General features: G+C 56.2%; 58 protein-coding genes, 1 tRNA gene, 1 other RNA gene, 1 pseudogene and 1 riboswitch (1 of these 62 running past the window's edge). Of the genes and pseudogenes, 41 read left to right on the plus strand and 20 right to left on the minus strand.

Translation table 11 applies throughout. From position 1 onward, the window contains the following. From fbaA to ACK5JN_RS03325, 4 genes are all read left to right on the plus strand, one after another. Nucleotides 1-834: class II fructose-bisphosphate aldolase (gene fbaA, locus ACK5JN_RS03310; protein ID WP_416868855.1), on the plus strand; the 834-nt coding region annotated here is incomplete at its 5' end. Nucleotides 835-1,024: 190 nt separating this feature from the next. Then, nucleotides 1,025-1,882, plus strand: coding sequence for a small-conductance mechanosensitive channel MscS (gene mscS / locus ACK5JN_RS03315; protein WP_416868856.1), 858 nt, complete (start codon nt 1,025-1,027; stop codon nt 1,880-1,882). A gap of 155 nt (nt 1,883-2,037) precedes the next feature. Continuing rightward, nucleotides 2,038-2,673, plus strand: a complete 636-nt coding sequence (gene argO / locus ACK5JN_RS03320; RefSeq protein ID WP_416868857.1) for an arginine exporter ArgO — start codon at nt 2,038-2,040, stop codon at nt 2,671-2,673. An 86-nt stretch (nt 2,674-2,759) separates the two neighbouring features. Next, nucleotides 2,760-3,524: an oxidative stress defense protein gene (locus ACK5JN_RS03325; RefSeq protein ID WP_416868858.1), complete on the plus strand. Its 765-nt coding sequence runs from the start codon at nt 2,760-2,762 to the stop codon at nt 3,522-3,524. A gap of 41 nt (nt 3,525-3,565) precedes the next feature. On the opposite strand, the gene argP is transcribed toward ACK5JN_RS03325, so the two are convergent. After that, complete coding sequence (argP, locus tag ACK5JN_RS03330; protein ID WP_416868859.1) at nt 3,566-4,459, minus strand: DNA-binding transcriptional regulator ArgP; 894 nt, start codon at nt 4,457-4,459, stop codon at nt 3,566-3,568. A gap of 199 nt (nt 4,460-4,658) precedes the next feature. On the opposite strand from argP, the gene rpiA reads away from it, so the two are divergent. Together rpiA and serA are read left to right on the plus strand one after the other, a co-directional pair. Further along, nucleotides 4,659-5,318: a ribose-5-phosphate isomerase RpiA gene (gene rpiA, locus ACK5JN_RS03335; protein WP_106926107.1), complete on the plus strand. Its 660-nt coding sequence runs from the start codon at nt 4,659-4,661 to the stop codon at nt 5,316-5,318. Between the two features lie 265 nt (nt 5,319-5,583). Next, nucleotides 5,584-6,816, plus strand: a complete 1,233-nt coding sequence (gene serA / locus ACK5JN_RS03340) for a phosphoglycerate dehydrogenase (protein WP_416868860.1) — start codon at nt 5,584-5,586, stop codon at nt 6,814-6,816. 368 nt (nt 6,817-7,184) lie between these two features. Here the strand turns inward: serA and ACK5JN_RS03345 are convergent, their stop codons facing one another. From ACK5JN_RS03345 to zapA, 3 genes are all read right to left on the minus strand, one after another. Then, a complete protein-coding gene (locus tag ACK5JN_RS03345) occupies nt 7,185-7,781 on the minus strand; it encodes a 5-formyltetrahydrofolate cyclo-ligase (RefSeq protein WP_416868861.1) in 597 nt (198 codons plus the stop codon). Nucleotides 7,782-7,801: 20 nt separating this feature from the next. Further along, nucleotides 7,802-7,985, minus strand: a non-coding RNA gene (gene ssrS / locus ACK5JN_RS03350) — 6S RNA. Between the two features lie 41 nt (nt 7,986-8,026). Next, nucleotides 8,027-8,356 carry a cell division protein ZapA gene (gene zapA, locus ACK5JN_RS03355; protein WP_064542733.1) on the minus strand — a complete coding sequence of 110 codons (330 nt, stop codon included), beginning with the start codon at nt 8,354-8,356 and terminating at the stop codon, nt 8,027-8,029. Nucleotides 8,357-8,514: 158 nt separating this feature from the next. On the opposite strand from zapA, the gene ACK5JN_RS03360 reads away from it, so the two are divergent. From ACK5JN_RS03360 to ACK5JN_RS03395, 8 genes are all read left to right on the plus strand, one after another. Then, nucleotides 8,515-9,093, plus strand: coding sequence for a YecA family protein (locus ACK5JN_RS03360; RefSeq protein ID WP_416868862.1), 579 nt, complete (start codon nt 8,515-8,517; stop codon nt 9,091-9,093). A 52-nt stretch (nt 9,094-9,145) separates the two neighbouring features. Next, nucleotides 9,146-10,462, plus strand: a complete 1,317-nt coding sequence (gene pepP, locus ACK5JN_RS03365; protein ID WP_416868863.1) for a Xaa-Pro aminopeptidase — start codon at nt 9,146-9,148, stop codon at nt 10,460-10,462. Beyond that, nucleotides 10,459-11,637, plus strand: coding sequence for a 2-octaprenyl-6-methoxyphenyl hydroxylase (gene ubiH / locus ACK5JN_RS03370; RefSeq protein WP_416868864.1), 1,179 nt, complete (start codon nt 10,459-10,461; stop codon nt 11,635-11,637). Before pepP ends, ubiH begins: the two co-directional genes overlap by 4 nt. Before the next feature lie 18 nt (nt 11,638-11,655). Next, nucleotides 11,656-12,858 carry an FAD-dependent 2-octaprenylphenol hydroxylase gene (gene ubiI / locus ACK5JN_RS03375; RefSeq protein WP_416868865.1) on the plus strand — a complete coding sequence of 401 codons (1,203 nt, stop codon included), beginning with the start codon at nt 11,656-11,658 and terminating at the stop codon, nt 12,856-12,858. 392 nt (nt 12,859-13,250) lie between these two features. Beyond that, the gene (gcvT, locus tag ACK5JN_RS03380) at nt 13,251-14,345 is read left to right on the plus strand and encodes a glycine cleavage system aminomethyltransferase GcvT (RefSeq protein ID WP_416868986.1); all 1,095 of its coding nucleotides are present in this window, start codon (nt 13,251-13,253) and stop codon (nt 14,343-14,345) included. Nucleotides 14,346-14,371: 26 nt separating this feature from the next. Continuing rightward, on the plus strand, nt 14,372-14,761 hold the full coding sequence (gene gcvH / locus ACK5JN_RS03385; protein ID WP_064542751.1) for a glycine cleavage system protein GcvH: 390 nt from the start codon (nt 14,372-14,374) through the stop codon (nt 14,759-14,761). A gap of 121 nt (nt 14,762-14,882) precedes the next feature. Further along, on the plus strand, nt 14,883-17,756 hold the full coding sequence (gene gcvP / locus ACK5JN_RS03390; protein WP_416868866.1) for an aminomethyl-transferring glycine dehydrogenase: 2,874 nt from the start codon (nt 14,883-14,885) through the stop codon (nt 17,754-17,756). 61 nt (nt 17,757-17,817) lie between these two features. Then, nucleotides 17,818-18,561, plus strand: a complete 744-nt coding sequence (locus ACK5JN_RS03395; protein ID WP_416868867.1) for an SDR family oxidoreductase — start codon at nt 17,818-17,820, stop codon at nt 18,559-18,561. Nucleotides 18,562-18,685: 124 nt separating this feature from the next. On the opposite strand, the gene bglA is transcribed toward ACK5JN_RS03395, so the two are convergent. Together bglA and ACK5JN_RS03405 are read right to left on the minus strand one after the other, a co-directional pair. After that, on the minus strand, nt 18,686-20,119 hold the full coding sequence (gene bglA / locus ACK5JN_RS03400) for a 6-phospho-beta-glucosidase BglA (RefSeq protein WP_416868868.1): 1,434 nt from the start codon (nt 20,117-20,119) through the stop codon (nt 18,686-18,688). A gap of 120 nt (nt 20,120-20,239) precedes the next feature. Next, nucleotides 20,240-20,968: a MurR/RpiR family transcriptional regulator gene (locus ACK5JN_RS03405; protein WP_416868987.1), complete on the minus strand. Its 729-nt coding sequence runs from the start codon at nt 20,966-20,968 to the stop codon at nt 20,240-20,242. A gap of 50 nt (nt 20,969-21,018) precedes the next feature. Here ACK5JN_RS03405 and yqfB point away from each other — a divergent pair, with 50 nt between their 5' ends. Both yqfB and trhA read left to right on the plus strand, forming a co-directional pair. After that, on the plus strand, nt 21,019-21,333 hold the full coding sequence (gene yqfB, locus ACK5JN_RS03410) for a N(4)-acetylcytidine aminohydrolase (RefSeq protein WP_416868869.1): 315 nt from the start codon (nt 21,019-21,021) through the stop codon (nt 21,331-21,333). A 158-nt stretch (nt 21,334-21,491) separates the two neighbouring features. Then, nucleotides 21,492-22,154 (plus strand): PAQR family membrane homeostasis protein TrhA, encoded by a 663-nt coding sequence (trhA, locus tag ACK5JN_RS03415; RefSeq protein ID WP_416868870.1) that lies wholly within the window; start codon nt 21,492-21,494, stop codon nt 22,152-22,154. Between the two features lie 113 nt (nt 22,155-22,267). Here trhA and ygfZ read toward each other — a convergent pair whose 3' ends face one another. Further along, nucleotides 22,268-23,251, minus strand: coding sequence for a tRNA-modifying protein YgfZ (ygfZ, locus tag ACK5JN_RS03420; RefSeq protein ID WP_416868871.1), 984 nt, complete (start codon nt 23,249-23,251; stop codon nt 22,268-22,270). Nucleotides 23,252-23,494: 243 nt separating this feature from the next. On the opposite strand from ygfZ, the gene sdhE reads away from it, so the two are divergent. Both sdhE and ACK5JN_RS03430 read left to right on the plus strand, forming a co-directional pair. Beyond that, the gene (sdhE, locus tag ACK5JN_RS03425) at nt 23,495-23,761 is read left to right on the plus strand and encodes an FAD assembly factor SdhE (RefSeq protein ID WP_106925781.1); all 267 of its coding nucleotides are present in this window, start codon (nt 23,495-23,497) and stop codon (nt 23,759-23,761) included. Beyond that, a complete protein-coding gene (locus ACK5JN_RS03430) occupies nt 23,742-24,155 on the plus strand; it encodes a protein YgfX (protein WP_416868872.1) in 414 nt (137 codons plus the stop codon). Before sdhE ends, ACK5JN_RS03430 begins: the two co-directional genes overlap by 20 nt. Here the strand turns inward: ACK5JN_RS03430 and fldB are convergent. Further along, the gene (gene fldB / locus ACK5JN_RS03435; protein WP_064542782.1) at nt 24,152-24,673 is read right to left on the minus strand and encodes a flavodoxin FldB; all 522 of its coding nucleotides are present in this window, start codon (nt 24,671-24,673) and stop codon (nt 24,152-24,154) included. The genes ACK5JN_RS03430 and fldB overlap by 4 nt on opposite strands. Before the next feature lie 102 nt (nt 24,674-24,775). Here fldB and xerD point away from each other — a divergent pair, with 102 nt between their 5' ends. The 5 genes from xerD (at nt 24,776) to lysS (ending at nt 30,862) form a co-directional block, all read left to right on the plus strand. After that, entirely contained in the window at nt 24,776-25,672 is an 897-nt protein-coding gene (gene xerD / locus ACK5JN_RS03440; protein WP_416868873.1) for a site-specific tyrosine recombinase XerD, read from the plus strand. A 22-nt stretch (nt 25,673-25,694) separates the two neighbouring features. Then, a complete protein-coding gene (gene dsbC / locus ACK5JN_RS03445) occupies nt 25,695-26,408 on the plus strand; it encodes a bifunctional protein-disulfide isomerase/oxidoreductase DsbC (RefSeq protein WP_416868874.1) in 714 nt (237 codons plus the stop codon). 5 nt (nt 26,409-26,413) lie between these two features. Continuing rightward, complete coding sequence (gene recJ, locus ACK5JN_RS03450) at nt 26,414-28,147, plus strand: single-stranded-DNA-specific exonuclease RecJ (protein ID WP_416868875.1); 1,734 nt, start codon at nt 26,414-26,416, stop codon at nt 28,145-28,147. An 89-nt stretch (nt 28,148-28,236) separates the two neighbouring features. Then, a protein-coding gene (gene prfB / locus ACK5JN_RS03455) for a peptide chain release factor 2 (protein WP_416868876.1) occupies nt 28,237-29,335 on the plus strand; the annotation gives its coding sequence in 2 pieces (ribosomal slippage) (nt 28,237-28,311 and nt 28,313-29,335; 1,098 coding nt in all). Nucleotides 29,336-29,344: 9 nt separating this feature from the next. Then, nucleotides 29,345-30,862 carry a lysine--tRNA ligase gene (gene lysS / locus ACK5JN_RS03460; protein WP_416868877.1) on the plus strand — a complete coding sequence of 506 codons (1,518 nt, stop codon included), beginning with the start codon at nt 29,345-29,347 and terminating at the stop codon, nt 30,860-30,862. 93 nt (nt 30,863-30,955) lie between these two features. Here the strand turns inward: lysS and idi are convergent, their stop codons facing one another. The 4 genes from idi to ACK5JN_RS03480 are packed head-to-tail and all read right to left on the minus strand — an operon-like array spanning nt 30,956 to nt 34,363. Beyond that, nucleotides 30,956-31,501: an isopentenyl-diphosphate Delta-isomerase gene (gene idi, locus ACK5JN_RS03465; RefSeq protein WP_416868878.1), complete on the minus strand. Its 546-nt coding sequence runs from the start codon at nt 31,499-31,501 to the stop codon at nt 30,956-30,958. A gap of 53 nt (nt 31,502-31,554) precedes the next feature. Next, nucleotides 31,555-32,271 carry a DUF554 domain-containing protein gene (locus ACK5JN_RS03470; protein WP_416868879.1) on the minus strand — a complete coding sequence of 239 codons (717 nt, stop codon included), beginning with the start codon at nt 32,269-32,271 and terminating at the stop codon, nt 31,555-31,557. Nucleotides 32,272-32,290: 19 nt separating this feature from the next. Then, nucleotides 32,291-32,872, minus strand: a complete 582-nt coding sequence (locus ACK5JN_RS03475; RefSeq protein ID WP_416868880.1) for a UbiX family flavin prenyltransferase — start codon at nt 32,870-32,872, stop codon at nt 32,291-32,293. A 12-nt stretch (nt 32,873-32,884) separates the two neighbouring features. Beyond that, entirely contained in the window at nt 32,885-34,363 is a 1,479-nt protein-coding gene (locus tag ACK5JN_RS03480; protein WP_416868881.1) for a UbiD family decarboxylase, read from the minus strand. A 171-nt stretch (nt 34,364-34,534) separates the two neighbouring features. On the opposite strand from ACK5JN_RS03480, the gene ACK5JN_RS03485 reads away from it, so the two are divergent. The 3 genes from ACK5JN_RS03485 to ACK5JN_RS03495 all read left to right on the plus strand — a co-directional run bounded on the left by ACK5JN_RS03485 (nt 34,535) and on the right by ACK5JN_RS03495 (nt 36,396). Then, nucleotides 34,535-35,437 carry a LysR substrate-binding domain-containing protein gene (locus ACK5JN_RS03485; RefSeq protein ID WP_416868882.1) on the plus strand — a complete coding sequence of 301 codons (903 nt, stop codon included), beginning with the start codon at nt 34,535-34,537 and terminating at the stop codon, nt 35,435-35,437. A 49-nt stretch (nt 35,438-35,486) separates the two neighbouring features. Further along, nucleotides 35,487-36,242, plus strand: coding sequence for an amidase activator ActS (actS, locus tag ACK5JN_RS03490; RefSeq protein WP_416868883.1), 756 nt, complete (start codon nt 35,487-35,489; stop codon nt 36,240-36,242). A gap of 80 nt (nt 36,243-36,322) precedes the next feature. Next, nucleotides 36,323-36,396, plus strand: a tRNA-Gly gene (locus tag ACK5JN_RS03495). A gap of 100 nt (nt 36,397-36,496) precedes the next feature. On the opposite strand, the pseudogene ACK5JN_RS03500 reads toward ACK5JN_RS03495, so the two are convergent. From ACK5JN_RS03500 to ACK5JN_RS03520, 5 genes and pseudogenes are all read right to left on the minus strand, one after another. After that, nucleotides 36,497-37,044 (minus strand): annotated as a pseudogene (locus ACK5JN_RS03500) (GNAT family N-acetyltransferase). Between the two features lie 10 nt (nt 37,045-37,054). Beyond that, on the minus strand, nt 37,055-37,312 hold the full coding sequence (locus tag ACK5JN_RS03505; protein WP_112010960.1) for a YjhX family toxin: 258 nt from the start codon (nt 37,310-37,312) through the stop codon (nt 37,055-37,057). Nucleotides 37,313-37,606: 294 nt separating this feature from the next. Continuing rightward, on the minus strand, nt 37,607-37,999 hold the full coding sequence (locus ACK5JN_RS03510; protein ID WP_416868884.1) for a VOC family protein: 393 nt from the start codon (nt 37,997-37,999) through the stop codon (nt 37,607-37,609). A gap of 12 nt (nt 38,000-38,011) precedes the next feature. Beyond that, a complete protein-coding gene (locus tag ACK5JN_RS03515; protein WP_416868988.1) occupies nt 38,012-39,220 on the minus strand; it encodes an MFS transporter in 1,209 nt (402 codons plus the stop codon). Nucleotides 39,221-39,365: 145 nt separating this feature from the next. Continuing rightward, complete coding sequence (locus tag ACK5JN_RS03520) at nt 39,366-39,617, minus strand: zinc ribbon domain-containing protein (protein ID WP_416868885.1); 252 nt, start codon at nt 39,615-39,617, stop codon at nt 39,366-39,368. A gap of 295 nt (nt 39,618-39,912) precedes the next feature. Between ACK5JN_RS03520 and ACK5JN_RS03525 the strand changes: the two genes are divergently transcribed. From ACK5JN_RS03525 to ACK5JN_RS03535, 3 genes are all read left to right on the plus strand, one after another. Continuing rightward, a complete protein-coding gene (locus tag ACK5JN_RS03525; RefSeq protein WP_416868886.1) occupies nt 39,913-40,536 on the plus strand; it encodes a DUF1062 domain-containing protein in 624 nt (207 codons plus the stop codon). A gap of 104 nt (nt 40,537-40,640) precedes the next feature. Continuing rightward, nucleotides 40,641-41,171: a YbaK/EbsC family protein gene (locus ACK5JN_RS03530; RefSeq protein ID WP_416868887.1), complete on the plus strand. Its 531-nt coding sequence runs from the start codon at nt 40,641-40,643 to the stop codon at nt 41,169-41,171. Nucleotides 41,172-41,784: 613 nt separating this feature from the next. Next, nucleotides 41,785-43,152 (plus strand): diguanylate cyclase domain-containing protein, encoded by a 1,368-nt coding sequence (locus tag ACK5JN_RS03535; RefSeq protein WP_416868888.1) that lies wholly within the window; start codon nt 41,785-41,787, stop codon nt 43,150-43,152. 34 nt (nt 43,153-43,186) lie between these two features. Here the strand turns inward: ACK5JN_RS03535 and ACK5JN_RS03540 are convergent, their stop codons facing one another. Continuing rightward, nucleotides 43,187-43,831, minus strand: a complete 645-nt coding sequence (locus tag ACK5JN_RS03540) for a LysE family translocator (RefSeq protein WP_416868889.1) — start codon at nt 43,829-43,831, stop codon at nt 43,187-43,189. Nucleotides 43,832-43,842: 11 nt separating this feature from the next. After that, nucleotides 43,843-44,595, minus strand: a complete 753-nt coding sequence (locus tag ACK5JN_RS03545) for a DeoR/GlpR family DNA-binding transcription regulator (protein WP_416868890.1) — start codon at nt 44,593-44,595, stop codon at nt 43,843-43,845. Nucleotides 44,596-44,697: 102 nt separating this feature from the next. Here ACK5JN_RS03545 and ACK5JN_RS03550 point away from each other — a divergent pair, with 102 nt between their 5' ends. The 5 genes from ACK5JN_RS03550 (at nt 44,698) to ACK5JN_RS03570 (ending at nt 47,530) form a co-directional block, all read left to right on the plus strand. Next, a complete protein-coding gene (locus ACK5JN_RS03550; RefSeq protein WP_416868891.1) occupies nt 44,698-45,069 on the plus strand; it encodes an NUDIX hydrolase in 372 nt (123 codons plus the stop codon). 478 nt (nt 45,070-45,547) lie between these two features. Beyond that, entirely contained in the window at nt 45,548-46,243 is a 696-nt protein-coding gene (locus ACK5JN_RS03555; protein WP_416868892.1) for a porin, read from the plus strand. Nucleotides 46,244-46,411: 168 nt separating this feature from the next. Further along, nucleotides 46,412-46,945, plus strand: coding sequence for a hypothetical protein (locus tag ACK5JN_RS03560; protein WP_416868893.1), 534 nt, complete (start codon nt 46,412-46,414; stop codon nt 46,943-46,945). Nucleotides 46,946-47,012: 67 nt separating this feature from the next. Next, nucleotides 47,013-47,246, plus strand: a complete 234-nt coding sequence (gene yjdI, locus ACK5JN_RS03565; RefSeq protein WP_416868894.1) for a 4Fe-4S mono-cluster protein YjdI — start codon at nt 47,013-47,015, stop codon at nt 47,244-47,246. Between the two features lie 11 nt (nt 47,247-47,257). Beyond that, nucleotides 47,258-47,530 (plus strand): GNAT family N-acetyltransferase, encoded by a 273-nt coding sequence (locus ACK5JN_RS03570; RefSeq protein WP_416868895.1) that lies wholly within the window; start codon nt 47,258-47,260, stop codon nt 47,528-47,530. A gap of 32 nt (nt 47,531-47,562) precedes the next feature. On the opposite strand, the gene ACK5JN_RS03575 is transcribed toward ACK5JN_RS03570, so the two are convergent. Next, a complete protein-coding gene (locus ACK5JN_RS03575; protein ID WP_416868896.1) occupies nt 47,563-48,180 on the minus strand; it encodes a LysE family translocator in 618 nt (205 codons plus the stop codon). 136 nt (nt 48,181-48,316) lie between these two features. On the opposite strand from ACK5JN_RS03575, the gene ACK5JN_RS03580 reads away from it, so the two are divergent. From ACK5JN_RS03580 to mqo, 7 genes are all read left to right on the plus strand, one after another. Next, a complete protein-coding gene (locus ACK5JN_RS03580; protein WP_416868897.1) occupies nt 48,317-48,781 on the plus strand; it encodes an Lrp/AsnC family transcriptional regulator in 465 nt (154 codons plus the stop codon). Between the two features lie 34 nt (nt 48,782-48,815). Then, nucleotides 48,816-48,877, plus strand: a riboswitch (Fluoride riboswitch). A gap of 70 nt (nt 48,878-48,947) precedes the next feature. Continuing rightward, nucleotides 48,948-50,267, plus strand: a complete 1,320-nt coding sequence (locus ACK5JN_RS03585) for a voltage-gated chloride channel family protein (protein ID WP_416868898.1) — start codon at nt 48,948-48,950, stop codon at nt 50,265-50,267. A 142-nt stretch (nt 50,268-50,409) separates the two neighbouring features. After that, entirely contained in the window at nt 50,410-51,756 is a 1,347-nt protein-coding gene (locus ACK5JN_RS03590) for an LLM class flavin-dependent oxidoreductase (protein ID WP_416868899.1), read from the plus strand. A gap of 9 nt (nt 51,757-51,765) precedes the next feature. Next, nucleotides 51,766-52,596, plus strand: a complete 831-nt coding sequence (locus tag ACK5JN_RS03595; protein WP_416868900.1) for an ABC transporter permease — start codon at nt 51,766-51,768, stop codon at nt 52,594-52,596. 52 nt (nt 52,597-52,648) lie between these two features. Further along, nucleotides 52,649-53,620: an ABC transporter substrate-binding protein gene (locus ACK5JN_RS03600; RefSeq protein WP_416868901.1), complete on the plus strand. Its 972-nt coding sequence runs from the start codon at nt 52,649-52,651 to the stop codon at nt 53,618-53,620. Beyond that, complete coding sequence (locus ACK5JN_RS03605; protein WP_416868902.1) at nt 53,617-54,390, plus strand: ABC transporter ATP-binding protein; 774 nt, start codon at nt 53,617-53,619, stop codon at nt 54,388-54,390. The genes ACK5JN_RS03600 and ACK5JN_RS03605 overlap by 4 nt, the downstream gene beginning before the upstream one ends. Nucleotides 54,391-54,581: 191 nt before the next feature. After that, a protein-coding gene (gene mqo, locus ACK5JN_RS03610) for a malate dehydrogenase (quinone) (protein WP_416868903.1) crosses the window boundary here: on the plus strand, nt 54,582-55,403 show its beginning. 837 nt of this gene lie beyond the right edge of the window; 822 of the gene's 1,659 nt are visible here — the first part of the coding sequence; its start codon is at nt 54,582-54,584; the stop codon falls past the right edge of the window.

A 55,403-nucleotide genomic window follows, 5' to 3' on the forward strand; every position in this document is an offset into this window, starting at 1 on the left:
GCAATCATGGGTGCGATCTCTGGTGCGCACCACGTAAATCAGATGGCTGAGCACTATGGTGTTCCGGTTATCCTGCACACTGACCACTGCGCGAAGAAACTGCTGCCGTGGATCGACGGTCTGCTGGACGCAGGTGAAAAACACTTCGCGGCGACCGGTAAACCGCTGTTCTCTTCTCACATGATCGACCTGTCTGAAGAGTCTCTGGAAGAGAACATCGAAATCTGCTCCAAATACCTGGCGCGCATGGCCAAAATGGGCATGACCCTGGAAATCGAACTGGGCTGCACCGGTGGCGAAGAAGACGGCGTGGACAACAGCCACATGGACGCTTCTGCCCTGTACACCCAGCCGGAAGACGTTGATTACGCGTACACCGAGCTGAGCAAAATCAGCCCGCGTTTCACCATCGCCGCTTCCTTCGGTAACGTACACGGCGTATACAAGCCGGGTAACGTGGTTCTGACCCCGACCATCCTGCGCGATTCTCAGGAATATGTTTCTAAGAAACACAACCTGCCGCACAACAGCCTGAACTTCGTATTCCACGGCGGTTCCGGTTCTACTGCTCAGGAAATCAAAGACTCCGTAAGCTACGGCGTTATCAAAATGAACATCGATACCGATACCCAGTGGGCAACCTGGGACGGTATTCTGCAGTACTACAAAGCGAACGAAGCTTACCTGCAGGGCCAGCTGGGCAACCCGAAAGGCGAAGACCAGCCGAACAAGAAATACTACGATCCGCGCGTATGGCTGCGTGCCGCTCAGACGTCCATGGTGACCCGTCTGGAGCAGGCTTTCACTGAACTGAACGCGAAAGACGTTCTGTAAGAAAAGCCTGATTTTTGCCGAAAAGCCCGCCGTATGGCGGGCTTTTTTTATTGTTTTTTCAAAACGATGCACGGGCATTAAAACGTGATCAACTTGGCAAATCTCTCATTTTTTGTTTACCCTTTATACCTGCCTGCGTTTTTGCAGGCCGCTTTTAGTTTCCCATCCGGGTATCCATAAGGAATATTGAATGGAAGATTTAAACGTTGTCGATAGCATAAATGACGCTGGTTCATGGCTGGCGCGCAACCAGGAATTACTGCTGAGCTATGCGGTCAATATCGTTGCGGCAATCGCGATAATCATTGTGGGGATGATTGCCGCGCGCGTTATCTCCAATACCGTCAACCGCCTGATGCTGGCGCGTAAAATTGATGCTACCGTCGCAGATTTCCTCTCCGCGCTGGTGCGCTATGCGGTAATTGCCTTTACGCTGATTGCAGCGCTCGGCCGCGTGGGCGTGCAGACCGCTTCCGTCATCGCCGTACTTGGTGCCGCCGGTTTAGCCGTCGGTCTGGCGTTACAGGGCTCGCTCTCTAACCTCGCCGCTGGCGTACTGCTGGTGATGTTCCGTCCGTTCCGCGCGGGTGAGTATGTCGATCTGGGCGGCGTGGCCGGTACCGTGCTGAACGTGCAGATTTTCTCCACCACTATGCGTACCCTCGACGGTAAAATTGTGGTGATCCCAAACGGCAAAATTATCGCCGGCAATATTATTAACTTCTCCCGCGAACCAGCCCGTCGTAATGAATTTATTATCGGCGTCTCTTACGATGCGGATATTGATAAGGTTAAGCAGATTCTGACTTCTATTGTTGAATCAGAGAGCCGCATTCTGAAAGATCGCGATATCACCGTGCGCCTGAATGAGCTGGCGCCGTCATCGGTCAACTTCGTGGTGCGCGCGTGGAGCCTTAGCGGCGACCTGCAAAACGTCTACTGGGACGTGCTTGAGCGCATCAAGCGTGAGTTCGACGCCAACGGTATCAGCTTCCCTTACCCACAGCTTGATGTGAATATGAAGCAGGAAAAACCTTCCGCTGAATAACACCTTGCTGTTAAACAATGCCGGACTGACGTTCGGCATTTTTTATGGCTCATTGCATTAGCTTTGCTTATAACCTATTAATAATATCCATTTCCTCTAATGATTGTATCGCGATATAGTCAGCGCCACTCCTGAACGGCATGAAGAAAAACATCGTGATATCTTATTATTTTCAAGGTCTTGTGCTTGGCGCGGCCATGATACTCCCCCTCGGCCCGCAGAATGCGTTTGTCATGAATCAGGGCATTCGTCGCCAGTACCACCTGATGATTGCGCTGCTGTGCGCGGTGAGCGATCTGCTGCTTATCTGCGCGGGGGTATTCGGCGGCAGCGCGCTGCTGATGTCTTCGCCGTGGCTGCTGGCGCTGGTCACCTGGGGCGGGGTAGCGTTTCTGCTGTGGTATGGCTTCGGGGCGCTGAAAACCGCGATGGGCAGCAATATTGAACTGGCGACCGCCGAGGTCATGAAGCAGGGGCGCTGGAAAATTATCGCTACTATGCTGGCGGTCACGTGGCTCAACCCGCACGTTTATCTCGACACCTTCGTCGTGCTGGGCAGCTTAGGCGGCCAGCTGGATGCGGTGCCGAAACGCTGGTTCGCGCTGGGGACTATCAGCGCCTCCTTCCTGTGGTTCTTCGCGCTTGCGCTACTGGCGGCCTGGCTGGCACCGCGTTTGCGCACGGCGAAAGCACAGCGCATCATTAACCTCGTGGTAGGCATCGTGATGTGGATTATTGCTTTCCAGCTGGCGAAAGAGGGCGTTGGGCACCTGCACGCGCTCTTTAACTAAGCCTCATCTGATGGACTTTCTCCTGGCAGCGGCTAAGCTTGCAGGCAAGACCCCCGTTGTCGGGTGATAACCAAGGAGATACAACAGTGAAGTTTAAAGTGATGGCTTTGGCCGCAGCAATCGGGTTTAGCGCTATGTCCGTACAGGCCAACGAGTTGCCTGATGGCCCGCATATTGTCACGTCGGGGACGGCGAGCGTGGCGGCGGTGCCGGATATCGCGACGCTGGCCATCGAAGTGAATATTGCCGCGAAAGACGCGGCGAGCGCCAAGAAGCAGGCCGACCAGCGCGTTGCGCAATACCTCTCCTTTCTTGAGCAAAACGGCGTAGCCAAAACCGACATCAGCTCTGCTAACCTGCGTACCCAGCCGGATTATGATTACCAGAACGGTAAAAGCGTGCTGAAGGGCTACCGCGCGGTGCGTTCAGTCGAAGTGACGCTGCGCCAGCTGGATAAGCTGAATTCGCTGCTGGACGGCGCGTTGAAGGCAGGGCTGAATGAAATCCGCTCCGTGTCGCTGGGCGTGGCAAAACCGGACGCCTACAAAGACAAAGCGCGTAAAGCGGCGATTGATGATGCGATCCACCAGGCGCAGTCGCTGGCCGCAGGTTTCCACAGCAAGCTGGGGCCGGTGTATAGTGTGCGCTACCATGTCTCTAACTATCAGCCAAGCCCGATGGTGCGCATGATGAAGGCCGATGCTGCGCCGGTTTCCGCCCAGGAAACTTACGAGCAGCCGACGATTCAGTTTGATGATCAGGTGGATGTGGTGTTCCAGCTGCAGCCAGCGCAGGCCGCGGCCCCCGCAGCCGCTCCAGAACCTGCCGCCGCACCGGCCGCTGCGAAGTAATCCTGCCAACCCCTCGCCACGCGAGGGGTTTTTCTTTGCGCTTAGTCCTGACGCAATACCTTATGCCCATAGGCCAGCAGCGCATCGGTGACTTTGCGCATCATGCGGCTTTCCGGCGCAAAGCGGTGCCAGTACAGCATCCGGCGCTGGAACAGGCCGGGGGTGAGGTCGATCAGTTCACCGCTGGCGAGCTCTTTCTCAATCTGCAGGTGCGGAATCATACAGCAGGTGGTGCCCTGACGGGCCAGCTGCACGAACGCTTCCGACGAGTTCACAATGTGGCACGGCACGCTGCCCGGCGGCAGGTCGAAGTTTTGCTGTAAAAACGCCTGATGCATATCGTCCAGATGGTCGAAGGCCACGGCGGGCGCTTTCAGCAGCGCTGAGCGGGTGACGCCGTTGGGGAAGTAGCGCTCAGCGAACGCTCTGGAGCCGACGAACAAGTAGTCCAGCGCGCCGAGCTGATCGACCAGGCAGCTTGGCAGCGCCTGTGGCTGAATACTCACCGCGCCCACCACTTCACCGCGACGCAGGCGCTCCTGGGTGCGGGTTTCATCCTCAACCTGAAGATTCAGACGAATAGGGGAGTTGGCCAGCACGTCAGCCAGCGCGGGCAGCAGCCAGGTCGCCAGACTGTCGGCGTTGACCGCCAGCGACAGCAGCAGCGGCGTGGAGCCGGTCTGCTCGTCGCCCAGCCACTCTTCTTCCAGCAGCTCAACCTGACGCAGCAGCGCCAGCAGCTTTTGCCCCTGCTCGGTAGGGCGCGGCGGCACGGTGCGCACCAGCAGCGGCTGTCCGAACATGTTCTCAAGCTGCTTAATGCGCTGAGAAACGGCGGACTGAGTGATGCACAGTTTCTGCGCGGCGCGCTCAAACCCACGTTCCCTGATAACGGCATCCAGCGCCTGTAGTGTTCTGTAGTCCGGACGTTTCATTGCTCTGAGATACTCCCCTATAGGTGTTATCACGCACTATGACATAAATTTACCCTGGATACAGACGAAATTAATTTGCCATTTACTGTGAAGTTGTTCACGAGTTACATCTTTCATCCGCCAGACCTATGGGTCGAATTAGGGCGGGGTTCTGTTCTATAATGCGCGCCAGTTGATGACACCACAGGCGAAAACGATCATGACGCAGGATGAACTGAAAAAAGCAGTAGGCTGGGCGGCACTTCAATATGTACAGCCGGGTACGATTGTCGGTGTAGGTACGGGGTCTACCGCGGCGCACTTTATTGACGCGCTGGGCACGATGAAGGGCCAGATCGAGGGCGCGGTCTCAAGCTCAGATGCCTCAACCGAGAAGCTGAAAAGCCTCGGCATCACCGTTTTCGACCTGAATGAAGTTGACCGTCTGGGCATCTACGTTGACGGCGCGGATGAAATCAACGGCCATATGCAGATGATCAAAGGCGGCGGCGCGGCGCTGACGCGCGAGAAAATCATTGCTTCGGTTGCCGATAAATTTATCTGTATCGCCGATGCTTCCAAGCAGGTCGATATCCTCGGCAACTTCCCGCTGCCGGTTGAAGTGATCCCGATGGCGCGCAGCGCCGTGGCACGTGAACTGGTCAAACTTGGCGGCCGTCCGGAGTATCGCCAGGGCGTGGTGACCGATAACGGCAACGTTATTCTCGACGTTCACGGCCTGGAAATCCTCGACGCTATCGCGCTGGAAAACGCCATTAATGGCATTCCGGGCGTGGTAACCGTGGGCCTGTTTGCTAACCGCGGCGCCGACGTCGCGCTGATTGGCACCGCCGACGGTGTGAAAACCATTACTAAATGATCTGACCCAGGGGAATGACAAATTCCCCTATTTTTTTTTACTGAGGCTGAATTTGGTGACTTGTGTCACATTTCAACCTTCCGCCTGATTAACATCCCACGTTTATCTTCCCGGTTAGCATTTTATGCTGGCATTTCTCCCTGCATGAGCCTTCTGCATGATGCCGACGCAAACGTTCATATTGCCGCAATAATTTTTTTTGATATGTTGCTTAGGTGAACTTTCGTTCACCACAACATCAGTAAAACAAAGACAGGACGGGGAAATGGCTAAGGTATCACTGGAAAAAGACAAAATTAAATTTCTGCTGGTGGAAGGCGTGCACCAGAAGGCGCTGGATAGCCTTCGCGCAGCAGGTTACACCAATATCGAATTTCACAAGGGTGCGCTGGATAGCGAACAGCTGAAAGAGTCTGCCCGTGATGCCCATTTCATCGGCCTGCGTTCCCGTACTCAACTGACGGAAGAGATCTTTGCCGCCGCTGAGAAGCTGGTCGCGGTGGGCTGTTTCTGTATCGGCACCAACCAGGTGGACCTGAAAGCGGCGGCCAAACGCGGCGTGCCGGTATTTAACGCGCCGTTCTCGAATACCCGTTCCGTTGCCGAGCTGGTGATTGGCGAGCTGCTGCTGCTGCTGCGCGGTATTCCGGAGGCCAACGCCAAAGCGCACCGCGGCGTGTGGAACAAACTGGCCGCGGGCTCCTATGAAGCTCGTGGTAAAAAGCTGGGGATTATCGGCTACGGCCACATCGGTACTCAGCTTGGCATCCTGGCGGAGTCGCTGGGGATGCACGTCTACTTCTATGATATTGAAAGCAAACTGCCGCTGGGTAATGCCACCCAGGTGCAGCACCTTTCCGACCTGCTGAACATGAGCGACGTGGTGAGCCTGCACGTGCCGGAAAACGCCTCCACCAAAAACATGATGGGTGCGGAAGAGCTGGCGCTGATGAAGCCGGGCGCGCTGTTGATTAACGCCTCTCGCGGTACGGTTGTTGAGATTCCTGCGCTGTGCGACGCGCTGGCGCGTAAGCACCTGGCGGGGGCGGCCATCGACGTCTTCCCAACCGAACCGGCGACCAACAGCGACCCGTTCACCTCGCCGCTGTGCGAGTTTGATAACGTGATTCTGACGCCGCACATCGGCGGTTCAACTCAGGAAGCGCAGGAGAATATCGGCCTGGAAGTGGCGGGTAAACTGATTAAGTACTCTGACAACGGCTCTACGCTGTCGGCCGTGAACTTCCCGGACGTGTCGCTGCCGCTGCACGGCGGCCGTCGTCTGCTGCACATCCACGAAAACCGTCCCGGCGTGCTGACCGCGCTCAACCAGATTTTCGCCGATCAGGGCGTCAACATCGCCGCGCAGTATCTGCAAACCACGCCGCAGATGGGCTATGTGGTTATCGATATTGAAGCTGAAGAAGATGTGGCGCAGAAAGCGCTGCAGAGCATGAAGGCGATTCCTGGCACCGTTCGCGCTCGCCTGCTGTACTGATTTTCCCGCACGGATCAAACGGGCAGACCACTGGTCTGCCCGTTTTTTTTCGCCTTTTTGCAACGCGTACATTCACTTTACGCGCCTCGCCGCAAACGGTGATTAAAGGCGCCGCCGCGCATTGTGTCTTAGCAAAAGGGATTTACGATGGGGGCTCAGCATGGGGCTGAAACGGCAAAGCCCCTACCGAAGCAGGGGCCTTGAAAGGAAAGGGACAATGATGAGACTGGTCATCATACTGCTGATTCTGTTAATCATCGCTCTGCCAGCATATTAACAGTATGAACGCAGGAGGGAGGTTCGCCTCCCTCACCCTTTACCGAGGAATGTAGGTCAAAAAAACGACGCTGTCAATTGCCTGAATCGGCCTACCACTGCCACACTTTTGACGGTGTGATCGCCGCGGGCAGGGGGATATCCCACTGCTCCACCGGCAGCGCGTCAACCTGCTGACAATCGTGGGCGTAGCCGACGGGCTGAATGCCGTGCTGCTGCCAGTTTTGTAGCGTTCGGTCATAGAAACCACCGCCCATACCCAGCCGTTGCCCCTGTTCGTCAAAGGCGACCAGCGGGGTAATCAGCACATCCAGCTGGTTCAACGGCAGCACGTCGCGCACGTCGAGCTGCGGTTCACGGATCTTCAGACGGTTCATTACCAGCTCACTGTGCGGATGATAGTGCAGAAACAGCAGGTTGCCGGGGCTGAAAGGGTGAAGGACCGGCAGATAGACGCGTTTGCCCGCCCGCCAGAGCTGTTCAATCAGCGGCTGTGTGTCGAGTTCACCGTCAAAAGAGAGAAACACGGCCACGGTCTGCGCCATCACCACCGGAGGCCAGGCCATCATGCGGGCGGCGGCCTGCTGGCCGAAAAGCGTTTGCTGCTGCGGCGTAAGTGCGCGACGACGCTGCCGGATAAGCTGGCGAATTTCTTGTCGGGAGTGGGGTGTTGCTGAACGTGATGTCATAAGACCGGGTAGGTAGAAGGGGAATCTCCGAGATGCCGCCGCAGGCTGTAACCCTTGAACCCTTGGTTCAAGGTGAATGCGTCGTCACAGTTTTAAGGCTTCTCGGACGGACCGAGCATGCTCACCAACCATGGAGCGCCACATTCTTGTGGTATGAAATATCGGCTCAGGGGACTGGCCCGCTTGCGAACATCTCAGAGAAATTTTGTCTTCACAGTCACTCTACCATAGTAAACTGCAAAGTGTTATTCAAAGTTTGGTGCTGACTTATCGGATATGCGACCCTGGTCAAGCAACGCTTGTTCAATGGTCTGTTGTAGCATCCGAATGCGCTGTTCCATGCTTGAAGCATAGTCGCGCGTTTTCGCCCTTTCCTGAGTTAACTCGTAGCTGATGTTCAACGCGGCGATGAAAACCAGCTGCTCAGTATTTGTGACTCTAGTGCGTTCTTTCAGATCTTGCAACCGCTGATTCAGATCGTCCGCGGCCTGATTCAGAGCATCTCTTTGTTCAGGCGGGCAATTCACTCGTAGTGAACGGCCAAAAATTTGGATATCGACGGGTTGTGCAGACATGCCACCTTCCTGCTGATTGACTGCGCGTCCTTCACTCTCAGGATGTGAAGGGGCGACACTATAGCTACCCTGGTATGAAGTTACAAGCCCTTTTCTGGTATCTCCAGGGTCCAAAGTGGTAGCATACCATGAATTCCACCCAACAATGACGAATGCGCATGTCTATACAGAACGAAATGCCTGGTTACACCCTGCTGAACCAGCTGTTAAACCAACAAGGGGTAGGCCTGACGCCTGCGGAAATGCACGGTCTGCTCAGCGGTTTGCTCTGCGGCGGAAACAAAGACAGCTCATGGCAGCCGCTGGTTCACGACCTGACCAACGAAGGTCTGGCGTTTGGCCACGAGCTTGCCGAATCGCTGCGTTCCATGCATGCGGCCACCAGCGACGCGCTGGAAGACGACGGCTTCCTTTTTCAGCTTTATCTGCCTGACGGCGACGACGTCAGCGTGTTTGACCGCGCCGACGCGCTCTCCGGCTGGGTGAATCACTTCCTGCTTGGCCTGGGCATGGTTCAGCCGAAGCTGGAGAAAGTGAAAGGTGAAGCGGGCGAAGCCATTGACGATCTTCGAAATATTGCGCAACTTGGCTATGAAGAAGATGAAGATCAGGAAGAGCTGGAGATGTCGCTGGAAGAAATTATCGAATACGTTCGCGTAGCGGCGCTGCTGTGCCACGAGACGTTCACCCACCCGCAGCCGACGGCACCAGAAGTCCGGAAACCTACCTTACACTAAACATAATACCTGCTCTGCGTGTTGCAGCGCGAAGGGATTGAAAGGAGATGTCATGACACAGCAAGCGTTTCTCCGCCGCCGCCAGGCACTGCTGGCGCAAATGAAGCCAGGCAGCGCGGCGCTGATTTTTGCCGCGCCAGAGGTGACGCGCAGCGCGGATTCTGAGTATCCCTATCGCCAGAACAGCGATTTCTGGTACTTCACCGGCTTTAACGAGCCCGAAGCCTTGCTGGTGCTGATTAAAAGCGATGACACCCACAATCACAGCGTGTTGTTCAATCGCGTTCGCGACCTGACAGCGGAGATCTGGTTTGGTCGCCGTCTGGGGCAGGACGCGGCGCCGGAAAAACTGGGCGTCGACCGCGCGCTGGCGTTCAGCGAAATCAACCAGCAGCTGTTCCAGCTGCTGAACGGCCTGGATGTGATTTACCATGCCCAGGGCGAATATGCATGGGCGGATGAGATTGTGTTCACCGCGCTGGACAAGCTGCGCAAAGGTTCACGCCAGAATCTGGTCGCGCCGGACTCGATGATCGACTGGCGCCCGATGGTGCACGAAATGCGTCTGTTCAAAGACAGCGAAGAAATTGACATCCTGCGCCGCGCCGGCGAAATCAGCGCGCTGGCGCACACCCGCGCGATGGAAAAATGCCGTCCGGGGATGTTTGAATATCAGCTGGAAGGCGAGATTCTGCACGAATTCACTCGCCACGGCGCGCGTTTCCCGTCCTATAACACCATCGTCGGCGGCGGCGAGAACGGCTGTATCCTGCACTACACCGAAAATGAATCGGAACTGCGCGACGGCGAGCTGGTGCTGATTGACGCGGGCTGTGAATACAAAGGCTATGCCGGTGACATCACCCGAACCTTCCCGGTAAACGGCAAATTCACCCCGGCGCAGCGTGCTATCTACGACATCGTGCTGGCCTCGCTGTACAAAGCGCTCGAGCTGTACCGCCCGGGCACCTCCATTCAGGAAGTGACCGGCGAAGTGGTGCGTATCATGGTGACCGGCCTGCATGGCCTGGGGATCCTCAAAGGTGAAATTGACCAGCTGATCGCCGACAACGCGCACCGTCCGTACTTTATGCACGGCCTGAGCCACTGGCTGGGGCTGGACGTTCACGATGTGGGCGTGTACGGCGCTGAGCGCTCTCGCGTGCTGGAACCGGGTATGGTGCTGACCGTTGAGCCGGGCCTGTATATTGCGCCGGACGCCGACGTACCGGCGGAATATCGCGGCATTGGGATTCGTATTGAAGACGACATTCTGATTACCGAAGACGGCAATGAAAACCTGACGGCCAGCGTTGTGAAGAATGCGGACGACATCGAGGCGCTGATGGCGGCGGCGCGCCAGCTATGAGCCTGATTATTGTCGGCGGCGGGATGACCGGCGCCACGCTGGCGCTGGCGGTATCGCAGCTGACGGCAGGCCGTCTGCCGGTGCATCTGATTGAGGCGGCGGATATCGACGCCGCACAGCATCCGGGCTTTGATGCCCGGGCGATCGCGCTGGCGGCGGGCACCTGTCAGCAGCTGGCGAAAATTAATCTGTGGCAGGCGATAGCCGATTGCGCCACCCCGATTACCACCGTGCACGTCAGCGATCGCGGCCACGCCGGGTTTGTCACGTTGAACGCCGACGATTATCGCCTGGCGGCGCTGGGCAACGTGGTTGAACTGCACGACGTCGGCCAGCGGCTGTTTGCTCTGCTGCGCCGCGCGCCCGGTGTGACGCTGCACTGCCCGTCGCGCGTGGCGCAGGTTGAGCGTCACAGCGACGGCGTAAACGTCACCCTCGATAGCGGCGAAACCCTGCGCGGCAAGCTGCTGGTGGCCGCCGACGGTTCGCGCTCGATGCTTGGCGAACGGTGCGGCATTCACTGGCAGCAGGAGCCGTATAACCAGCTGGCGGTGATTGCTAACGTCACCACCGCCGTCCCGCATCAGGGGCGTGCGTTTGAACGCTTTACCGAGCACGGCCCGCTGGCGATGCTGCCGATGTCGCATAACCGCTGCTCGCTGGTGTGGTGCCATCCGCGCGATCGTCACGATGAGGTGCTCGGTTGGTCCGATGCGCGTTTCTGCGACGAACTGCAGCGGGCGTTCGGTTGGCGTTTAGGCCGCATTACTCAGGCCGGGGCGCGCAGCGTGTACCCGCTATCGTTGACCACCGCCACGCGCACGGTTTCGCACCGTCTGGCGCTGGTGGGCAACGCCGCGCAGACGCTGCATCCTATCGCCGGGCAGGGCTTTAATCTTGGCCTGCGCGATGTGATGACGCTGGCGGAGAACCTGGCGCAGGCGCAGGCCGCGCGGCAGGATATCGGCGACTATGCGTTGTTGTGCCAGTACCAGCGTCAGCGGGCGGAGGATAAAGCCGCCACCATCGGCGTTACCGATGGGCTGGTGCATCTGTTTGCTAACCGTTGGGCCCCGCTGGTTGTCGGGCGCAACGTGGGGCTGATGGCGATGGAATTATTTACCCCTGCCCGTGATGTGCTGGCGCAGCGGACGCTGGGCTGGGTTGCCCGTTAAGAGCTGTAAGGAGTGAATGTGCAAAGTGTTGATGTTGCCATCGTAGGCGGTGGTATGGTCGGGCTGGCGGTGGCCTGCGGGTTACAGGGCAGCGGCCTGCGGGTTGCCGTGCTGGAACAATCTCTGCCGCAAGCGTTGGCCGCCGATGCGCCGCCCGCGCTGCGCGTGTCCGCCATAAATGCCGGCAGTGAAAAACTGCTGTCGAAGCTGGACGTCTGGCAGGCGATTGTCGCCCAGCGCGCCAGCCGCTACCACGGCATGGAAGTGTGGGATAAAGACAGCTTTGGCCGCATTGCGTTTGACGATCGCAGCATGGGCTACAGTCATCTGGGGCATATTGTTGAAAACGCGGTGATCCATCATGCGTTATGGCAGAAAGCCGAGCGTAGCGCCGACGTCACGCTGATGGCCCCGGCTGAACTCCAGCAGGTGGCGTGGGGCGAAAATGAGGCGTTTCTGACGCTGAAAGACGGCAGTATGTTGACCGCGCGTCTGGTGGTGGGGGCCGATGGCGCCAACTCGTGGCTGCGCAGCAAGGCCGATATTCCGCTGACCTTCTGGGATTATCGCCATCACGCGCTGGTGGCGACCGTGCGGACGGAAGAGCCGCACGAGGCGGTTGCGCGCCAGAGCTTCCACGGCGACGGCATCCTGGCTTTTCTGCCGCTCAGCGATCCGCATCTGTGTTCTATCGTCTGGTCGCTGTCGCCGGAAGAGGCGCAGCGTATGCAGCAGGCGGATGAAAGCGAGTTCAACAAAGCGTTGAATATCGCCTTTGATAACCGTCTGGGGCTGTGCCAGGTGGAGAGCGAACGCCAGATTTATCCGCTGACCGGCCGCTACGCGCGCCAGTTCGCCGCGCATCGTCTGGCGCTGGTGGGCGACGCCGCGCACACCATTCATCCGCTAGCGGGGCAGGGCGTAAACCTGGGCTTTATGGACGCTGCCGAGCTGATTGACGAGCTGAAACGCCTGCACGCGCAGGGCAAAGATATCGGCCAGCATTTTTATCTGCGCCGCTACGAGCGCAGCCGCAAGCACAGCGCCGCGCTGATGCTGGCGGGAATGCAGGGCTTCCGCGAACTCTTTGCCGGCGAAAACACGGCGAAAAAGCTGCTGCGCGATATTGGTCTTAAACTCGCCGATACGCTGCCCGGCGTAAAACCGCAGCTGATTCGTCAGGCGATGGGCCTCAATGACCTGCCGGAGTGGCTTCGTTAAGTCGCTCACACTTTTACTCCCGGCTGCTCTGCCGGGAGTCCCTCCCCTCATTTGAAAAATTCTAATTTCACGCCATTTTTCGCATTAGTTTTATTAATCCATCAAATTTTATGTTACGGGAAAGTCGCCCTGTTTTTCGCAGGAAATATTATCTTATGCTGAATTGTTAACCGTTATTGTTAATTAAATGTGGTGTAATTCGCTTTTTTCCAGTTGATTCCTCTGTATGCTTTTTGGCGGCTTTTAGCCATAAGCTAATGTGATGCCCCCTTTTTCCTGATGGTTTAGCACGGTGTTCGGTGGTAAGTTCAGGGAAAAGAGAACGTTTGCGTCGGTGCCTGGACGGGCGTCGGCGCGTGTTTTTGTGGTGCGATATATTCAACGAGGACATGATGGCTCAACAAACGCCTTTGTATGACCAGCACGTGTTATGTGGCGCGCGTATGGTGGATTTCCACGGCTGGATGATGCCGCTGCACTATGGCTCGCAGATTGATGAGCACCACGCGGTGCGTACCGACGCCGGGATGTTCGATGTGTCGCACATGACCATCGTCGACCTGCACGGCCCGCGTACCCGCGAGTTTCTCCGCTATCTGCTGGCCAACGACGTGGCGAAGCTCACGAAGCCCGGCAAGGCGCTTTATAGCGGTATGCTAAACGCATCGGGCGGCGTGATTGATGACCTGATCGTTTACTACTTCACCGAAGATTTCTTCCGCCTCGTCGTTAACTCCGCCACCCGCGAAAAAGACCTCTCCTGGATTACCCAACACGCTGAACCTTACGCCATTGATATCACCGTCCGCGACGATCTGTCGCTGATCGCGGTACAGGGGCCGAACGCGCAGGCGAAAGCGGCCACGCTGTTTAGCGATGAGCAGCGCCGCGCGGTAGAAGGCATGAAGCCGTTCTTCGGCGTGCAGGCGGGTGATTTGTTTATCGCCACCACCGGCTACACCGGCGAAGCGGGCTATGAAATTGCCCTGCCGAAAGCGCAGGCGGCAGATTTCTGGCAGCAGCTGGTGCAGGCGGGCGTGAAGCCATGCGGCCTGGGCGCGCGCGATACGCTGCGTTTAGAAGCCGGCATGAACCTGTACGGGCAGGAGATGGATGAAGGCGTCTCCCCGCTGGCGGCCAACATGGGCTGGACCATCGCCTGGGAACCGGCTGATCGCAACTTTATTGGCCGCGACGTGCTGGAGCTGGAACGCGAAAAAGGCACCGACCAGTTGGTGGGCCTGGTGATGACCGAAAAAGGCGTGCTGCGCGGCGAACTGCCGGTGCGTTTTACCGATGAGAACGGCAATCCGCGCGAAGGTGTGATCACCAGCGGGACTTTCTCGCCGACCTTAGGCCATAGTATTGCGCTGGCTCGCGTCCCTCAGGGCATCGGCGAGACGGCGATTGTGCAAATCCGTAACCGTGAAATGCCGGTGAAGGTCACCAAACCTGTTTTTGTACGTAACGGCAAGGCCGTGGCGTAAGCGATTATTATTCTGGAGATTTTTTGATGAGCAACGTACCAGCAGAACTGAAATACAGTAAAGAACACGAATGGCTGCGCAAAGAAGCGGACGGCAGCTACACCGTTGGCATCACCGAGCACGCGCAGGAATTACTGGGCGACATGGTGTTCGTTGATCTGCCGGAAGTCGGCGCTACCGTTAGCGCGGGTGACGACTGTGCGGTCGCGGAGTCCGTGAAAGCGGCGTCCGATATCTACGCGCCAATCAGCGGCGAAATCGTTGCGGTTAACGAAGAACTGGGTGATTCACCGGAGCTGGTAAACAGCGAACCCTACGCCGGCGGCTGGATCTTCAAGATCAAGGCCAGCGACGAAGCGGAAGTGGCCGCGCTGCTGGATGCCACCGCATACGAAGCCCTGTTAGAAGACGAGTAAGGTTGTGCCGGATGGCACTGCGTTTATCCGGCCTACATCCCGTAGGCCCGGTAAGCGGAGCGCCACCGGGCAAGTCAGTTAGACAATCACGATTCACCGCACGTTTCAGGAACCATCGCTCATGACACAGACTTTAAGCCAGCTTGAAAACCGTGGCGCGTTTATTGAACGTCACATCGGGCCGGACGCCCAGCAGCAGCAAGAGATGCTCAAAACGGTTGGCGCGGATTCACTCAACGCACTGATTGAACAGATCGTGCCAAAAGATATCCAGCTTGCTACGCCGCCTCAGGTAGGCGACGCCACCACAGAATTCGCCGCGCTGGCGGAGCTGAAAGCGATTGCCGGCCGCAACAAGCGCTTTAAGTCGTACATTGGCATGGGCTACACCCCGGTGCAGCTGCCGCCGGTTATCCTGCGCAACATGCTGGAAAACCCGGGCTGGTACACCGCGTATACCCCGTACCAGCCGGAAGTGTCTCAGGGCCGTCTGGAAGCGCTGCTCAACTTCCAGCAGGTCACGCTGGATCTGACCGGCCTGGACATGGCATCCGCTTCCCTGCTGGATGAAGCGACCGCCGCGGCCGAAGCGATGGCGATGGCCAAGCGCGTCAGCAAACTGAAAAACGCGAACCGCTTTTTTGTCGCGGACGACGTGCATCCGCAAACGCTGGACGTGGTGCGCACCCGCGCGGAAACCTTCGGTTTTGACGTGATTGTCGACAGCGCCGACAAAGCGCTGGAGCACCAGGACGTCTTCGGCGTACTGCTGCAGCAGGTGGGCACTACCGGTGAAGTGCACGACTACAGCCCGCTGATTGCCGAGCTGAAAGCGCGCAAAATCGTGGTCAGCGTCGCCGCTGATTTCATGGCGCTGGTGCTGTTAACCGCACCGGGCAAACAGGGCGCGGATATTGTGTTCGGCTCCGCTCAACGCTTCGGCGTCCCGATGGGCTACGGTGGCCCGCACGCGGCGTTCTTTGCCGCGAAAGATGAATTCAAACGCGCGATGCCGGGCCGTATTATCGGCGTATCGAAAGATGCGGCGGGCAATACCGCGCTGCGCATGGCGATGCAGACTCGCGAGCAGCATATTCGCCGCGAGAAAGCCAACTCCAATATCTGTACCTCGCAGGTGCTGCTGGCCAACATTGCCAGCCTGTACGCGGTCTTCCACGGCCCGGTTGGCCTGAAACGCATTGCGAACCGCATTCACCGCCTGACCGATATTCTGGCTACCGGCCTGCAGCAGAAAGGGCAGAAACTGCGCCATGCGCACTTCTTCGATACCCTGTGCGTGGAAGTGGCGGACAAAGCGGCGGTGCTGGCACGCGCCCAGGCTGCGGAAATCAACCTGCGCAGCGACATTCTGAACGCCGTGGGCATTACCCTGAACGAAACCACCAGTCGTGAAGACGTGCTGGCGCTGTTTAACGTGATCCTCGGCGACAACCATGGCCTGGATATCGACACGCTGGATAAAGACGTGGCGCTCGATAGCCGTTCCATTCAGAGCAGTATGCTGCGCGACGATGCGATCCTCGCGCACCCGGTCTTTAACCGCTACCACAGCGAAACCGAGATGATGCGCTATATGCACTCGCTGGAGCGTAAAGATCTGGCGCTGAATCAGGCGATGATCCCGCTGGGCTCTTGCACCATGAAGCTGAACGCCGCAGCGGAAATGATCCCAATTACCTGGCCGGAATTCGCTGAGCTGCACCCGTTCTGCCCGGTGGGTCAGGCCGAAGGTTACCATCAGATGATCGGTCAGCTTTCCGAGTGGCTGGTGAAACTGACCGGTTACGATGCGCTGTGCATGCAGCCGAACTCCGGCGCGCAGGGCGAATACGCCGGTCTGCTGGCGATTCGCCACTACCACGAAAGCCGCAACGACGGCCATCGTGATATCTGCCTGATCCCAAGCTCGGCGCACGGCACCAACCCGGCTTCCGCACAGATGGCGGGCATGCAGGTGGTAGTGGTGGCCTGCGATAAGAACGGCAACATCGATCTTGCCGATCTGCGCGCGAAAGCCGAGCAGCACGCGGCGAATCTCTCCTGCATCATGGTGACCTACCCATCTACCCACGGCGTGTACGAAGAGACCATCCGTGAAGTGTGCGAAATTGTGCACCAGTTCGGCGGCCAGGTTTACCTCGACGGCGCGAACATGAACGCCCAGGTCGGGATTACCTCTCCGGGCTTTATCGGCGCGGACGTTTCGCACCTGAACCTGCACAAAACCTTCTGCATCCCACACGGCGGCGGCGGCCCGGGCATGGGCCCTATCGGCGTGAAATCGCACCTGGCACCGTTCGTGCCGGGCCACAGCGTGGTGCACATTGAAGGCATGCTGACCCGCCAGGGCGCGGTGTCCGCGGCACCGTTCGGCAGCGCGTCTATTCTGCCAATCAGCTGGATGTACATCCGCATGATGGGCGCGGAAGGGCTGAAGCAGGCCAGCCAGGTAGCAATCCTCAACGCTAACTACATTGCGACTCGCCTGAAAGACGCGTATCCGGTGCTGTACACCGGCAGCCACGGCCATGTGGCGCACGAATGTATTCTGGATATTCGTCCGCTGAAAGAAGAGACCGGCATCAGCGAGCTGGACATTGCTAAGCGCCTGATTGACTACGGTTTCCATGCGCCGACCATGTCCTTCCCGGTGGCGGGCACGCTGATGGTTGAGCCGACGGAATCAGAAGGCAAGGCCGAACTGGACCGCTTTATCGACGCGATGCTGGCGATTCGCAGCGAAATCGACCGCGTGAAAGCGGGCGAGTGGACGCTGGAAGATAACCCGCTGGTCAACTCTCCGCATACCCAGAATGAACTGGTCGCCGAGTGGAATCACGGCTACAGCCGCGAGCTGGCGGTCTTCCCGGCGGGCGTGGCGAACAAGTACTGGCCGACCGTTAAACGTCTTGATGACGTGTACGGCGACCGTAACCTGTTCTGCTCCTGCGTACCAATGAGCGAATACCAGTAATCGCTTGTTTACACTATCTTTTAAAGGCGCTTCGGCGCCTTTATTTTTTTGGGAGAAACGAATGGCACTTGCATTGGTCACCGGCGCAAGCCGGGGAATAGGACGAGCGACGGCGCTACAGCTGGCGCAGGAAGGATATACGGTGGCGGTAAACTATCACCAGAATGCGCGGGCGGCGGGGGAAGTCGTCGACGCCATTGCAACGGCGGGCGGTAAAGCGTTCGCGGTGCAGGCGGATATTGGCGATGAAGCGCAGGTGATGGCGATGTTCGCCCAGCTCGACGCGCAGCCGGAGCCGCTGACGGCGCTGGTGAATAATGCCGGGATATTGTTTACGCAAAGCCGCGTAGAAGCGTTAACTGCCGAACGGATTAATCGCGTATTAACCACCAACGTTACCGGCTATTTCCTGTGCTGTCGGGAAGCGGTAAAGCGCATGGCGATACCGCACGGTGGCAAGGGCGGGGCGATTGTGAACGTCTCATCGGCCGCGGCGCGTCTTGGATCGCCGGGTGAGTATGTGGATTATGCAGCGTCGAAAGGGGCGATTGATACGCTGACCACCGGGCTGTCGATTGAAGTGGCGGCGCAGGGGATCCGCGTAAACGGCGTCAGGCCGGGCTTTATCTATACCGAAATGCATGCCGACGGCGGCGAGCCGGGGCGGGTTGATCGAGTGAAATCGGTTCTGCCGATGCAGCGCGGCGGCCAGCCGGAAGAGGTGGCGCAGGCGATTGTCTGGCTGCTGAGCGAGAAGGCGTCCTATGTGACGGGCAGTTTTCTGGAGCTGGCGGGCGGGAAGTAGTGTGGTGCAGGCCCCTCACCCCGGTCCTCTCCCCAAAGGGGCGAGGGAGAAAACCGACGTCAGCATTTGCACTATCGGTACCCTCTCCCCTTTGGGGAGAGGGTTAGGGTGAGGGGAAACGAACTTACAGACTCTCGCCGTTGCTGGCAATCACCGCTTTATACCACTCAAAGCTTTTCTTCCGCGAACGAGACATATCGCCGGTACCGTCATCGTGCTTATTCACATAGATAAAGCCATAACGCTTGCTGTACTGCCCGGTGGTGAACGACACGCAGTCGATGCAGCCCCACGGCGTGTAGCCCATCAGATCGACGCCGTCGTAGGTCACCGCTTTCATCATCTCTTCGACGTGCGCGCGCAGGTAGTCGATGCGGTAGTCATCGTTGATGCTGCCGTCTTCTTCCACTTTATCGTAAGCGCCAAAGCCGTTTTCCACGATAAACAGCGGCTTCTGATAGCGCTCGTACAGTTCGCACAGTGAATAGCGCAGGCCAACCGGGTCAATCTGCCAGCCCCAGTCGGAGGCTTTCACGTGCGGGTTCGGCACGCTGCCTTCGAAGCCAGAGATCGCGTCCCCTGTGCCGCCTTCCGCTTTCACGGCATTGGTCATGTAGTAGCTGAAGCCCAGATAGTCACAGGTGCCTTCACGCAGAATGGCTTCGTCGCCCGCTTCCATCTTGATGTTGAAGCCGCGACGCTCCCATTCGTTCAGCACATAGCTTGGGTAGTAGCCGCGCAGCTGTACGTCGGTAAAGACATAGCGCTCGCGCATGGACTCCTGGGCGAACATCACGTCTTCCGGCTTACAGGAGAACGGATAGAGCGCCACCATTGCCAGCATACAGCCGACTTTCATCTCCGGGTTAATACGACGCGCGGCTTTCACCGCCAGGGCGCTGGCCACGAACTGGTGGTGCAGCACCTGGTACATGGTCTCTTCCGGGTTTTCATGCTCGGTGTAGACCACGCCGGAACAGCAGTAGCCGAACAGCGGCGCGCGCCAGTTACGCTGGTTGTTGATTTCGTTAAAGGTCATCCAGTATTTGACCTTGTTTTTGTAGCGCTCGAAGACCACTTCGGAGAAGCGTACAAAGAAATCGACCACTTTACGGTTGGTCCAGCCGCCGTATTCCTGCACCAGGTGCAGCGGCATTTCAAAGTGGGAGAGGGTGATAACCGGCTCGATGTTGTATTTCAGCAGCTCATCGAACATGTCATCGTAGAACTTCAGCCCCTCTTCGTTCGGCTGGCTTTCATCGCCGTTCGGGAAAATACGGGTCCAGGCAATGGAGGTACGGAAGCATTTGAAGCCCATCTCAGCGAACAGCTTGATGTCTTCTTTGTAGTGGCCGTGGAAGTCGATCGCTTCGTGGTTTGGATAGTATTTACCCGGCACCACTTCCTGAGTAATTTCACGCGGTACGCCGTGCGCGCCGCCGGTGAGGACGTCACAGATGCTGGGGCCTTTGCCGCCTTTATTCCAGCCGCCTTCAACCTGGTGAGCGGCAACCGCGCCACCCCATAAAAAGTCTTTCGGTAAGGTTAATTTTTTCATCTTTGCAAGGCTCATTGATTAGTCTTAATAAGTCTGAGTCTAACAAAGGAATATTAAATGTCACGATATAACAAATTCCCCCTCGGGGCATATGTTACATCGAAAAAACACCCTGTTTTTTTATGCTAATTTCTTCGCCAGTTTACGGCCTAAGGACTCCAGAATATAGATAACCGGAATCTGCGTCGTAATATCGTAAACGCCGCCGATGCGCGTTTGCGGCACGTGCCAGGAGAGGTTAAAGTCCGCCAGCTTCGCCAGACGCGAGTGTTCATGGCTGGTTATCGACATCACTTTACAGTGATGCAGGCTAAACTGGCTGGCAAAACGCAGGATCTCTTCGGTTTCGCCAGAGACCGAAAGAACAATCGCGAGCGCATTTTTGGCCATATCATTAGTGACCGGAAAATAAGGATCGTCGATATGATTACTGAATTTTCCAATATTCGAAAAGAACCGCGCGCCATATTTCGCCAGCGAGCCAGAAGTGCCTGCGCCAACAAAAATAATACGCTCTGAGGCGAGAATAACCTCTACCGCGCGGTCGAGCAGTTTATCAAATTCATCATTATTGACGCTTTTGAAAAAACTGATAATTTCACTGGCGCCGAAATTTGCCTGCTGCGGCTCTTCCTGCTCGAGATATAATTTGAAGCGAACGCGAAACTCTGAGTAGCCATCGCAGTTGAGCTTGCGGCAAAAACGCATCACCGTGGTGGTGGAAACGCCCGCCGCATCGGCCAGCTCACGAATGGTCATGTACATCACCGTGTCGCGATTTTTGATGACATAGTGATAGACCATCATCTCAAGATTATTGAGGCTGGCGATAGCGGTGTGGGAGAACATGCTCACGGTGGCGATACTCGTTAATGTGAAAATCTAAAGGGAATAATACCATGCAGCCAAACGACATCACTTTTTTTCAGCGCTTCCTGGACGACATTGTTGCCGGGCGTAAGACCATCACCCTGCGCGACGCCGCTGAATCGCATTTTAAAACCGGCGATGTTCTGCGCGTCGGGCGCTATGAAGACGATGGCTATTTCTGCACGATTGAAGTGCTGGCTACCTCAACCGTAACTCTGGATACCCTCAGCGAACGTCATGCGGAGCAGGAAAATATGACCCTGCCGCAGCTTAAGCAGGTCATCAGCGATATCTATCCGGGGGAAAACACCTTTTATGTGATTGAATTTAAATGTATTAAATAAAAAAGCGTACGCGTGTTAGTTGAATGATGTTGTTAAGATGCTGATTAATCTTATTTTATAGTAATTTGCCTATTTATTTTAGCTTACATGCGTTCACTGGAACCATTCTCAGTTACGCTAGTGACGTTGCTTGATTTGACGTTCGCCCGGAGCGCGTAATGGATAAGAAACCACTTGTTCAACAGGGATATTCTTTGGCAGAGGAAGTTGCCAATAGCATTAGTCACGGTGTCGGTTTTGTTCTCGGCATCGTAGGGCTGGTTTTGCTGCTGGTGCAGGCGGTTGACGCTAACGCCAGCGCTACGGCGATTACCAGCTATAGCCTGTATGGCGGCAGTATGATCCTGCTGTTTTTGGCCTCAACGCTGTACCACGCCATTCCCTCACAGCGGGCGAAAGTATGGCTGAAGAAATTCGACCACTGCGCTATCTATTTGCTGATTGCCGGTACCTATACGCCGTTCTTGCTGGTGGGGCTGGACTCGCCGCTGGCGCGCGGGTTAATGATCGTTATCTGGAGCCTGGCGCTGCTGGGGATCTTGTTTAAGCTGACCATTGCGCATCGTTTCAAAGTGTTGTCGCTGGTAACCTATTTGCTCATGGGCTGGCTGTCGCTGATTGTGGTGTATCAACTGGCGGTGAAGCTGGATATCGGCGGGGTGACGCTGCTGGCGGTGGGGGGAATCATCTACTCGCTGGGGGTGATTTTTTATGTCTGCAAGCGGATTCCCTACAACCATGCTATCTGGCACGCGTTTGTGCTGGGCGGTAGCGCCTGCCATTTTCTGGCGATTTATCTGTATGTGGGGCAGGTGGGATAGGTTGAGTGTCATCCCGGGGTCGGCTAAACGCCTCGCCCGGGCTGCGTGGTCCGTCAACGTCTCACCCGGTAGCCCGGCCAGGCGCAGCGCCGCCGGGACGGCGCGAGGCTTAATTACTCTTCATCCAGCGAATACGGCAGCGGCTTGATGCTCAGCGTAAACGCATCGTCGCGCACGCGGAACACGCTGTCGGCTTCCATATCGTTGTTCATCACCACCTGCACCAGCAGCTGACCATCATCCAGCTGTACCGCCGCCAGCACGGTGCCGGTACGACGCCAGTTGTCGCCCATCTGCAGTTCTAAATCTTCCCCGGCTTCCGGTACGCGAGAGGCTTTACCCGCCAGCGTCCACAGCGCGCGTTTGTTGGCACCGCGGAATTTTGCGCGCGCCACCATCTCCTGGCCGGTGTAGCAGCCTTTCTTAAAGCTAATACCGCCCAGCGCCTGTAGGTTGGTGGCCTGTGGGATAAACTGCGCGCTGTTGGCTTCATCAATCACCGGCAGACCGGCTTCGATGTCCAGCGCCAGCCACTGCTGGCTGTTGTTAAGCTGCGCTTCGCCGCGCAGCGCATCGGTCACGCGCTCGGCGGTCACCGCGTCGGTCACCAGCAGGAAACGTTCTTCCGGGGGAGCAAACCATAGCAGCGAGGTTTCACCATCCTGCACGCACGGCGTCTCGGCGCTCGGCAGAGTGCCAAACAGGTTGGCCAGCGCGGCGCGTGCCTGGAACCCGGCTACGCCCAGCAGTACCTGCTCGTCGTCAGGGGCAATCACCACTTTTGAGAACACGGCGTATTTTTTCAGCTGCGTCAGCTGTGCGTCACGCAGACTGCGGCGCTCAATCCAGGCAAAACCGTCCTGCCGGCGGAACAGGCGCAGGTTGCTCCACATTTTACCCTTGGCATCGCAGTGGGCGACCAGCAGATGCTGATGTTCGTCGAGCTGCGCAACGTCGGCGGTCACCTGGCCCTGCAGGTACTTTTCACTGTCGGCACCGGTAATGGTCGCCAGCGCCCAATCATCAAGCGTCATTAACGTCAGCGGTAAACGCGCGGAGGCGGAGGGCTGACGCGGAGGAAAAGGAGTAAAAGCCATATTGATATCCTGAATTGAGTAACGCGCTTATTCCCTCATGGTAAAAGAGATGCCCGCCATTGCAAGCGCTTTCGATGGCCGTTTTGTGCCGTTCGCGCGTTCTGCGAAGCGCCTCGTAATAAGATGAATCCCTTTAATTTATTGAGGTTTTTTTCTGAATATGACGCGTGTAACGTGATATTCCAGTAAAGTAACTGCAAAAAACACGTTAAACTAGTAGCAACGTAATGCTGGAAGGAAATTATGGACATCAATAATAAAGCCCGTATCCATTGGGCATGCCGCCGCGGTATGCGTGAACTCGACATTTCCATCATGCCGTTCTTTGAGCATGAGTACGACACGCTAAGCGATGAAGACAAAGCGCTCTTTATTCGTCTGCTGGAGTGCGACGATCCGGATCTTTTCAACTGGCTGATGAATCACGGCAAACCGGCCGACGCTAACCTCCAGCGCATGGTGCAACTTATTCAGACACGGAATCGGGAACGTGGTCCTGTGGCAATCTGATTTACGCGTCTCCTGGCGCTCACAGTGGCTCTCTTTACTGCTCCACGGGCTGGTGGCGGCTCTGGTGCTGCTGATGCCGTGGCCGCTGAGCTACACCCCGCTCTGGCTGATTTTGCTCTCGCTGGTGGTGTTTGACTGCGTGCGCAGCCAGCGGCGCATTCACTCACACCAGGGGGAAATTAAGCTGCTGATGGACTCCCGTCTGCGCTGGCGTAATCAGGAGTGGGAGATTCTGGGCGCGCCGTGGATGCTGAACTCAGGGATGATGCTGCGGATCCGTCGTCCGGGCGGTCGTCGCCAGCATCTCTGGCTGGCGGCAGACAGCATGAACCCGGAAGAGTGGCGCGACCTGCGGCGGATTCTCCTGCAGCAGCCCGCGCCCAGTAAGCATTAGGAGAACTGCTCGGCCATCTCGCCGAGAATTTGTTCACACCAGCTCTGAATACGTTCGTCGCTGAGGTCGTACTGGTTGGTCTCATCCAGCGCCAGGCCGACAAACAGCTGGCCGTCGGCGATGACCGGTTTCGGGCTGGTGAACTCATAGCCTTCCGTTGGCCAGTAGCCGACGAATTTCACCCCTTTGGTGGCCAGCTTGTCATGCAGCATACCCAGCGCATCGAGGAACCACTCGCCGTAACCGAGCTGGTCGCCCATGCCGTACAGCGCAACGATTTTACCTTCCAGATTCAGCGTATCCAGCTGTTCCCAGACCGCTTCCCAATCTTCCTGAATCTCACCGAAATCCCAGGTCGGGATGCCGAGAATGAGCACGTCGTATTGCTCCATTAAGGCTGGCGAATCATCTTTCAGGTTATGTAGTGTGATCAGTTCCGGGCCGATAATGTCGCGAATTTTCTCCGCTGCCATCTCGGTGTAGCAGGTGCTGGAACCATAAAAAAGGCCGATATTCATGACGAACTGCTCTCGATTCTTGCGATGACGATGCGGCTAGTGTACCAGAAAGGGGCTTAATTCAGGCATAATGGAGTTGATTTTACAGGCAGAGGGCTCGAAGTGGATAAGGATCTTGCTCGCATCGAACAGTTTCTCGATGCGCTGTGGCTGGAGCGAAATCTGGCGGAAAATACGCTCAGCGCGTACCGTCGGGATCTGACCATGGTCGTCGAATGGCTGGTGCATCGGAACCTGACGCTGGAAAGCGTCCAGAGTGACGATCTGCAAAACCTACTCGCCGAGCGGCAGCAGGGCGGCTATAAGGCGACCAGTTCCGCGCGCCTGTTGAGCGCCATGCGCCGTTTCTTCCAGCATCTGTACCGCGAAAAGATTCGCCAGGACGATCCCAGCGCGCTGCTGGCTTCGCCCAAGCTGCCGCAGCGCTTGCCGAAAGATCTCAGCGAAGCGCAGGTTGAGCGCCTGTTGCAGGCACCGCTGGTGGATCAGCCGCTGGAGCTGCGCGATAAAGCGATGCTTGAGGTACTCTATGCCACCGGGCTGCGCGTGTCGGAGCTGGTGGGGCTGACGATGAGCGACATCAGCCTGCGTCAGGGCGTGGTGCGAGTTATCGGTAAAGGCAACAAAGAACGGCTGGTACCGCTGGGCGAAGAGGCGGTCTACTGGGTGGAAAACTGGCTGGAGCACGGCCGCCCGTGGCTGCTGAACGGCGTGGCGATTGATGTGCTGTTTCCTAGCCAGCGTGCCCAGCAGATGACCCGCCAGACCTTCTGGCACCGGATTAAGCATTATGCCCAGTTAGCGGGGATCGATAGCGAAAAGCTGTCGCCGCACGTTTTACGTCACGCGTTCGCCACGCACCTGTTAAACCACGGCGCGGATCTGCGCGTAGTGCAGATGCTGCTTGGGCACAGCGATTTGTCGACCACACAAATTTATACGCACGTCGCGACAGAGCGGCTGCGTCAACTTCATCAACAGCATCATCCGCGCGCATGATGCTGATTTAAAAGGACAGATTATGAAAAAAGGTTTAATGATGTTTACCCTGCTGGCCGCTGCTTTCTCCGGGCTGGCGCAGGCTGACGATGCGGCCATCAAGCAGTCGCTCGCCAAACTGGGCGTGCAGAGCACCGACATTCAGCCCGCGCCGGTGGCCGGGATGAAAACCGTGCTGACCAACAGCGGCGTGCTGTACGTCACCGATGACGGCAAGCACATTATCCAGGGGCCGATGTACGACGTCAGCGGCGCGCAGCCGGTGAATGTCACCAACGCCCTGCTGATGACCCACCTGAAGGCGCTGGAAAAAGAGATGATCGTCTACAAAGCGCCGCAGGAAAAGCATGTGATTACCGTCTTTACCGACATCACCTGCGGCTACTGCCACAAGCTGCACGAAGAGATGAAAGACTATAACGCGCTGGGGATCACCGTGCGCTACCTGGCCTTCCCGCGTCAGGGCATTCAGAGCCAGGCCGAGCAGGACATGAAGTCTATCTGGTGCGCAAAAGACCGCAACAAAGCGTTTGACGATGCGATGAACGGCAAGGGCGTGCAGGCGGCGACCTGCGATATCGACATCGCCAACCACTATGCGCTGGGCGTGCAGTTTGGCGTCACCGGCACCCCGGCGATCGTGCTTAGCGACGGCTTTATGGTCCCGGGCTATCAGGGCCCGAAAGAGATGAAAGCGTTCCTCGACCAACATCAGAAACAGAGCAGCGGTAAATAATTCGCGTGAAACAACAGACTCAACTTCGCCGCCGGGAGGTGGATGATTCCATCACGCTGCCCGCTGAGCTTTCGCCGCTGCTGCGCCGTCTGTACGCCAGCCGCGGCGTGAAATCGCCGGACGATCTCGAACGCGGCCTCAAGGGGATGCTGCACTGGCGCACCCTGACCGGCGTCGAGAAAGCCGTCGAGATGCTGCACGATGCCTTTGAAAAAAATCTGCGCATCATGGTGGTGGGCGACTTCGACGCCGACGGCGCCACCAGCACCGCGCTGAGCGTCCTGTCGCTGCGGGCGATGGGCTGCCGCTCGGTGGAATATCTGGTGCCGAACCGTTTTGAAGACGGCTATGGCTTAAGCCCGGAAGTGGTCGATCAGGCCCACGCGCGCGGCGCGCAGATGATCATGACGGTGGACAACGGGATCTCCTCCCATGCCGGCGTCGATCGCGCACACGAACTGGGGATCTCGGTGCTGGTGACCGATCACCACCTGCCCGGTGAAACGCTGCCCAACGCCGACGCGATGGTTAACCCCAACCTCGCCGACTGCCCATTCCCATCGAAATCGCTGGCGGGCGTCGGCGTAGCGTTCTACCTGATGTTGGTGCTGTGTAACCATCTGAAAGAGAAAGGTTGGTTTGAGTCTCGCGGCATTGCGGTGCCGAAGATTGTCGAATTTCTCGATCTGGTGGCGCTGGGCACCGTGGCTGACGTGGTGCCGCTGGACGTCAACAACCGTATTCTGACCTTCCAGGGGCTGAGCCGCATTCGTGCGGGCGTCTGCCGTCCGGGCATTAAGGCACTGCTGGAGATTGCCAACCGCGACGCCGCGAAGCTGGTGGCCAGCGATCTGGGCTTTGCGCTCGGGCCGCGCCTGAACGCCGCCGGGCGCTTAGACGACATGTCCGTCGGCGTGGCGCTGCTGCTGTGCGATAACCTCGGTGAAGCGCGCGTGCTGGCAAATGAACTGGACGCGTTAAACCAGACCCGTAAAGAAATTGAGCAGGGGATGCAGGCAGAAGCGCTGACCCTGTGCGAACAGCTTGAGCGCAGCCGTGCCGAGCTGCCGGGCGGGCTGGCGATGTATCACCCCGAGTGGCATCAGGGGGTGGTCGGCATTCTGGCTTCCCGCATCAAAGAGCGCTTCCATCGCCCGGTGATCGCCTTTGCCCCTGCGGGCAACGGCCAGTTGAAAGGCTCCGGGCGTTCGATTCAGGGGCTGCATATGCGCGATGCGCTGGAGCGTCTGGACACGCTGTATCCGGGGCTGATGCTGAAGTTCGGCGGCCACGCGATGGCGGCGGGGCTGTCGCTGGAGGAAGAACGCTTCGAAGAGTTCCAGCGCTGCTTCGGCGAGCTGGTCACCGAATGGCTGGACCCGGCGCTGCTGCAGGGGGAGATCCTCTCCGACGGCGAGCTAGGCCCCCAGGAGATGACGCTGGAGATGGCGCAGACGCTGCGTGACGCCGGTCCGTGGGGGCAGATGTTCCCGGAACCGCTGTTTGACGGGCGTTTTCGCCTGCTGCAGCAGCGGCTGGTGGGCGAGCGTCACCTGAAAGTGATGGCCGAACCGGTCGGCGGCGGCCCGCTGCTGGACGGCATTGCCTTCAATGTTGACACCGCCGTCTGGCCGGATAACGGCGTGCGCGAAGTGACTCTGGCCTATCGGCTGGACATTAATGAGTTTCGCGGCAACCGGAGCTTACAGTTGATCATCGAGCATCTGTGGCCGATTTAGCATCTCTTTCACTGTAAATAAGGGCGGGAATCCGCTAAGATTCCGCTCTTATAACCGCATTTTTCTCGTCCATTAAAAGAAAATAGACCATGTTTGAAATAAACCCGGTAAATAATCGCATTCAGGACCTCACGGAGCGCTCCGACGTTCTTAGGGGGTATCTTTGACTATGACGCCAAGAAAGAGCGTCTGGAAGAAGTAAACGCCGAGCTGGAACAGCCGGATGTCTGGAACGAACCCGAACGCGCGCAGGCGCTGGGCAAAGAGCGTTCCTCCCTTGAAGCGATTGTCGATACCCTCGACCAAATGTCTCAGGGCCTGGAAGATGTTTCCGGCCTGCTGGAACTGGCTGTAGAAGCCGACGACGAAGAAACCTTCAACGAAGCCGTTGCCGAGCTGGACACGCTGGAAGAAAAACTGGCGCAGCTGGAGTTCCGTCGTATGTTCTCTGGCGAATACGACAGCGCCGATTGCTACCTTGATATCCAGGCCGGTTCCGGCGGTACTGAAGCGCAGGACTGGGCAAGCATGCTCGAGCGTATGTATCTGCGTTGGGCAGAAGCGCGCGGCTTTAAAACCGAAATTATCGAAGAGTCCGAAGGGGAAGTGGCCGGGATTAAATCCGTGACCATCAAAATCTCCGGCGAATACGCTTACGGCTGGCTGCGTACCGAAACCGGCGTTCACCGCCTGGTGCGTAAGAGCCCGTTCGACTCCGGCGGCCGTCGCCACACCTCCTTTAGCTCCGCATTCGTCTACCCGGAAGTCGATGACGATATCGATATCGACATCAACCCGGCGGATCTGCGCATCGACGTTTACCGTGCCTCCGGCGCGGGCGGTCAGCACGTTAACCGTACGGAATCCGCGGTGCGTATCACCCACATCCCGACCGGGATCGTGACCCAGTGCCAGAACGACCGTTCCCAGCACAAGAACAAAGACCAGGCCATGAAGCAGATGAAAGCGAAGCTTTATGAACTGGAGATGCAGAAAAAGAACGCGGAAAAACAGGCGATGGAAGACAACAAATCCGACATCGGCTGGGGTAGCCAGATTCGTTCCTATGTCCTGGACGATTCCCGAATTAAAGACCTGCGCACCGGGGTTGAAACCCGCAATACGCAGGCGGTACTGGACGGCAGTCTGGATCAATTTATCGAAGCAAGTTTGAAAGCAGGGTTATGAGGAACCAACATGTCTGAACAAAACGCACAAGGCGCTGACGAGGTAGTCGATCTTAACAACGAAATGAAGGCACGCCGCGAGAAGCTGGCTGCACTGCGTGAGCAGGGCATCCCGTTCCCTAACGATTTCCGTCGCGACCGTACCTCTGACCAACTGCACGCTGAATTCGATGGTAAGGAAGGCGAAGAGCTCGAAGCGCTGAATATCGAAGTCTCCGTTGCGGGTCGTATGATGACTCGCCGTATTATGGGTAAAGCCTCCTTCGTGACGCTGCAGGACGTGGGCGGCCGCATTCAGCTGTACGTGGCGCGTGACGATCTGCCGGAAGGCGTTTACAACGAGCAGTTCAAGAAATGGGACCTCGGCGACATTCTGGGCGCCAAAGGTAAACTGTTCAAAACCAAGACCGGCGAACTGTCTATCCACTGCACCGAACTGCGTCTGCTGACCAAAGCGCTGCGTCCGCTGCCGGACAAATTCCACGGCCTGCAGGATCAGGAAGCGCGCTACCGTCAGCGTTACCTGGACCTCATCTCTAACGATGAATCCCGTAATACCTTTAAAGTGCGCTCGCAGATCCTGGCTGGCATCCGTCAGTTCATGGTCGGCCGCGGCTTTATGGAAGTGGAAACCCCGATGATGCAGGTCATCCCTGGCGGCGCGTCTGCCCGTCCGTTCATCACCCATCACAACGCGCTGGACCTGGACATGTACCTGCGTATCGCGCCGGAACTGTACCTGAAACGTCTGGTGGTTGGCGGCTTCGAACGCGTGTTCGAAATCAACCGTAACTTCCGTAACGAAGGTATCTCCGTTCGCCACAACCCTGAGTTCACTATGATGGAACTCTACATGGCGTACGCGGACTACAAAGATCTGATCGAACTGACCGAGTCCCTGTTCCGTACCCTGGCGCAGGATATTCTGGGCCACACCGCGGTGCCTTACGGCGACCAGACTTTCGACTTCGGCAAGCCGTTCGAAAAACTGACCATGCGTGAAGCGATCAAGAAATACCGTCCGGAAACGGAAATGGCCGATCTGGATAACTTCGACTCCGCGAAAGCCATTGCTGAAAGCATCGGCGTGCACGTTGAGAAGAGCTGGGGTCTGGGCCGCATCGTGACCGAGATCTTCGAAGAAGTGGCGGAAGCGCACCTGATTCAGCCGACCTTCATCACCGAGTACCCGGCAGAGGTTTCTCCGCTGGCGCGCCGTAACGACGTGAACCCGGAAATCACCGACCGCTTTGAATTCTTCATCGGCGGCCGCGAAATCGGTAACGGTTTCAGCGAGCTGAACGACGCGGAAGACCAGGCGCAGCGTTTCCAGGATCAGGTTAACGCTAAAGAAGCGGGCGATGACGAAGCGATGTTCTACGACGAAGACTACGTCACCGCGCTGGAACACGGCCTGCCGCCGACCGCGGGTCTGGGTATCGGTATCGACCGTATGGTCATGCTGTTCACCAACAGCCACACCATTCGCGACGTGATCCTGTTCCCGGCGATGCGTCCGGTGAAATAATCGCGCGAGCGAGATGCAAAAAACCCGGCGATGCCGGGTTTTTTTATGCCTGATGGCCGGTAGCCCGGCCGAGCGCAGCGACGCCGGGAATGTTCAGCTACGCGCGAATGCAATAAACGCCTGACGCGCCTCTTCGTCAGCCGCTTCCATCACCATCCACGGGCTAAACGCCCACGGCGTCAGCGCCAGCGCGCGCAGCGCATCGTCGAGCTCGCACCACTGATATTCGATTACCTCGTCGGCGTTCGGCTGTACGGCGCTGGTGACGCGGGCCGCATACACCGGGCACACCTCGTTTTCGACGATGCCGTTAGGCGCGACGGCGCGATAGCGGAAGTCGGGGGCGACCGAGGTGACGTGGCTTATTTCGACGCCCAGCTCAAAGCGGCAGCGGCGGATAATGGCCTGTTCGAAGGTCTCGCCCTGCTGTGGATGCCCGCAGACCGAGTTGGTCCATACGCCGGGCCAGGCCACTTTGCTTAAAGAGCGGCGGGTGACCAGGAGCTGGCCGCGATCGTTGAATAACCAACAAGAGAAGGCGAGGTGCAGTGGGGTAGAGAGCGTGTGCGCGGCATACTTGTCCAGTATTCCGCACGGTTGATCGTGCTCATCGAGCAAAATGACGTGTTCCCCTGCCATGGCAACTCCTGAAAATGAAAGATGACCCGGCATAAACCCACCGGGTCATATACTCAGGCAACCAGCGTAGCCCATAAGTGGGAAAAAGGCATTACCAAAACAAGCCCAGGCAACATGTTTGCAACCGGAAAAAGCTTAATATTACAAATACGCAGCCCCGTCGCTACCATCAGCAGCCCGCCCGCGCAGGAGAAGTCCGCCATCATCGACGGCGTAATCATCGGCAGCAGGAACACCGCCAGCATCGCCAGCGCCAGCTGAATGATTAACTGCGGAATGGCAATGGTCATTACCGCAAAGCCGAGTAGGGTGGCAAAAATGCCGGCGGTGAACAGATCGAGAATGGTTTTGATGTACAGGATCGACGGATCGCCGCTCATCCCTTCGGTCATCGCCCCGAATACGCCCGTACCGCTGGCGCAGAACAGCACCAGAATGGCGACGAACTTCTCGGTGAACTCTTCGTGGCTTAAGCCTTGTACCGGCGGCAGCACTTTGTTGATCAGGCCGCGCGTTGAACCGGCGGCTTTACCAATCCCGCTTTCCAGATGCAGCAGCTCGCCAATCAGCGCGCCGACAATCATCGCCAGCACCACCGCAGGCATATATTGCACCTTCAGTACCAGCGTAATACCCAGACCAACCGAGCACAGCCCGAAGGTCATCGGCAGCGCCGTTTTGACGCGATCCGGGAGTTTACTTCCCGCCAGCGCGCCAATTAGCCCGCCGATCACCACGGCGGACCCGTTTACATAAGGACCGATTAACATGAGAGTTTCCTTTATCGCACTAGCCGTCGTGGCGCAGCGATCCTTCGCCCCAGCGCGGGATGTTATCCACGTCGATATCGAACAGGTCGAGCGCACGGTTGACGCTATGCGTAATAATGTCGTCCGCGGTTTGCGGACGCTGATAGAGGGCCGGAACCGGCGGGAAAATAATCCCGCCCATTTCCGTCACGGCGGCCATATTGCGGATATGGCCAAGGTTTAACGGCGTTTCGCGCGCCAGCAGCACCAGACGGCGGCGTTCTTTAAGCACCACGTCCGCGGCGCGCGTGAGCAGGTTATCGGTCAGACAATGCGCAATGGCACCCAGCGTTCGCATGGAGCAGGGGGCGACCAGCATGCCCAGCGTTTTAAACGAACCGCTGGAGATGGCCGCGCCCAGGTTGCCAATCGGGTGCACGACGTCCGCCATCGCCATCACCGCGTCCAGCCGATAGTCCGTCTCCAGCTCACAGGTTTTTTCCGCCCCTTTCGAGACGACCAGATGAACCTCCAGCGGCAGGGGCTGAAGCAGCTCCAGCGCCTTCACGCCGTACTGAAAACCGGATGCGCCGCTGATGCCGATGATGATGCGTGGTGTCATTGTCTGTTCCTCTTACTCGAAGTCCGGCAGGAAGCGTTTCACGTCTACTTCTTTGAATTTAGAACGTTCAAAGTGATGTTTCAGGTGGAACGGCACGGTGCAGTCAAAAATGGTTTTGCAGGACATCCCCTGTTGCAGAATGCTCGGGCTGTATTCCGGCACCTGTGATGGATCCAGCGGGTGGCAGCGCACGCCCGGAATAGTGATGGTGTCGACGTCGCCCTGGTAGCGCGTTTGCATCGCCCACAGCACATCGTCGCTATCGAAGATGTCCACGTCCTCGTCCACCAGAATCACGTGCTTCAGCTCCGGGAACGCCGAGAATGCCAGCAGCGCGGCCTGGCGCTGGCGACCTTCATCCGCCGGGGAGAATTTCTTGAACTGCATCACCGCCAGCAGCTTGCCGCCGCCCGCCGAGTGGGCGAAGACGTTCAGCAGTTTGCCCGGCATTGCGCGGCCGACCATATCCAGGATGCTGGCTTCGGTCGGGATCCCCGCCATGTTGACGTGTTCCTCGCCTGGCCCGACGGTGGTGCGCCAGATTGGGCTGTGGCGATGGGTGACCGCTTTCACTTTAATCACCGGCAGGGCGTCTTTTGACTCGCCGGTATAGCCCGGGAATTCCGGCATCGCGCGGCCGGTGTTGGTGTTCTGATCTTCACGTACGCGCACGTTCGGCAGCAGCTCGCCTTCAATGATGATCTCGGCGTGGGCAATGGCTTTTTCGTTGATGGTCAGGCATTTCACCATTTCAACGGCCTGCCCGCGCAGCGAACCGGCAATGCTCAGCTCATCGAAGCCCAGCGGAGTGGTCGGCGGCTCAAAGCAGGCGGCAATTTCAATGGCCGGATCGACGCCGATGCTGATGGAGATTGGCAGCGGCTGGCCCAGTTCTTCGGCTTTCATGCGGAACGCATCGATATGGCGGCCCGGCGTCAGCCACATTGATAGCTCATCGCGGCTCTGCACGCACAGGCGGTGAATGGTGATGTCGGACTCATGCGTCTCGGGATCGGAGGCATAGCACAGGCCCATGGTGATATAGGGACCGGCATCCTCTTCGGTATTGGTCGGCGCGGGCAGCAGCTTGCGCAGGTCAAAGTCGGCGTCGGTGGCCAGATGAACCACTTCCTGAGCGACCGCTTTCTCCGTGGTCAGCACCGGCGGAATCGGGCGCTGTACCGAGTCTTTCAGCAGGTGTCCGAGCCTTTCCGGCGGGCAGTTCAGGAAGTGGCTAACGCGTTTGCGCGAGCCGTTGATACCGATGGCGACGCTGATGTCGTCAAAGCCTTTAATTTTATTGAACATCATCACCGGGCCGTTTTTACGGGTTGGACGCTGGCAGGTGCCGCCAGCCCCCACGTAACGATATACGCCAGACAGTTCGGCGTGTGGATCAACTTCGGTGTCGGTTTCAACATATTCACCCGGCAGCGTTTTCAGCAGCGCGAGCGCAGAGCGCAGGTCGCGTACAGTGGTGTCATTTTTCACGGTATATTCCTGTTGATATTCGGGAAGCATTTCTGCGTTCAACCCTATTCCTTACGCTGAGTGTGGGCAAATACCGTTTAGCCAGGTCTGGGTAGATCAAAAAGATGTGGCTACACGCGGTGGGAAATCGTGCGTAGACTAGGGCAAGGTCATTTCAGGCGCGGGGGATAAATGGATTTAAAACGGTTACGCTATTTCTGCCGGGTGGTCGAGCAAGGCTCGATAAGCCAGGCCGCCAAGGTGCTGAACATGGCGCAGCCGCCGCTCAGCAAGCGCATCCAGGAGCTGGAAGATGAGCTACAGACGGCGCTGTTTTTGCGCAGTGGCAATCGTATCGAGCCGACCGAGGCCGGGTTTTTCTTGTACCGTAAGGCCTGTGAGATTTTGCGCCAGGTCGAGGATACCGCGCGTGAGACGATGGAGATCGCCCAGAAAGATCGCCTGCAGTTCCGCTTTGGCATGAGCCACCTGTTTCAGTCGTACTTTAAGCCGCTGCTGCTGGCGCTGTATCAGCGCTACCCGGAGATTGAGGTCAACATTTCGGTCACCGACTCCAGCCATCTGGAGATGATGCTGAACGAGGGGGCCATCGACCTGGCGTTTATTCAGCGTCCTTATCGCAGCGACGGTTTTGACTACGTCTCGTTCGACCCGGTGAAGCTGGTGGCGGTGATCAACAAAAAATGCCTGCCGTCGCCGCCGACGAACCCGTTTGACTACAACGCGCTGGGCGGGCTGCCGCTGGTGCTGCTGCACCGGGCGAAAGACTCCGGCACCTACGAGATGCTGATCGATCTGTTCCGCAAAGCGGGCGTTAACCCGAAGGTGATTATGCATATTACCCAGCCGGGGGTGATTCTCGACTGGCTCGAATCAGGGCTGGCGGCGGCGACGCTGCTGCCGTCGTCCGAAGTGTGCGCGGACAAACTCAGCGAATGTTACGTGGTGGACGTCTTCCCATCGCCGCAGATTTTTTACCCGGCGATGGTGAAAATTCCGGCGGTAAACTGGTGTCCGCAGGTGATGGCGCTGGTGGCGGAAGGCTTTCCGTTTGCCAATCATTCACTATCCTGATGGTTTGGCATCCAGCGTGAGCCTGCTATCATAGATGGCCCGATCGATAATGACCCGAGGATACGTTTTGCGAGCAGGAAGCCAGATCTCTTCCCCACTACGACTGTTAATGTGCCTGGCTATTGGCCTGGCGCTGTCCGGCTGCGCCGGAAACTCGTCAGAAGGCAGCTACAGCGGCTCGGTCTACACCGTGAAGCGCGGCGATACGCTGTCGCGTATTTCGCGTATGACGGGCACCAGCGTGCGAGATTTGGCGCGGATGAACGGCATTTCTCCGCCGTATACCATCGAGATAGGGCAAAAGCTGAAGGTCAGCGGCGGCTCGTCTTCCAGCGCAAAAAAATCGACCGCCAGCAAAACGGCGAAAGTGGTCCCGTCTTCCGCCGTGCCGAAATCATCATGGCCGCCGGTAGGGCAACGCTGCTGGCGCTGGCCCGCCAGCGGTAAGGTGGTGCTGACCTATTCCACATCAGAAGGCGGCAACAAAGGGATTGATATCGCGGGCAGCCGCGGGCAGCCGGTGTACGCCGCCGGCGCTGGGAAGGTGGTTTACGTCGGCAACCAGCTGCGCGGCTACGGTAATCTGGTGATGATTAAGCATAACGAAGATTACATCACCGCCTATGCCCACAACGAAAAGCTGCTGGTTAATAACGGCCAGAGCGTGAAGATTGGCCAGCAAATTGCCACGATGGGTAGTTCGGATGCGGACTCAGTAAGGCTGCACTTCCAGATCCGCTACCGCGCAACGGCTATCGATCCGCTGCGCTATTTACCGCCGCAGGGCAGCAAGCCGAAGTGCTAAGCGATTATTTTATCGTCACTTAGCACCCAGAGTGCTTGCCAGGCGAGGAGTAAGGTTTATAATGCTCCTCGCACACCTTAGCGGGCGTAGTTCAATGGTAGAACGAGAGCTTCCCAAGCTCTATACGAGGGTTCGATTCCCTTCGCCCGCTCCAGACCGACTTCTGAAAGCATCTCTGCTTACTGAATCCTGACCTTAATACTTTCCTGTGTTTATCCTCGGTAACCTTTTGCGCTGTTAGAGCGGGCGTTTATTCACGCCAGTGCTCCGGCTTCATCAACGCCTGTGCACACTGAATGCTACCGATGCGCTTAACCGGTTCAGCAGAAAGCGGTTGCGTCATCCAGCAGGCCTTGTGTTCCTCCGCAATAGGGTAAGGCGCCGGATAGCCCTGGTCTCCGGCACAGGGTTCGAACCCATGGCGTGGGTAATAGGCGGCATGGCCGAGAACGAAAACCCTCTGGCAGCCAGTCGACCTCAGTTTCTCTAACCCGGTGCGTATCAGCAATCCGCCCACGCCGAGGCCCTGATATTCCGGTATGACTGCCAGCGGCGCGAGAATATGCATCATCGGTGAATTCACTGCGCCCTTAAATGTGGCGCGGGTAAATAAAATATGCCCGACGGCTTTGCCTTGATGGCGGGCGAGCAGCGATAACGTTGGACGCGCGGTTTCGTCCTCCAGTAAAGATGCCACTAAATCGGCCTCTTTGCAGAAGCCAAATGCCCGTGTTTCGACGTTCCGGATGTCGTTCGCATCGTTCTCATCGGTGATATGGAAGGTGAAGCTGTATGTTGTCATTAGACTTTCCTTAGCGGTTGTCCGGCTGGGCGCGAACGCTGTTCAGCCCGGTGGTATTAATGCGGTAGGGCTGACCATTGACGGATTTGATCAGCTTTTTGGTTTTGAGTTTTTTGAAGACGGCGAGCGTGCAGTCGGTCAGCAACAGCCCTTCGCGGCTGTAGCATTCAACGGAGGTGACGCGGCCGGAAGCATCGCGGACGTGCGCAATACGTCCACCTTTGGCGAGAACGTGTAAGGTACGTTGTTCCTGACGGGATAAATTCATACTGGAAAACCTGTTTCATCATCATGTGCAAAATGCGCAAACACGCAGCGGTGTTCGCAATCGATTTCAGCGCAGTGATAATCAGACCGGCCTGAAAAGGTCGGGAAAGCTGATTATCAGATGATGACATTCTCCAGCATCAAAGCCTCGGGTTGAGTTGAAAGGTATTTACCAGACCAATAATAACACCTGGTTTTTGTAAGTGAATTCGAAAGGGCGAAAAGTGTGATCGCGAAGGGGGCCGATAAAGCTCCCTTATTGTATCGCAGCCGCTTTCAGCGAGTGGCGAGTAGGTCAGGACGCGGTTTCGTAATAGACAAATGCGAGTTTGTTCCCATCCGGATCGCGTACGTAGGCGCTATAAAAGCCCTCGCCATATTGCGGGCGGTGTCCCGGCGCGCCTTCATCGGTGCCGCCAAGGCTGAGCGCGAGTGCGTGCAGTTGCTGAATATGTTCAAACGAGCCCGCATTCAGCGCCACCATCGTGCCATTGCCAACGCTGGCACTCTGCTGGTTAAAAGGCCTGCCGACACATAATCCAATAGTATGGTTATCGCTGAACGTCCCCCAGGAGGCGCCTTCTTCGTTACGGCCTGCCTGTGGGTGTCCAAGTTGTTCCATCAGCGGATCGTAGAAGCTGATGGCGCGCGGTAGATCGTTAGTACCCAGCATGACGTAAGAAAACATAAATTCTCCTCGTTAAACATTATTGGCCGGCTGGCTTGCCAGGCCTTGATACTGCTGACGAAGTTTAAGCAGGCGGGAAACCAGGATGATGACCGCGAAACCGGCCACCAGAGCCGCACAGTGAAACGCCATCCTGCCACCGCCATGGAAGTAGAGCCAGCGCGTTGCCTCAATGGAAAGGGCAAATGCGCTCAACGCCAGAATATTGAGCGTGGCAGAAACGGTGCCTTTTGGCAGGTTATGCGAAAAGAGCGTGAAACGAAACAACACGGGGTAGAGCAGCCCAATACCCAGGGCATAAAGGCTGGTTCCCAGCACCGACCATAACCAGATATGGGGCGATAGCAAATTGCCGACCAGCAGCGTCAGCAGCCCAGCCAGCTGTATCGGGACCGTGCACCAGATAAAACGTGGCGAGGTCGGGTCTTTAATAAAATTTGCCACAATTGCGCTGGCGATAATGATCCCACTGAATACCGGTACCTGTGTCCAGGCATAGGTTCCGGGAGACATGCCGCCGTGTTCAATCAGGATCACCGGGGAGAGCGCCACCCAGGTGATGATGGGCAGGTTGCCGAAAGCGACCGCTAGCGAGCCGGTGAGCACGACCGGGTGACGAAACGCCGCGATGAAATCTGACAAAACCTCACCCGGCTTAAACCCTCGCCCCTGAGAGATAACGGTTTCCGGCATCTTCAACATTAGCAAGCCCCAGGCGACTAAACCCAATGCGCCGATGATGGCAAACAGCAGTTTCCAGTGGATGAACGTCATCAACGCCGCGCCGGCCACCGGCCCGATAACCGGCGCAAGCAGGACGATGGACGTCAGCACGGCCATGATCCGGATTGAATCCGTTTCGCCAAATGCTTCCTGAATAGAGACATAGCCGACGGTCGAGATAAAGCAGACGCTGGTGCCCTGAATGAAGCGCGCGACGAAGTACTGTTCGATCGAAGAGACAAACAGCATGCCCAGGCAGGAAAGGGCAAAAATCAGCGCGCCGGCCAGCAGCACTGGCCGCCGACCAATACGGTCCGAAAGGGGGCCAAGCAACCATTGCAGGGCCAGACCGCCGGCCATGTACAGGCTCACCGATGCGGGTGCCAGGGTCACATCAGCCTGTAGTTCATTGATAATATTAATGATACCTGGCTGGATAAGGTCTGTGGTCAGGTAGGCTGAGAAATCATAAATAATCATCGCCAGCGGAAACAACATCACGCTGCCGTACTGCAGTAAACGTTGTGGCGGGTTATTCACACGATGCTCCGGTGAGTAGCCAGCCCGCGGGCTGGCTAATTTACGTAACAAAGTCAGGTTGATGCAATGAGCTTCAGCGCTGCGGGAGCAATTGAAATACGGATCAGTCGTCCGCTTTGTGTGCCCAGGCAGGCATGGCTGTCAGGTAGCGTTTTGCCCGCTTACGCGATTCTTCCGGGCCGACCTTTTGCCAGGAATCCAGGAAGCCCGCCAGACCGGAAACGGCCTCTTCCCAGGGTTTCAGATTACCGTCGGTGTCGCAGCAGTAGGCGCAATATTTATCGCTGGCCCCCAGCGCGTCAGGCGCGGACATCGGCATCCCGCAGGCCTGACAAAACCGTTCATGTTGTGTCATTAAGCGCTCCTTCTGTTGTTGGTTTGTCTATTAAATATACAGAAACGCTGTAAGGCGTTTAGGGTGTCAGATCAATAGATTGAACTGGAATCATCATTGAAATTGATTGAACTCAATTACCCGATAATTGCCGTTTTGATAGTCTCAATGCATCTCCTCAACCGTCGATAGGATAGTCGCGTTGGAAATCTTTTTTTAACCCACTGAAAAATATCTCTTAAATATTTTTCATACATCACATTCATGGTCCGTTAAGTACGGATCCGGTTTTGTATGGGTTAAAAAAAGGTACGTTATGAACGTAACATGGACCGTCACGCCCGTGGGGTATCAGCGTATTGCGAAACGCTGCCCTGCATGCAATATAAAGCGAGACTTCACGCCTTCGGGTGCCATTCGGGTCAATTCGCAGAAGAAGCTGCTGGATATCTGGAGTATCTATAAATGCACGCACTGCGACTACACCTGGAATATTTCTCTGTTTTCCCGTCTGCACGTCAGCAAAATAAAGCCTGAGCTTTATTATCGCTTGATGATGAACGATGCCGACACCGTGCAACATTTTTCCTGTGATATTGCGATGCTCAAGCGAAACAACGCCGAGCTATCGGGACGGCCTGATTGTCGTATTCAGGAGCGCTGGTCGCTCTGTCTTACCCGAGGCAATCAGGTGACGGTGCATATCCGGATCCCTCGGCCTTTTCAGATCAGCCTGCTGTCGATATTGCAGAAACAACTGATGCTGAGCGCTGGTGAAATCAGGAGACGGATCGCATCCGGGCAAATAAGAGGCGTTACGCTGAAGATGCTTAAATCGCGCAAGCTCAAGGACCTGGAGTACTCGTTTAAGATGTCGAAGGAGACGCTGTATGCCCGGCGCAGAATAATCCTGACGCATCGTGAAAAACAAACATCTTAAGCGTATGACTATGGAAGACCGTTCGAAAAGAAAGAATGATGCAGCATATTATTTGGAATGATAGTTATTACCTACGAAATGAGTGATGATACTCAGGAGAAAACATGGATGAGAATGCGGTTCTGAAATTGCTCGCTGAACTGGATATTTTTTATCAGCATATCCCGCATCAGGAGGTCAAAACAGTCGCTGACCATGCGAGTCTTTCGACAGCGTTTCCGGCGCAGTTGCTAAAAAATCTGCTACTAAAAAATAGCTCGGGTAAGCATTTTTATCTGTATATTCTTGATGGCAATAAAAAGGCCGATCTTCGTGAATTAGCGCTTCAGCTTAACGAATCACGCCTTTCATTTGCCTCATCAGATGAGCTAATGGAAATCTTAGGAGTAGAAGCTGGTGGCGTTACCCCTTTTGCGATCGTACATAACAAGGAGAAAGCGCTTCAGATAGCCATCGATCCATCTGTATCCGCAAGTCAGCCGCTCGGGTTTCACCCTCTGAGCAACAGCGCTTCGGTTTGTATTTCCAGAACGGATTTATTGCGGCTGCTGGCGTTTTACGGCTACTTTCCTGCGGATGTGCAAACGGATGACATGTTATGCCGCCTTAAGCGAGGAGCGGAAATCTGTTCTTAACGAAGTATTGGCTTTCCGACGTCTGTGAATGGTGGTCAGAACTCTCATTCACAGGTTTCTGACGGGCCACTCTGTGGCCCGTCAACGCTCGCGCCGATGATCCCAGACAATGTGTTTATCGCTAATTTGCGATCTAATAAAAATTAATTGCATATGACCCATTTAGTTTTTTCATCTTTAGCCGTATAGGCAAAAAATATTATATTTTAATAGTTGTCAGGCTTTTTTTTATAGCTTTAAGTAAATTATTCAGCTGTCACTTTGGAGTTGAATTGATTATTATGGCGGGTAATTTCAAATCTTTATGTTGCAATGACACGACATTACAAATAATTAGTTCATTATCAAGTGATTAAATACAACTTCCATATCTATAATCGCCTCCTTTTTTCAGTAGGGATGCCGGAGACGTGCAGTGAGCAATTCAAGTAAAAGACAGGTTAATTTTAGCCGAACGCTGAATGTTAGCTTTTTGTTGGCATTTATAATGTTCATCGTTTTTTGTTTGTTTATTGCCCACAAACAGATGGATGATATTCGTAAATCTTATCATAAGGTTAACAGCGCCTCTGTCTATAATGTCGCTCGCGGGCAAACGGAAAAAACGTTGCAAATGATGGAGCACTCGCTGACGTCGATGTCGAAAGTACTGACAAAAGACGGCAGTTTTACCGACCTTAAAAGCGTTAACGATATGGTTTTTAAGGATAATATGCATCGGGTGCTGTCGCTTCTTTCCGGCGTATCGAATATCTCTTTGATTGATAAAAATGATGAGGTTCTGACGATTCCTGCTCGCTTTTCCAGCCATGAAAGTGCGGGAGAAAAGATTCGTCAGCTACCCTGGTATATTAAGGACCCATCATCGTTCTCATCTGTTACCTACAGTGAACCGTATCTGGATCTGATTTCTGGGGAACGCAAAGTTAATATTTCAATTCCAACTTATAATAAGCAAGCGGATATGACGGCTATTCTGTCGTTTGAGCTTGATATTAAACAGATGGGATACTCTCTGCGCCAGAAAGTCACTCCGATGGAGGGCGAGTCTTTTATCGTTACCCGCAATGGTAGCGTCGTTATTCATGCCGACCCATCGCTAAAAAATGACGTTCTGGTACCGAAAACGGTCGTAGAAAAAATGCGTAACGCATCGGGGCTGGTCTACGATGAAGATAGTAATATCTACTATTACTACTATTCCTACACCAATCCCGACTGGTTGTTTATTTATAAGGTTGAGGAAGAGACCATCTCCTCTATCGTGTGGGATGAAAGCGCAAAAGTGATCTATGCGCAGTTGGTTTCCGCCCTCATGCTCATCATCTGCTGGATTCTGGTGCATTCGGTGATGAAAAACATGTTTATGCGCGTTATCTCCAGCATCAACTCCGGGACGCCGTTTAATGCGACCGAGGAGGTGATGGCGCAGGAGTTGATCAACAACAGCCAGAAGGTTGAAACTTTCCGTAAACAATCGACGACCGACGAGCTCACCGGCCTGCTAAATCGTCGCGCCTTTGATGAGAAGCTGGCGCAAAACGTCATCTCGAAAAAACCGTTCTGCCTGGCGATGGTGGATATCGACAACTTCAAATCGCTCAACGACACCTATGGCCACATCTTCGGCGATATCGTGCTACGTAAAGTTGCGGAATATGGTATGGGCGTGGTCGAGTTTAGCGGCGCGCTGCTGTTCCGCTACGGCGGTGAAGAGATGGCGGTGGTGTTCGAAAGTGACGATCCCGAGTGGGCTGAAGAACAGCTCAATCAGTGGCGCGTGGCGGTTGAAGAGCATAACTGGCGTGAAAAGGGGCTGAAGGTGACCTTCAGCGCCGGGATGGGCAGCTGGGAGCGCGAAGATCCTGAAGCGTTTATTGCCCGTATTGACGCCCTGCTGTATGACGCCAAACACCAGGGGAAAAACCGGGTGATTTGCGCGCCACGCGGCGACGAAGAGGAAAACGGTCAACAGGCATAACCTGGCCCGGGCATAGCGTCCCGGGCTTTAGCCATCACCGCCGCGTCAGCGCCAGGCGGATCCCCAGCCCGATAAACGCCGTGCCAACGACCCTGTCGAGAAGCTTTTGCAGCGCGCGGTTGCGCGAGACCGCGCCCGCGGCGCTACCTGCCAGAATGGCAAAGGTCGCATCAGTCATAAACCCAACCAGCGCGTAGGCCATGCCGAGGATCAGGAAAGAGAGGACGTGATGTTCACCGCTCGGCAAAACGAACTGCGGAAAGAACGAAATAAAGAACAGGATCACCTTCGGATTGGTGAGGGTGGTAATAAAGCCTTTAGAAAGCAGGCCACGGGTATTGGCCTTGCTCCGTACCGGCGCGGGCTCATCGCTCTCCGCCTGCGGTTTGCCGAAGGTGCCCAGTATCATTTTGCCGCCAAGATACATCAGATACATCGCGCCAATATATTTCACCACGGTAAAGAGCAGCGGTGAGGCGGTAATGAGCGCCGTGAGACCCAGCGCGCTGGCTATCGCGTGGGTGCAGCTGCCGAGTGCGACGCCCGCGGCCGAAATTAACCCGGCGCGGCGACCGTTTGCCACGCTCTGGCCGACGACGTAGGCCATATCCGGGCCTGGCGTAATGGACAACAGGAAGACCGACAGTATGAACAGCCCGAAATGGGTGATATCCAGCATGATGACCTCGATTAGTTAATGATAGTCACGCCGCTACGGGTGAGCGCCTCGGTCAGCGGTTTATCCAGCTCGCCGTCGACGATAAGCGTGCTGGCCAGGCTAAGTTCGCCGATGGCAAAAGCGGAAGCGGCGTTAATTTTCTCGTGGGAGGCCATGACCACGGTTTCCGACGCCCGCTCGCTCAGCAGCCGCTTTACCGCTGCCTCTTCAAAATTCCCGGTAGTAAACCCTGCGCTGTGATGCACGCCCGTTACGCCCATAAAGAACAGGTCGGCGTTGATTCGACCAGCGGCCTCGGCCATCGTCGTCCCGATGGTGACAACGGAATGCTTAAACAGCGCTCCGCCCAGCAGAATGACCTCAATCACCGGATAATCAACCAGCCCCACGGCCACGCTCGGGCTATGGGTAACCACGGTAAAAGGCATCTCTCTGGGGAGATATTTGATCATCTCGGCGGTGGTGGTACCGCCGTCAATAATGACCACCTGGCCCGGGCCGATCAGCGTCGCGGCTTTTTGCGCGATTGATTTTTTTGCCTCTATTTGCACGTTTTTTCTTGTTTCAAAGGGGGCAATCGCAGCGGAAACCGGCAGCGCCCCGCCGTGGACGCGCTGGAGTAATCCGGCGGCGGCAAGTTCGCGCAAATCACGGCGGATAGAGTCTTCGGATACGTTGAAGCGCTGGCTGAGCTCGGTGGAATGTACCTGCTTGTCCTGAGCCAGAATCTCCAGGATGTGCTGTTTTCGTTGGCTGGCTAACATCGTTTTCTCTATGCGTGTTTAATCTTGAATGTGCACGATTATGCATGATAGGTTGTGCGCTGTCACCTGTTATCCAAAACAACAATGCACGTGGAGTATAAGATGAAAAGTCTAATTATTTTGATTGCCGGGCCGGTGAGAAGCGGTACGAACGGCGATGAGCGGCTGATACATGAGAATCTGGCGCGGATGGAACAGACGGCGCTGGCGGTTTACCAGCAGGGGCATATTCCGGTCATTGGCGAATGGCTGGCGTTCCCACTTTCGGCCGCCGCCGGTTCGCAGAAAATCGGCGATGAGATCAGTGAAGCTTTCCTCTACCCGGTAGCCCACCGGTTACTGACCCGCTGTGATGCGGTGCTGCGTCTGACGGGGGCGTCTAACGGCGCTGACAACGACGTGCGCGTAGCCAATGAGCTGGGGCTGGCGGTCTACTATTCACTGGAGGAGATCCCGGTGAATATTGCCGGGTAGTCGGTTAAATCTGTGTCGTGCTAAAGGCGGTGGAAGCCGCCTTTCAACCCTGAATATGAACCACGATCGTGTAGCCCGGTTATCCAGAAAAGTTCACTTTGCGATAGCGACTATGTGAACAAATTGTTTCAAATACGACTTTATTGCTAGGTTAATCCTTAACCTTTATATTGTTCAGGGTGGATATTATTGTTTGGTAATAAATAACTCGCGCAACAATAATTTCATATAATATTGATAATTAAGGGATAAATATCTTTTATAAAGTTATGTAAGCTAAATGTAAATTATTCTTTGGTGTGATCTGTAGCGATATTTTTCGCCCGTCAATCCCTATTTCCTTGAAGCCTGTCACGTCCTTTCATTTCGTAGAGTTATGAAATAAATCTTTACGATCTCGATCACTAAAATATCTTTCGCAAAAAAATAAAATGCAATTCCATAAAAATGAAATACAATTCCAATTGAGGGTTATTGCATGTTTAAAAAATCTCTGGTCCTGATGGCATTATGTGGCGCGTCTTTTGCAGCATCAGCAGTGACTGTCGATCTGCGTCATGAATTTATTGACGGCGGCAAAACTGATAAAACGAACGCAGACCGCGTTTCGGTCTCTCACCGCTTCGCAAATGGTTTTGGCTTCTCGGTAGAAGCAAAATGGAAATCGGGTGGCAATAATACTGACCAACCGTTCTCTGATTTCGTAGGTAACGGCCACGAAGAATCGATTAGCTATCAATACAAATTTAATAAAAACTTCTCCGTTCAGCCTGGCTTTAATATTGAAAGTAACGACAGCCGTTCTATTTATAAGCCGAACCTGCGCGTGCAATATAGCTTCGACAATGGCTTCTACGTAGCAGCTCGTTATCGTTACGACTACACCCGCTACCCGTCAAACGCTAATAAAGATGATGACAAAGTAAACCGTGGTGATGCATGGGCGGGTTACGTGTTCGGCGACTGGCGTACCGAGCTGAACTACGTGTACGCGCGCAGTTCAGAAGGCAACGCACGTAACAACAACAAGCCATATTCTCAGGAATATAACGTGAAAGTGGCGTACAAAATCGACAAAAACTGGGCACCGTACGGTGAAGTGGGCAACGTGGGCGTTAACGACCGTGACGACCGCCAGACCCGTTTCCGCGTAGGTGTTGCTTACTCCTTCTAATCGCTAACGGCTTTAGTGAAACCCCCGGTCAGTCTGGCCGGGGTTCTCTCCCTCCATTCCGCCACGCATTTTCCCTATCTCACCTGAATAATTTAATTAATGTTAGTGCGTGCTTGTGTCGCTATTACCCCACGTCTTTCGTATTCACATCATCGAAGAGGTTCGTGTATGGACAGCGCTATCATCGTGGTATTACTTCTCATCGTCTGTTTCCTGGTTCTGGGGGGCGGATGGTTTCTCATCATGCGCACAGAAATGAAAATAGAAAAAAAGATGCATAATGAATTCGAGTTAAAAAGAGAAGAGGAAAAGCAGCAAAAGATACTACAAAAATATGAGGACCTGCTGGCGATGGAAATTGAGTGGCACACTCAGCGGTTGGCCAGCATCAATTTTTTCATTGCCAAATTAAAGAAAAAGCAGGATGCGGAATACCGCAGTACGCAACCCAGCATTAATGGTGATAACACACAGCTTCATTCGAAAATAAAAGCGCTGATCTTCATTTACTTCCCGCATCTGCAGGATGACTACGCCAAGCTGTGCAAGCTGGCCGACTGTACGGTCTATTTTGACTACCTGTACGGGCGATCCAGCGACAGCGCGCGCGTGGTTCACGAACTGTCGGATAAAATGCAGAAATTTGCCGCGCTATCGACCGAGTTTCAAAACCGCATTCGTAACGAAGTGGCGGTGAAATGAGTGGCGGCGTTCAGCGCCTCAGGTCTATGCTTAGCCTCGAACCCATATAAAAAATAGAGGCAATGTCATGGATAAGGAACTACAGGATGCGGGCTATCGCGTCTATACCGGGGAGAAGATTGATGTCTATTTCAATACCGACATCTGTCAGCATTCCGGCAACTGCGTCAGGGGCAGCGGCAAGCTGTTTAACCTGAAGCGTAAACCGTGGATTATCCCGGATGAAGTGGACGTTGCCACGGTGGTGCGGGTCATTGATACCTGCCCAAGCGGGGCGCTGAAATACCGTCATCATGACTAAGCGAGGGCGCGATGGAAATTCTGGAAGGGCATAACAAGTTTTACGTCAATGACGCCAACGGCAACCAGGTGGCGGAAATCGTCTTTGTACCAACGGGCGAACATCTCAGCATTATTGAGCACACCGACGTCGATCCCAGCCTGAAGGGGCAGGGGGTCGGTAAACAACTGGTGGCGAAAGTGGTGGCGAAGATGCGCCAGGAACAGCGTAAGGTGATCCCGCTGTGTCCGTTCGCGAAGCATGAGTTTGATACCACTCGTGAATACGACGATATTCGCGCCTGACCTTCTGCGCCAGCGTAAGCTGGCGCAGCCTCTCAACGCTTGACGAGCTGCTCAATAATCAGCAGCGCCGCAATCGCCACCATCAACCCTCCTGAGATACGGCTAACGCACCGCGCGGCCTGCGGACGGCTGGCAAGCAGCGCACGTGACCCGTAGCCAACCAGTAAATAGATGAGGGTACAGGTCAGCAGGTGCATCAGCCCCAGCGCCGACATCTGCAGCGCCAGCGGCCATTGGCCGTTAGGATCGGTAAACTGTGGCAGTAGCGCCAGAAACAGCAGAAAAACCTTGGGATTCAGGCCGCTGATGCACAGCCCTTTAAGCGCCCACTGGTTCCAGCCGCCGCTCTGCTGGCCGGCGGTAGAGACCGTCGCCGGGTGGCGCAGCAGCGAAATACCCAGCCACAGCAAATAGAGCGCGCCCAGTAGCGTGATAGCCGACAGCGCCAGCGGATGCCCGGCAATCAGTACGCCCACGCCCGCCACAACCACGATAGTCGCCAGCAGATGCCCCGACATCAGCCCTGCAACCGCCGGGACGATACGCCGACCGTGGATCCCGGCGCTGATAGTGTAGGCCCAGTCGGCCCCCGGGGTCATAATCAGTAAAAAGGATACCAGCCAGAACCCGACCACTAAGCTCATCTCCATAGCGCACATTCCCCATTATTTATCATTGCACTCTTCCTAAAACAGCCGTTGATAGCGAGAAAGAATATCGTTATTGCCGCGCAATGAGCTTTCAATGTTATGCTGGAACTTCGCTTTCAGAGAGAGAATCTTCTAAATGGATAGCATCGATCGAAAAATTCTTGCTGAGCTACAGGCGGATGGCCGTTTATCTATTACCGAGCTGGCTGAACGGGTAAACCTGAGCCTCTCGCCGTGTCACCGACGTCTGCGGGCGCTGGAGCAGGAGGGCGTTATTACCGGCTATCGCGCTAACCTCGACCCGAGCAAGATGGGGTTCAATTTTGTGGCGCTGGTCTTTGCGACGCTGAAAGAGGGCGATCGCCAAGCGGTCAGCGCCTTTGAAGAAGCGGTGGAAGAGATCCCGCAGATCGTGCTGGCGCAGCGGCTGTTTGGCGACCCCGATTATTTAATGCAGGTGGTCACGCGCGATCTCTCCTCGTTCCAGAAGCTTTATGACCAAAAACTCTCGGCCATGCCCGGCGTCCAGCACCTGCGTTCGACGCTGGTGATGAAGACCGTGGTGCAGGACCGCCCATTCCCGCTGGAGACGCTGAAATAGAAACGCTTGGCTGAAACGATTCGTGTGCTAACATATTGGCATAGGGGATGGCATTCCCCCTTGAACCGCCGTGTGGCTGATGATGCCTGTTTTTATTCCTGGACCGGGAATGAACAGGCACACCTCTACCGCGTCCAGGATGATCAATTCATCTAAGGATGCGTCAATGCTTTCTGAACACTTCGCTCGTAAAAATACGCTCTTCTTTCTGCTGCAGTGGCTGCTGCTGGCGACGGTCATTGCCGTGCTGGTGGGTTCCGCCTCGGCGCTATTCCTCTTTTCGCTCGATTGGGCAACCGCTATGCGCACCACGCATCATTGGCTGATTGCGCTGTTGCCGTTAGCCGGTTTTGCCGTCGGCTGGCTGTATCTGCATTTTGGCCGTTCGGTGGAAGCGGGAAATAACCTGATCCTTGAAGAGGTGCACCGTCCGGCAAACACCCTTCCTTTACGGATGGCGCCGCTGGTGTATATCGGTACCGTGGTCTCGCATCTGTTCGGCGCGTCGGTCGGGCGTGAGGGAACCGCCGTACAAATGGGCGCTTCCATTGCCGACCAGTTCACCTCGCTGCTGAAACTGGATAACGACGCGCGTCGGATGGTGCTGATGGCGGGCGTGAGCGCGGGCTTCTCATCGGTGTTCGGTACGCCGCTGGCCGGGGCGATTTTCGGTCTTGAAGTCATGGCGATGGGCCGGATGCACTACACCGCCATTTTCCCCTGCCTGCTGGCGGCCGTGGTGGCCGATCGGGTTGGCCTGCTGTGGGGCGTTCACCACACCCACTATGCGATGTCGGTGATTCCGCCACTCTCGATATGGACGCTGGGCGCGGTGATTGTGGCAGGCTGCTGCTTCGGCCTGGCGGCCCGCGTCTTCGCCGATGCCACGCACCTGATTGGCGGGGTGATGAAAAAATACGTGGCCTATGCGCCGCTGCGTCCGTTTATCGGCGGGGTTATCGTAGCGCTGGCGGTCTATCTGCTGCACGCCGATCGCTATATTGGCCTCGGTATTCCGGTCATTGTTGATGCTTTCCAGCACCCGCTGGCGCCGTGGGATTTCCTCGGTAAGCTGGTCTTTACCGTGATGTCGCTGGGGAGTGGTTTTAAAGGCGGTGAAGTGACGCCGCTCTTCTACGTGGGCGCAACGCTGGGGAATGTGCTGGCACCGCTGCTGCATCTGCCGTTCGCCTTGCTGGCCGGTCTGGGCTTTGTCGCCGTTTTTGCCGGCGCGGCCAATACGCCGATAGCCTCCACGCTGATGGCGATTGAACTGTTTGGGGCGGAGATCGGCGTGTATGCCGCGATGGCCTGCGTGGTGGCTTATCTGGTTTCCGGCTATAGCGGCATCTATCGCTCCCAGCGGGTTGCCTGCCTGAAACATCGGATCGTGCCGCAGGGGATCACACTGGCGGAGCTTCCGGCCTGGCAGCGTGAAAATGCGCGCGCGCCGGTGCCGACAGACGAAGCGAAAGCGGATAGCTAATAACGTATTGTTGTAACGATATGGATTTCTTATTGCGAAAATGTAAATAACGAACTCAATATTTGTTATTTCAGAATGACTGCGCATTCTGGCTATCTTGGTTCCAGCCCACTACCCGGCATCGAATCAGGAGAAAACCAGAATGAGCAGACAAATCAAATTAGGTGCTTTTCTTCCCGGCGGCGGACAGCACATCGCCGCATGGCGTCATCCGGATCAGCCTGCCGATGGTGCAACCAGTTTTGAATTTCACAAACAGCTGGCGCAGACCGCCGAACGCGGGCTGTTTGACGCTTACTTTCTGGCCGACGGCCTGGCGATTCCGGCCTCCGGCGTCACCGACGGTGGCACCGCGAAAGTGGCAGGCTTCGAGCCGGTCACGCTATTCTCCGCGCTGGCGCCGCTGACCAAAAACATCGGCTTTATCGCCACCGCCTCCACAACCTATGAAGAGCCGTACAACCTGGCGCGTAAATTTGCCTCGCTGGATCTGATCTCCGGCGGCCGCGCGGGCTGGAACGTGGTCACCACCGCCACGGAAGCGGCGGCGCATAACTTCAATCTCGATACCCAGCATCCGCATGAATACCGCTATCAGCGGGCGAAAGAGCACGTCGAGGTGGTGAAAAAACTGTGGGACAGCTTCGAGGATGATGCCTTCCTGCGCGACAAAGCCTCCGGTCAGTTCTTCGACCGCAATAAAGTGCATGACACCAACCACGTCGGCAAATTCTTTAAAGTGCGCGGGCCGCTGAACATCGCGCGTTCGCCGCAGGGCCAGCCGGTGATTGTGCAGGCCGGGCAATCGGAAAGCGGGCGCGCGCTGGCGGCAGCCACCGCTGAAGTGATTTTCACCTCACACCAGCATCTGGAGACCGCACAGGCCTTCTATCGCGATATTAAATCTCGCGCCAGAGCGGTGGGCCGCAACCCGGATCACGTGCTGATCATGCCCGGCGTCGCGCCGTTCATCGGCCGCACCGAGGAAGAGGCCAAAGAGAAATACCACAAGCTGACTTCACTCATCGTTGAAGCCGATGGCATTGCCTTACTGAACGGCCTGGCCGGCGGCGGGATCGACCTGGGTAAATTCGATCCCGACGGCCCGCTGCCGCCGCTGCCGGTGACCGAAGGGATGAAGTCGCGTCCTGAGCTGATCCGCCAGATCGCCGACGAAAACAATTTTACCATTCGCCAGCTCTACCAATGGGTAGCGACCGCGCGCGGTCACTTTACCGTGGTGGGGAGCGCCGAGCAGGTGGCCGACACGCTGCAGGAATGGTTTGAAAATGAAGCCGCGGACGGCTTCAACGTGCTGCCGCCGTGGCTGCCGGGCGGGCTCGATGACTTTATCGAACTGGTGGTGCCTATCCTGCAGAAACGCGGCCTGTTCCGTACCCAGTATGAAGGCAAAACGCTGCGCGAAAATCTGGGGCTGCCGTTTGCCGAAAACCGCTACAGCGCCGCGCGCAATGCCAAAGTGGCTTGAGGAGGATCTATGTTCTATTCCACCACCCGAATTCGTCTGAAGGCTCGACAGGCTAAGGTACCCGCATATCGGCAGTGGTATCAGCGCAGCCTGTCGCTGATTGCCCGCTACGGTTTGCTGGTCCTGTTTTTTGCCGGCTGGCAAATCGCCAGCACCGCGGGGTGGCTCAACGCCGCCATCATCCCGCCGCTGGATAAAATCTTCGCCGCGTTGTGGAACGGCATTACCCAGGGCGCGCTGCTGGGGGACATTACCATCAGCCTACAGCGAGCAGGCCTGGCCTTTGCCGCCGCCATCGTGGTGGGGATCCCGCTGGGGCTGTTTATGGGGCAAATTCGCCCGCTGGAGCAGGCGCTGGATCCAATTCTGCAGCTCTTCCGTCAGACCTCGGCGCTAGCGCTGTATCCGATCTTCATCCTGCTGCTGGGGCTGGGAGAGACGTCCAAAGTGTTCGTTATCTTCTGGGCGGCGCTGTTCCCGATTCTGCTGTCGACCATTAGCGGCGTGAAGGAAGTGGACGGCAAGCTGCTGGAGATGGCGCGGACCTTCGGCGCGGGCCGGCTGACGCTCTTTTATCGGGTCATTGTTCCTGCCTCGGTGCCGTCTATCTTTGTCGGGCTACGTCTCTCTGCTACCACCGCGCTGCTGCTGCTGATTGCCGCAGAGATGATTGGTGCGAATCAGGGAATCGGCTTCCGGGTGATGAATGCGCAATATAACTTCCAAATACCGATGATGTTCGCCGCGATATTTCTGCTGGCCTTTGCCGGGCTATTAGCGAACGCCATTCTGGTCATTCTGCAGCGTCGTCTGTGTCGCTGGAACTCACGTAACCACTAATTTTGCACGTTATTTTGCGTTTTTAAATCTAGCCTGATTGGGAATATCAATAATGAAAAAACAGATCTCTTTTGCGTGGGTAGCGGTACTTTTCCTCTTTGGTCTCAGCGCATCCGCGCGCGCCCAGGAGGCGGTGACGATGCGCTATATGGCGAGCTACGGCGGTATTTCTGCCCACGAGTTAGCCGAGGCGCTGGGGTATTTTAAAGGGACCGGCGTGTCGATTAAAAATGCCGGTTATGCCAGCGGCGGCCCGGAGTCTTTATTTGCGCTGGCGTCGAACAGTATTGATATCGGGTCGGCGGCCACGCCGGCGGTCATTAACGCCATCGCCAACGGTAACGATTTTGTTGCGGCCTACCCGACCAACGGTATTAACGAAACCACCAAATCCATTTTCTACGTGAAGGAAGACAGCCCGATTAAGTCGATCAAAGATTTAGTCGGTAAAAGCGTGGCGGTAAATACCCTGGGGGCGCATCTGGATTACACCCTGCGCGAAGCACTGCATCAGGCGAATTTGCCCGAGAATGCGGCCAAACCGGTCGCGGTACCCGGCCCGCAGCTGGAGCAGACGCTGCGCTCCGGCCAGGTTGACGTAGCGGCCTTTGGCTACTGGCAAACCACCTTTGAAGGGGCGGCGCGTAGCCACGGCGGCCTGCGCCCGGTGTTTAACGATGCCGATGTGCTCGGTCCGATAGCCGGCGGCTTCACGGTGCTGCGCGCCGACTTCGTTAAACAGCATCCGGATGCGGCGCGCGTCTTCGTGGTGGAGTCGGCGCGTGCGCTGGACTACGCTCGCGATAACCCGGAAAAAGTGCGCGAAATTATGGCGAAAATCCTCAAAGAACGCGGTGAGAATCCGGAGGTGGCCAAGTACTTTACCGGCTACGGCGTGCGTAAAGGCGGGCTGGCGGAGCCGCATGATGTGCAGTTCTGGCTGGATATCCTTGAGCGCGACGGCGTGCTGAAAAAAGGCCAGCTCAACGCTGAAAAGATTTTGCTGAAAACGGAAGGTGTATGATGACAGCGACGCTTCAGGCTCCGCGCGGCGATATTTCGATTCGCAGCTTACGCAAAACGTTCTCGCTGGAAGGCAAACCGTTTGATGTCTTCCGCGACCTCAATTTACAGATTGATAGCGGGCAGAGTATTGCCATTGTCGGCCCGAGCGGCTGCGGTAAAACCACGCTGCTGCGCATTCTGGCGGGGCTGGAAACGCCGGACGCGGGCGACGTGGTGATTGATGGCCAGGCGGTGCACGGCATGAGCCGCGAGCGGGCGGTAATATTCCAGGAGCCGCGCCTGCTGCCGTGGCTGACGGTGCTGGAGAACGTCAGCTTCAGCCTCGACGTACAGGGCGTGCCGCGCAAGCAGGCGAGGGCGCGGGCGAAAGAGGCGATCGAGCTGGTGGGCCTCAGCCACTGCGAGCAGGCGCTGCCGAACCAGCTCTCCGGCGGTATGGCGCAGCGCGTGGGAATTGCCCGGGCGCTGACCATTCAGCCAGAAATCCTGCTGCTGGATGAACCGTTGGGCGCGCTGGATGCGATGACCAAAATGACCATGCAGGAAGAGCTTGTCCGTATTCGCGATGCGGAAAAGATGACGATGGTGCTGGTCACCCATGACCTGGAAGAGGCGATTTATCTCGCTGACCGGGTGCTGATTCTACCGAAAATTAAGGGCGACCCGATTCGGACTATCGAGGTTGCGCTGCCGCGCCCGCGTGAGCGTAGCAGCACAGAATTTGTCGTTCTGCGTCAGCAATTAATGGCTGAGTTTGGTTTGCATTAATAAGGTCTGGAATAAGATATTGCCCGATCTTATTTCCATACAGATTTTGCGGATGCTTTTTTTAATTTAAAAAAGCAGAAAGATATATTTGTTAATGGCTTTCGTTAAAATATGAGTGATATTTTAAAATAATGTAAAAGTGCGCTACTATTGGCGCACTCATTACATCAAGCTATGCGAATATCATCATTATGCCTGCACTTAATAAAAAACTATTCTCTCTGGCGACCATCGCGCTGCTGGTAAATTCCACCGCCTATGCGAATACCGACACTACCCAAAAAACCGACGTCCTGCTCATTGGCGGCGGCATCATGAGCGCCTCTCTGGGCACCTGGCTACAGGAGCTACAGCCAGACTGGAAACAGGTTATGGTCGAGAAGCTCGATAAAGTCGCATTAGAATCGTCTAACGGCTGGAATAACGCCGGTACCGGCCACTCGGCCAACATGGAATTAAACTATACACCGCAACGTGCTGATGGCAGCATCGACGTCACCAAAGCGCTGGAAATTAACGAACAATTTATGATTTCCCGCCAGTTCTGGTCAGCGCAGGTCAAACGCGGCGTGCTGAATAATCCGCATGCTTTTATTAATTCCACTCCGCATATGAGCTTCGTGTGGGGCGATAAAAATGTGGAATACCTGGGCAAGCGCTACGATGCGCTGCAAAAAACCACCCTGTTCCAGGGCATGAAATTCTCTACCGATCATCAGCAAATTGCCCAGTGGGCGCCGCTGGTGATGGCCGGTCGCGACCCGCAGCAAAAAGTGGCCGCCACCTGGACACCGGCCGGTACCGACGTCAACTACGGTGAAATTACCCGCCAGCTGATTGGCAGCCTGCAAAAGAACGACCACTTCACGCTGCAAACCTCCGCCGAAGTGACCGAGTTTAAGCGCAACAGCGATAACTCCTGGCACGTGACCATTGAAGACGTCAACAGCGGCAAACAGCGCGCTATTGACGCGAAATACGTGTTCATCGGCGCTGGCGGCGGTGCATTGAAG

The organism is Kluyvera sp., from assembly GCF_047971185.1.
Classification (GTDB): domain Bacteria; phylum Pseudomonadota; class Gammaproteobacteria; order Enterobacterales; family Enterobacteriaceae; genus Kluyvera.

Excerpts from the sequence above, each read along its gene's own strand:
- mscS (WP_416868856.1), top strand. The coding sequence starts at position 1,025 with ATGGAAGATTTAAACGTTGTCGATAGCATAAATGACGCTGGTTCATGG.
- argP (WP_416868859.1), bottom strand. The coding sequence starts at position 4,459 with ATGAAACGTCCGGACTACAGAACACTACAGGCGCTGGATGCCGTTATC.
- rpiA (WP_106926107.1), top strand. The coding sequence starts at position 4,659 with ATGACGCAGGATGAACTGAAAAAAGCAGTAGGCTGGGCGGCACTTCAA.
- serA (WP_416868860.1), top strand. The coding sequence starts at position 5,584 with ATGGCTAAGGTATCACTGGAAAAAGACAAAATTAAATTTCTGCTGGTG.
- ACK5JN_RS03345 (WP_416868861.1), bottom strand. The coding sequence starts at position 7,781 with ATGACATCACGTTCAGCAACACCCCACTCCCGACAAGAAATTCGCCAG.
- zapA (WP_064542733.1), bottom strand. The coding sequence starts at position 8,356 with ATGTCTGCACAACCCGTCGATATCCAAATTTTTGGCCGTTCACTACGA.
- ACK5JN_RS03360 (WP_416868862.1), top strand. The coding sequence starts at position 8,515 with ATGTCTATACAGAACGAAATGCCTGGTTACACCCTGCTGAACCAGCTG.
- pepP (WP_416868863.1), top strand. The coding sequence starts at position 9,146 with ATGACACAGCAAGCGTTTCTCCGCCGCCGCCAGGCACTGCTGGCGCAA.
- ubiH (WP_416868864.1), top strand. The coding sequence starts at position 10,459 with ATGAGCCTGATTATTGTCGGCGGCGGGATGACCGGCGCCACGCTGGCG.
- gcvT (WP_416868986.1), top strand. The coding sequence starts at position 13,251 with ATGGCTCAACAAACGCCTTTGTATGACCAGCACGTGTTATGTGGCGCG.
- gcvH (WP_064542751.1), top strand. The coding sequence starts at position 14,372 with ATGAGCAACGTACCAGCAGAACTGAAATACAGTAAAGAACACGAATGG.
- gcvP (WP_416868866.1), top strand. The coding sequence starts at position 14,883 with ATGACACAGACTTTAAGCCAGCTTGAAAACCGTGGCGCGTTTATTGAA.
- ACK5JN_RS03395 (WP_416868867.1), top strand. The coding sequence starts at position 17,818 with ATGGCACTTGCATTGGTCACCGGCGCAAGCCGGGGAATAGGACGAGCG.
- bglA (WP_416868868.1), bottom strand. The coding sequence starts at position 20,119 with ATGAAAAAATTAACCTTACCGAAAGACTTTTTATGGGGTGGCGCGGTT.
- ACK5JN_RS03405 (WP_416868987.1), bottom strand. The coding sequence starts at position 20,968 with ATGTTCTCCCACACCGCTATCGCCAGCCTCAATAATCTTGAGATGATG.
- yqfB (WP_416868869.1), top strand. The coding sequence starts at position 21,019 with ATGCAGCCAAACGACATCACTTTTTTTCAGCGCTTCCTGGACGACATT.
- trhA (WP_416868870.1), top strand. The coding sequence starts at position 21,492 with ATGGATAAGAAACCACTTGTTCAACAGGGATATTCTTTGGCAGAGGAA.
- ygfZ (WP_416868871.1), bottom strand. The coding sequence starts at position 23,251 with ATGGCTTTTACTCCTTTTCCTCCGCGTCAGCCCTCCGCCTCCGCGCGT.
- sdhE (WP_106925781.1), top strand. The coding sequence starts at position 23,495 with ATGGACATCAATAATAAAGCCCGTATCCATTGGGCATGCCGCCGCGGT.
- fldB (WP_064542782.1), bottom strand. The coding sequence starts at position 24,673 with ATGAATATCGGCCTTTTTTATGGTTCCAGCACCTGCTACACCGAGATG.
- dsbC (WP_416868874.1), top strand. The coding sequence starts at position 25,695 with ATGAAAAAAGGTTTAATGATGTTTACCCTGCTGGCCGCTGCTTTCTCC.
- lysS (WP_416868877.1), top strand. The coding sequence starts at position 29,345 with ATGTCTGAACAAAACGCACAAGGCGCTGACGAGGTAGTCGATCTTAAC.
- idi (WP_416868878.1), bottom strand. The coding sequence starts at position 31,501 with ATGGCAGGGGAACACGTCATTTTGCTCGATGAGCACGATCAACCGTGC.
- ACK5JN_RS03470 (WP_416868879.1), bottom strand. The coding sequence starts at position 32,271 with ATGTTAATCGGTCCTTATGTAAACGGGTCCGCCGTGGTGATCGGCGGG.
- ACK5JN_RS03475 (WP_416868880.1), bottom strand. The coding sequence starts at position 32,872 with ATGACACCACGCATCATCATCGGCATCAGCGGCGCATCCGGTTTTCAG.
- ACK5JN_RS03485 (WP_416868882.1), top strand. The coding sequence starts at position 34,535 with ATGGATTTAAAACGGTTACGCTATTTCTGCCGGGTGGTCGAGCAAGGC.
- actS (WP_416868883.1), top strand. The coding sequence starts at position 35,487 with ATGACCCGAGGATACGTTTTGCGAGCAGGAAGCCAGATCTCTTCCCCA.
- ACK5JN_RS03505 (WP_112010960.1), bottom strand. The coding sequence starts at position 37,312 with ATGAATTTATCCCGTCAGGAACAACGTACCTTACACGTTCTCGCCAAA.
- ACK5JN_RS03510 (WP_416868884.1), bottom strand. The coding sequence starts at position 37,999 with ATGTTTTCTTACGTCATGCTGGGTACTAACGATCTACCGCGCGCCATC.
- ACK5JN_RS03515 (WP_416868988.1), bottom strand. The coding sequence starts at position 39,220 with ATGTTGTTTCCGCTGGCGATGATTATTTATGATTTCTCAGCCTACCTG.
- ACK5JN_RS03520 (WP_416868885.1), bottom strand. The coding sequence starts at position 39,617 with ATGACACAACATGAACGGTTTTGTCAGGCCTGCGGGATGCCGATGTCC.
- ACK5JN_RS03525 (WP_416868886.1), top strand. The coding sequence starts at position 39,913 with ATGAACGTAACATGGACCGTCACGCCCGTGGGGTATCAGCGTATTGCG.
- ACK5JN_RS03530 (WP_416868887.1), top strand. The coding sequence starts at position 40,641 with ATGGATGAGAATGCGGTTCTGAAATTGCTCGCTGAACTGGATATTTTT.
- ACK5JN_RS03535 (WP_416868888.1), top strand. The coding sequence starts at position 41,785 with ATGATGGAGCACTCGCTGACGTCGATGTCGAAAGTACTGACAAAAGAC.
- ACK5JN_RS03540 (WP_416868889.1), bottom strand. The coding sequence starts at position 43,831 with ATGCTGGATATCACCCATTTCGGGCTGTTCATACTGTCGGTCTTCCTG.
- ACK5JN_RS03545 (WP_416868890.1), bottom strand. The coding sequence starts at position 44,595 with ATGTTAGCCAGCCAACGAAAACAGCACATCCTGGAGATTCTGGCTCAG.
- ACK5JN_RS03550 (WP_416868891.1), top strand. The coding sequence starts at position 44,698 with ATGAAAAGTCTAATTATTTTGATTGCCGGGCCGGTGAGAAGCGGTACG.
- ACK5JN_RS03555 (WP_416868892.1), top strand. The coding sequence starts at position 45,548 with ATGTTTAAAAAATCTCTGGTCCTGATGGCATTATGTGGCGCGTCTTTT.
- ACK5JN_RS03560 (WP_416868893.1), top strand. The coding sequence starts at position 46,412 with ATGGACAGCGCTATCATCGTGGTATTACTTCTCATCGTCTGTTTCCTG.
- yjdI (WP_416868894.1), top strand. The coding sequence starts at position 47,013 with ATGGATAAGGAACTACAGGATGCGGGCTATCGCGTCTATACCGGGGAG.
- ACK5JN_RS03570 (WP_416868895.1), top strand. The coding sequence starts at position 47,258 with ATGGAAATTCTGGAAGGGCATAACAAGTTTTACGTCAATGACGCCAAC.
- ACK5JN_RS03575 (WP_416868896.1), bottom strand. The coding sequence starts at position 48,180 with ATGGAGATGAGCTTAGTGGTCGGGTTCTGGCTGGTATCCTTTTTACTG.
- ACK5JN_RS03580 (WP_416868897.1), top strand. The coding sequence starts at position 48,317 with ATGGATAGCATCGATCGAAAAATTCTTGCTGAGCTACAGGCGGATGGC.
- ACK5JN_RS03585 (WP_416868898.1), top strand. The coding sequence starts at position 48,948 with ATGCTTTCTGAACACTTCGCTCGTAAAAATACGCTCTTCTTTCTGCTG.
- ACK5JN_RS03590 (WP_416868899.1), top strand. The coding sequence starts at position 50,410 with ATGAGCAGACAAATCAAATTAGGTGCTTTTCTTCCCGGCGGCGGACAG.
- ACK5JN_RS03595 (WP_416868900.1), top strand. The coding sequence starts at position 51,766 with ATGTTCTATTCCACCACCCGAATTCGTCTGAAGGCTCGACAGGCTAAG.
- ACK5JN_RS03600 (WP_416868901.1), top strand. The coding sequence starts at position 52,649 with ATGAAAAAACAGATCTCTTTTGCGTGGGTAGCGGTACTTTTCCTCTTT.
- ACK5JN_RS03605 (WP_416868902.1), top strand. The coding sequence starts at position 53,617 with ATGATGACAGCGACGCTTCAGGCTCCGCGCGGCGATATTTCGATTCGC.